At 35.2% G+C, this 57,671-nt stretch carries 54 protein-coding genes, 1 riboswitch and 3 other annotated features (1 of these 58 running past the window's edge); of the genes, 12 read left to right on the plus strand and 42 right to left on the minus strand.

The window, feature by feature from the left end:
- The 15 genes from BCR23_RS03770 to udk all read right to left on the minus strand — a co-directional run.
- Positions 1 to 181 (minus strand): KDGP aldolase (locus BCR23_RS03770; protein ID WP_141706686.1); only part of this gene is annotated, 181 nt, incomplete at its 3' end.
- Positions 182 to 210: 29 nt separating this feature from the next.
- A complete protein-coding gene (locus BCR23_RS03775) occupies positions 211 to 1,305 on the minus strand; it encodes a DgaE family pyridoxal phosphate-dependent ammonia lyase (RefSeq protein WP_069634177.1) in 1,095 nt (364 codons plus the stop codon).
- Positions 1,295 to 2,404 carry an amidohydrolase/deacetylase family metallohydrolase gene (locus BCR23_RS03780; RefSeq protein ID WP_069634178.1) on the minus strand — a complete coding sequence of 370 codons (1,110 nt, stop codon included), beginning with the start codon at positions 2,402 to 2,404 and terminating at the stop codon, positions 1,295 to 1,297. Before BCR23_RS03780 ends, BCR23_RS03775 begins: the two co-directional genes overlap by 11 nt.
- A gap of 8 nt (positions 2,405 to 2,412) precedes the next feature.
- Positions 2,413 to 3,501: a DUF871 domain-containing protein gene (locus tag BCR23_RS03785; RefSeq protein ID WP_069634179.1), complete on the minus strand. Its 1,089-nt coding sequence runs from the start codon at positions 3,499 to 3,501 to the stop codon at positions 2,413 to 2,415.
- A gap of 33 nt (positions 3,502 to 3,534) precedes the next feature.
- Positions 3,535 to 3,795, minus strand: coding sequence for a hypothetical protein (locus BCR23_RS03790; protein WP_083241880.1), 261 nt, complete (start codon positions 3,793 to 3,795; stop codon positions 3,535 to 3,537).
- Positions 3,796 to 3,822: 27 nt separating this feature from the next.
- Entirely contained in the window at positions 3,823 to 5,145 is a 1,323-nt protein-coding gene (locus tag BCR23_RS03795) for a PTS sugar transporter subunit IIC (protein ID WP_069634180.1), read from the minus strand.
- A gap of 123 nt (positions 5,146 to 5,268) precedes the next feature.
- Positions 5,269 to 5,934: a DUF4310 family protein gene (locus BCR23_RS03800; protein WP_069634181.1), complete on the minus strand. Its 666-nt coding sequence runs from the start codon at positions 5,932 to 5,934 to the stop codon at positions 5,269 to 5,271.
- A gap of 26 nt (positions 5,935 to 5,960) precedes the next feature.
- The gene (locus BCR23_RS03805) at positions 5,961 to 6,743 is read right to left on the minus strand and encodes a DUF4311 domain-containing protein (protein ID WP_069634182.1); all 783 of its coding nucleotides are present in this window, start codon (positions 6,741 to 6,743) and stop codon (positions 5,961 to 5,963) included.
- Positions 6,744 to 7,118, minus strand: a complete 375-nt coding sequence (locus BCR23_RS03810) for a DUF4312 family protein (protein WP_069634183.1) — start codon at positions 7,116 to 7,118, stop codon at positions 6,744 to 6,746.
- A 73-nt stretch (positions 7,119 to 7,191) separates the two neighbouring features.
- The gene (locus BCR23_RS03815; RefSeq protein WP_069634184.1) at positions 7,192 to 7,545 is read right to left on the minus strand and encodes a glycine-rich SFCGS family protein; all 354 of its coding nucleotides are present in this window, start codon (positions 7,543 to 7,545) and stop codon (positions 7,192 to 7,194) included.
- A gap of 269 nt (positions 7,546 to 7,814) precedes the next feature.
- Positions 7,815 to 8,153, minus strand: a complete 339-nt coding sequence (locus tag BCR23_RS03820) for a PRD domain-containing protein (RefSeq protein WP_069634185.1) — start codon at positions 8,151 to 8,153, stop codon at positions 7,815 to 7,817.
- A 5-nt stretch (positions 8,154 to 8,158) separates the two neighbouring features.
- Positions 8,159 to 10,027 (minus strand): BglG family transcription antiterminator, encoded by a 1,869-nt coding sequence (locus tag BCR23_RS03825; protein ID WP_069634186.1) that lies wholly within the window; start codon positions 10,025 to 10,027, stop codon positions 8,159 to 8,161.
- Between the two features lie 633 nt (positions 10,028 to 10,660).
- Positions 10,661 to 11,626: a Gfo/Idh/MocA family protein gene (locus BCR23_RS03830; protein WP_069634187.1), complete on the minus strand. Its 966-nt coding sequence runs from the start codon at positions 11,624 to 11,626 to the stop codon at positions 10,661 to 10,663.
- 252 nt (positions 11,627 to 11,878) lie between these two features.
- Entirely contained in the window at positions 11,879 to 12,220 is a 342-nt protein-coding gene (locus BCR23_RS03835) for a type II toxin-antitoxin system PemK/MazF family toxin (RefSeq protein ID WP_069634188.1), read from the minus strand.
- A 544-nt stretch (positions 12,221 to 12,764) separates the two neighbouring features.
- On the minus strand, positions 12,765 to 13,394 hold the full coding sequence (gene udk, locus BCR23_RS03840; RefSeq protein ID WP_069634189.1) for a uridine kinase: 630 nt from the start codon (positions 13,392 to 13,394) through the stop codon (positions 12,765 to 12,767).
- Between the two features lie 142 nt (positions 13,395 to 13,536).
- Here udk and BCR23_RS03845 point away from each other — a divergent pair, with 142 nt between their 5' ends.
- The gene (locus BCR23_RS03845) at positions 13,537 to 13,989 is read left to right on the plus strand and encodes a GNAT family N-acetyltransferase (protein ID WP_069634190.1); all 453 of its coding nucleotides are present in this window, start codon (positions 13,537 to 13,539) and stop codon (positions 13,987 to 13,989) included.
- A 49-nt stretch (positions 13,990 to 14,038) separates the two neighbouring features.
- On the opposite strand, the gene BCR23_RS03850 is transcribed toward BCR23_RS03845, so the two are convergent.
- Entirely contained in the window at positions 14,039 to 14,725 is a 687-nt protein-coding gene (locus BCR23_RS03850) for a YjjG family noncanonical pyrimidine nucleotidase (protein WP_069634191.1), read from the minus strand.
- A complete protein-coding gene (locus tag BCR23_RS03855; protein WP_069634192.1) occupies positions 14,722 to 15,471 on the minus strand; it encodes a 16S rRNA pseudouridine(516) synthase in 750 nt (249 codons plus the stop codon). The genes BCR23_RS03850 and BCR23_RS03855 overlap by 4 nt, the downstream gene beginning before the upstream one ends.
- A gap of 506 nt (positions 15,472 to 15,977) precedes the next feature.
- Between BCR23_RS03855 and BCR23_RS03860 the strand changes: the two genes are divergently transcribed.
- Positions 15,978 to 16,589 (plus strand): 50S ribosomal protein L25/general stress protein Ctc, encoded by a 612-nt coding sequence (locus tag BCR23_RS03860; RefSeq protein ID WP_069634193.1) that lies wholly within the window; start codon positions 15,978 to 15,980, stop codon positions 16,587 to 16,589.
- A gap of 191 nt (positions 16,590 to 16,780) precedes the next feature.
- Positions 16,781 to 17,101, plus strand: a complete 321-nt coding sequence (locus BCR23_RS03865; protein WP_069634194.1) for a DUF960 domain-containing protein — start codon at positions 16,781 to 16,783, stop codon at positions 17,099 to 17,101.
- Positions 17,102 to 17,172: 71 nt separating this feature from the next.
- On the opposite strand, the gene BCR23_RS03870 is transcribed toward BCR23_RS03865, so the two are convergent.
- The 6 genes from BCR23_RS03870 to BCR23_RS03895 form a co-directional block, all read right to left on the minus strand.
- Positions 17,173 to 17,421 carry a GlsB/YeaQ/YmgE family stress response membrane protein gene (locus BCR23_RS03870; protein ID WP_069634195.1) on the minus strand — a complete coding sequence of 83 codons (249 nt, stop codon included), beginning with the start codon at positions 17,419 to 17,421 and terminating at the stop codon, positions 17,173 to 17,175.
- A gap of 37 nt (positions 17,422 to 17,458) precedes the next feature.
- Positions 17,459 to 17,929, minus strand: a complete 471-nt coding sequence (locus BCR23_RS03875) for an Asp23/Gls24 family envelope stress response protein (RefSeq protein ID WP_069634196.1) — start codon at positions 17,927 to 17,929, stop codon at positions 17,459 to 17,461.
- A gap of 38 nt (positions 17,930 to 17,967) precedes the next feature.
- Positions 17,968 to 18,183 carry a DUF2273 domain-containing protein gene (locus BCR23_RS03880; RefSeq protein ID WP_069634197.1) on the minus strand — a complete coding sequence of 72 codons (216 nt, stop codon included), beginning with the start codon at positions 18,181 to 18,183 and terminating at the stop codon, positions 17,968 to 17,970.
- Between the two features lie 13 nt (positions 18,184 to 18,196).
- Entirely contained in the window at positions 18,197 to 18,760 is a 564-nt protein-coding gene (gene amaP / locus BCR23_RS03885) for an alkaline shock response membrane anchor protein AmaP (protein WP_069634198.1), read from the minus strand.
- 256 nt (positions 18,761 to 19,016) lie between these two features.
- Positions 19,017 to 20,663, minus strand: a complete 1,647-nt coding sequence (locus BCR23_RS03890; RefSeq protein ID WP_069634199.1) for a peptide ABC transporter substrate-binding protein — start codon at positions 20,661 to 20,663, stop codon at positions 19,017 to 19,019.
- 17 nt (positions 20,664 to 20,680) lie between these two features.
- Positions 20,681 to 21,403, minus strand: a complete 723-nt coding sequence (locus BCR23_RS03895) for a gamma-glutamyl-gamma-aminobutyrate hydrolase family protein (protein WP_069634200.1) — start codon at positions 21,401 to 21,403, stop codon at positions 20,681 to 20,683.
- A 254-nt stretch (positions 21,404 to 21,657) separates the two neighbouring features.
- Positions 21,658 to 21,887, plus strand: a binding site (T-box leader).
- A 185-nt stretch (positions 21,888 to 22,072) separates the two neighbouring features.
- Positions 22,073 to 22,307 (plus strand) — a binding site (T-box leader).
- A 130-nt stretch (positions 22,308 to 22,437) separates the two neighbouring features.
- Here BCR23_RS03895 and BCR23_RS03900 point away from each other — a divergent pair.
- The 3 genes from BCR23_RS03900 (at position 22,438) to BCR23_RS03910 (ending at position 24,625) form a co-directional block, all read left to right on the plus strand.
- A complete protein-coding gene (locus tag BCR23_RS03900) occupies positions 22,438 to 23,079 on the plus strand; it encodes an amino acid ABC transporter permease (RefSeq protein WP_069634201.1) in 642 nt (213 codons plus the stop codon).
- Between the two features lie 78 nt (positions 23,080 to 23,157).
- Positions 23,158 to 23,793: an amino acid ABC transporter ATP-binding protein gene (locus BCR23_RS03905; RefSeq protein ID WP_069634202.1), complete on the plus strand. Its 636-nt coding sequence runs from the start codon at positions 23,158 to 23,160 to the stop codon at positions 23,791 to 23,793.
- A gap of 13 nt (positions 23,794 to 23,806) precedes the next feature.
- A complete protein-coding gene (locus BCR23_RS03910; RefSeq protein ID WP_069634203.1) occupies positions 23,807 to 24,625 on the plus strand; it encodes an amino acid ABC transporter substrate-binding protein in 819 nt (272 codons plus the stop codon).
- A gap of 135 nt (positions 24,626 to 24,760) precedes the next feature.
- Here BCR23_RS03910 and BCR23_RS03915 read toward each other — a convergent pair whose 3' ends face one another.
- The 11 genes from BCR23_RS03915 to BCR23_RS03965 all read right to left on the minus strand — a co-directional run bounded on the left by BCR23_RS03915 (position 24,761) and on the right by BCR23_RS03965 (position 43,029).
- Positions 24,761 to 25,369 (minus strand): NAD(P)H-dependent oxidoreductase, encoded by a 609-nt coding sequence (locus BCR23_RS03915; RefSeq protein ID WP_069634204.1) that lies wholly within the window; start codon positions 25,367 to 25,369, stop codon positions 24,761 to 24,763.
- A gap of 148 nt (positions 25,370 to 25,517) precedes the next feature.
- Positions 25,518 to 25,835, minus strand: coding sequence for a rhodanese-like domain-containing protein (locus BCR23_RS03920; protein WP_069634205.1), 318 nt, complete (start codon positions 25,833 to 25,835; stop codon positions 25,518 to 25,520).
- A gap of 691 nt (positions 25,836 to 26,526) precedes the next feature.
- Complete coding sequence (locus tag BCR23_RS03925; RefSeq protein WP_069634206.1) at positions 26,527 to 28,893, minus strand: Ig-like domain-containing protein; 2,367 nt, start codon at positions 28,891 to 28,893, stop codon at positions 26,527 to 26,529.
- Between the two features lie 219 nt (positions 28,894 to 29,112).
- Positions 29,113 to 30,585, minus strand: a complete 1,473-nt coding sequence (locus BCR23_RS03930) for a glycoside hydrolase family 1 protein (protein WP_069634207.1) — start codon at positions 30,583 to 30,585, stop codon at positions 29,113 to 29,115.
- Positions 30,586 to 31,045: 460 nt separating this feature from the next.
- Positions 31,046 to 31,372, minus strand: coding sequence for an LPXTG cell wall anchor domain-containing protein (locus BCR23_RS03935; protein WP_069634208.1), 327 nt, complete (start codon positions 31,370 to 31,372; stop codon positions 31,046 to 31,048).
- A 24-nt stretch (positions 31,373 to 31,396) separates the two neighbouring features.
- Complete coding sequence (locus tag BCR23_RS03940) at positions 31,397 to 32,053, minus strand: hypothetical protein (RefSeq protein ID WP_069634209.1); 657 nt, start codon at positions 32,051 to 32,053, stop codon at positions 31,397 to 31,399.
- Positions 32,054 to 32,118: 65 nt separating this feature from the next.
- Positions 32,119 to 32,658 carry a hypothetical protein gene (locus BCR23_RS03945; RefSeq protein ID WP_069634210.1) on the minus strand — a complete coding sequence of 180 codons (540 nt, stop codon included), beginning with the start codon at positions 32,656 to 32,658 and terminating at the stop codon, positions 32,119 to 32,121.
- A 10-nt stretch (positions 32,659 to 32,668) separates the two neighbouring features.
- Positions 32,669 to 35,314 (minus strand): fibronectin type III domain-containing protein, encoded by a 2,646-nt coding sequence (locus BCR23_RS03950; protein ID WP_069634211.1) that lies wholly within the window; start codon positions 35,312 to 35,314, stop codon positions 32,669 to 32,671.
- A 353-nt stretch (positions 35,315 to 35,667) separates the two neighbouring features.
- Positions 35,668 to 37,269 carry a ribosomal protection-like ABC-F family protein gene (gene abc-f / locus BCR23_RS03955; RefSeq protein WP_069634212.1) on the minus strand — a complete coding sequence of 534 codons (1,602 nt, stop codon included), beginning with the start codon at positions 37,267 to 37,269 and terminating at the stop codon, positions 35,668 to 35,670.
- A gap of 705 nt (positions 37,270 to 37,974) precedes the next feature.
- On the minus strand, positions 37,975 to 40,488 hold the full coding sequence (gene leuS, locus BCR23_RS03960) for a leucine--tRNA ligase (RefSeq protein ID WP_069634213.1): 2,514 nt from the start codon (positions 40,486 to 40,488) through the stop codon (positions 37,975 to 37,977).
- Between the two features lie 186 nt (positions 40,489 to 40,674).
- Positions 40,675 to 40,913: a binding site (T-box leader), on the minus strand.
- Positions 40,914 to 40,965: 52 nt separating this feature from the next.
- On the minus strand, positions 40,966 to 43,029 hold the full coding sequence (locus BCR23_RS03965) for a muramidase family protein (RefSeq protein ID WP_069634214.1): 2,064 nt from the start codon (positions 43,027 to 43,029) through the stop codon (positions 40,966 to 40,968).
- Positions 43,030 to 43,320: 291 nt separating this feature from the next.
- On the opposite strand from BCR23_RS03965, the gene BCR23_RS03970 reads away from it, so the two are divergent.
- The 5 genes from BCR23_RS03970 to mnmM all read left to right on the plus strand — a co-directional run bounded on the left by BCR23_RS03970 (position 43,321) and on the right by mnmM (position 47,345).
- On the plus strand, positions 43,321 to 43,977 hold the full coding sequence (locus BCR23_RS03970; protein ID WP_083241881.1) for a DUF1700 domain-containing protein: 657 nt from the start codon (positions 43,321 to 43,323) through the stop codon (positions 43,975 to 43,977).
- A gap of 1 nt (position 43,978) precedes the next feature.
- Positions 43,979 to 45,010 carry a DUF4097 family beta strand repeat-containing protein gene (locus tag BCR23_RS03975; RefSeq protein ID WP_069634216.1) on the plus strand — a complete coding sequence of 344 codons (1,032 nt, stop codon included), beginning with the start codon at positions 43,979 to 43,981 and terminating at the stop codon, positions 45,008 to 45,010.
- A 138-nt stretch (positions 45,011 to 45,148) separates the two neighbouring features.
- A complete protein-coding gene (locus BCR23_RS03980; RefSeq protein ID WP_069634217.1) occupies positions 45,149 to 45,799 on the plus strand; it encodes a phosphatase PAP2 family protein in 651 nt (216 codons plus the stop codon).
- Between the two features lie 14 nt (positions 45,800 to 45,813).
- The gene (gene mnmL / locus BCR23_RS03985) at positions 45,814 to 46,782 is read left to right on the plus strand and encodes a tRNA modification radical SAM protein MnmL/YtqA (RefSeq protein ID WP_069634218.1); all 969 of its coding nucleotides are present in this window, start codon (positions 45,814 to 45,816) and stop codon (positions 46,780 to 46,782) included.
- The gene (gene mnmM, locus BCR23_RS03990) at positions 46,782 to 47,345 is read left to right on the plus strand and encodes a tRNA 5-(aminomethyl)-2-thiouridylate-methyltransferase MnmM (protein ID WP_069634219.1); all 564 of its coding nucleotides are present in this window, start codon (positions 46,782 to 46,784) and stop codon (positions 47,343 to 47,345) included. Before mnmL ends, mnmM begins: the two co-directional genes overlap by 1 nt.
- A gap of 75 nt (positions 47,346 to 47,420) precedes the next feature.
- Here the strand turns inward: mnmM and BCR23_RS03995 are convergent, their stop codons facing one another.
- Positions 47,421 to 49,190 carry an ABC transporter ATP-binding protein gene (locus tag BCR23_RS03995; protein ID WP_069634220.1) on the minus strand — a complete coding sequence of 590 codons (1,770 nt, stop codon included), beginning with the start codon at positions 49,188 to 49,190 and terminating at the stop codon, positions 47,421 to 47,423.
- On the minus strand, positions 49,183 to 50,892 hold the full coding sequence (locus tag BCR23_RS04000) for an ABC transporter ATP-binding protein (protein WP_420809720.1): 1,710 nt from the start codon (positions 50,890 to 50,892) through the stop codon (positions 49,183 to 49,185). The genes BCR23_RS03995 and BCR23_RS04000 overlap by 8 nt, the downstream gene beginning before the upstream one ends.
- Positions 50,893 to 51,128: 236 nt before the next feature.
- Between BCR23_RS04000 and BCR23_RS04005 the strand changes: the two genes are divergently transcribed.
- Positions 51,129 to 51,776 carry a TetR/AcrR family transcriptional regulator C-terminal domain-containing protein gene (locus tag BCR23_RS04005; protein WP_069634222.1) on the plus strand — a complete coding sequence of 216 codons (648 nt, stop codon included), beginning with the start codon at positions 51,129 to 51,131 and terminating at the stop codon, positions 51,774 to 51,776.
- A 66-nt stretch (positions 51,777 to 51,842) separates the two neighbouring features.
- On the opposite strand, the gene BCR23_RS04010 is transcribed toward BCR23_RS04005, so the two are convergent.
- The 6 genes from BCR23_RS04010 to BCR23_RS04035 form a co-directional block, all read right to left on the minus strand.
- Positions 51,843 to 52,631: an alpha/beta hydrolase gene (locus tag BCR23_RS04010; protein WP_069634223.1), complete on the minus strand. Its 789-nt coding sequence runs from the start codon at positions 52,629 to 52,631 to the stop codon at positions 51,843 to 51,845.
- 231 nt (positions 52,632 to 52,862) lie between these two features.
- Positions 52,863 to 54,335: an MDR family MFS transporter gene (locus BCR23_RS04015; RefSeq protein WP_069634224.1), complete on the minus strand. Its 1,473-nt coding sequence runs from the start codon at positions 54,333 to 54,335 to the stop codon at positions 52,863 to 52,865.
- Between the two features lie 246 nt (positions 54,336 to 54,581).
- Complete coding sequence (gene metK / locus BCR23_RS04020; protein WP_069634225.1) at positions 54,582 to 55,769, minus strand: methionine adenosyltransferase; 1,188 nt, start codon at positions 55,767 to 55,769, stop codon at positions 54,582 to 54,584.
- Positions 55,767 to 55,864, minus strand: a riboswitch (SMK box riboswitch). Its footprint overlaps the gene before it by 3 nt.
- 168 nt (positions 55,865 to 56,032) lie before the next feature.
- Positions 56,033 to 56,713 carry a signal peptidase I gene (lepB, locus tag BCR23_RS04025; RefSeq protein WP_069634226.1) on the minus strand — a complete coding sequence of 227 codons (681 nt, stop codon included), beginning with the start codon at positions 56,711 to 56,713 and terminating at the stop codon, positions 56,033 to 56,035.
- Positions 56,714 to 56,733: 20 nt separating this feature from the next.
- Positions 56,734 to 57,402 (minus strand): hypothetical protein, encoded by a 669-nt coding sequence (locus tag BCR23_RS04030; RefSeq protein WP_069634227.1) that lies wholly within the window; start codon positions 57,400 to 57,402, stop codon positions 56,734 to 56,736.
- 15 nt (positions 57,403 to 57,417) lie between these two features.
- A protein-coding gene (locus BCR23_RS04035) for a WxLIP family cell surface protein (protein ID WP_069634228.1) crosses the window boundary here: on the minus strand, positions 57,418 to 57,671 show its 3' end. It continues 838 nt past the right edge of the window; the window shows 254 of its 1,092 coding nt (coding positions 839–1,092); its start codon lies off the right edge, out of view; the stop codon is at positions 57,418 to 57,420.

The raw sequence follows: 57,671 nt of genomic DNA on the forward strand, positions 1-57,671 counted from the left end.
TTTCAGCTGCGTATTTTTTCATATCTTCGATTGCGGCTTCATCGGTTGGATAGTTTTTTGAAAGAACGCCTAGTACAATATGGCCTTCTGCGGCTTCGTAACAATCTTTGGCATTTTCTACTGAGTTGGCTAAAACGTTTAAACAAATACGGTTTTCTAAATAATTTGGTGTTAATGACATGGTTGGTTCACTCCTATTTTATAATTTTTTTACTTCATGATCGCAGTTAAGCGAGCCACAATTTTGTTCATTTCTGCTTCGTTCACGGAACGAATATCAAATTCTATAATGCCATTATTGGCTTGATATTCTCTGGTATAAATCGCTGGGCTTTCAGCTTTCAACTCTTTAATAACTTCTTTCGCTGATTTTAAGCCGTTAACTTTGATACTTGCCCGATAAATTTCTCTGCCTGCGCCATCTTGAACGACTTTGGCTTCGATGTTTTTAATTTGGTTTAAATCTGCAATAAATGGCGCTAAACGTTCGTTCATGGAATCTCCTGATTCACTGCCATTTTTCACATAATCTTCTACTGCTTGAGTAAAACCTAGAATATTGTCTTTTCCGATCTTCATCGCACGACCGATACCTTTGCCTTGAAGACGAATCCACTCGATATATGTTTTTTTACCGATTACTAGTCCAGCACTTGGACCTTCGATTGCTTTGGCGCCACTATAAATCACTAGATCAGCACCTGCTTCGATATATTTAAATAGATCTTCTTCCGCCGCAGCATCAACAACCAGTGGCAAATTATACTTTTTAGCAACAGCTGCTGCTTCTTCCACACTTAGCATGCTTTTTTGAACCGTATGATGGCTTTTTATATACAGAATGGCCGCTGTTTGATTAGTGATCATCATTTCGATGTGCTCAGGCGAACACATATTAGCGTAACCAGCTTCTACAACTTGTCCTCCACCTTGTTCTACCATCACCTCAACAGGTGTACCATAATCTACATTATGCCCTTTAGGTAAGATGATTTCACGTTTCGTGATTTTGTCTGTATACGGGTGATAAGCATGGTAAACCGATCCTTCACCAATTAAGGCCGCCACGCTTTGGGCAATGCCAGCAGATGCAGAAGAAACAACTTGGGCATCTTCAACATTTAATAGCTTGGCTAAATATGCCCCTGTTTGAATACTTAATTCACTCATTTCAAAAAAATGTTCCCCACCGAATTTTTGCGCAGCTAAGACATTTTCAGAAACTTTTGACACCCCTAAAATCGTCATTCTCCCTGAAGCATTGATAACTTCTTTTAGGTTGAATTTTTCATAACTAATTGTCATAAACGATTCCTCCAATAATAGTTTTCACAGGTTTGATTAATTCTTTTGCTTCTCTCGTAAACCCATTTGAATCAGTCAATGTCTTCTGACCAGTTTCAATGTTAAAAATCGTGATATCTCCGTCATAGCCTTCTTTTAACTGACCTTTCGTACTAAAGTGAAAGGTTTCAGCAGGAACAGCTGTAACTTTTTCAATAATTTCCGCCCATTCATAACCTACCACACGTAATTTCTCCATGGTCGTAGCTAAATCATAAACAGGTCCATTTTCACGATTACGGATATAAATATCTGTACTGATTGAGGTTGCTTTCATACCTTCTTTTAACGCTGTTTCAGCCACATGAAAATTAAAACTATCTGTTCCATGACCAATATCAAAAACAATACCTTTATCATACGCAGCCCAAGCAAAATCTTTAATTTTGTCTGAAGTTTGGTTCAAGATACCATTAGGCTTACCATTAAAACAATGAGTCAACACATCCCCTTTAGACATATGTGCTAAAATTTCGTCTAATTCTGGCGGCGCTGAACCAATATGCACCATTAACGGTAGATCATTATTTTCTTTTTGGATTTTTTTAGCCATTTCTAAAGGAGTAATGCCATTGTCACCGATCACCGTTTTACTCATTCGAGCTTTGATTCCTACGACAAAATCAGGTAGTTCAGTTAATGCTTTATGAACTAGCTCTTCTTTGACTTTACTTAAATCAGCTAATTCATCTTGTTCGACAATGCCCCATTTTGAAATGTTTACTAAAGCGTAGACATTGGTTTTTGCTTGCTTCGCTAAGTCGTAGAATTCATGGATATTTTCAGCACCTGTAGTCCCAGCATCAATAACTGTTGTTACACCTTTTTTTACACCAATTTCGTCTGGAAAATCATAATATAAGGTCATTTTCTCAAAACAATGAACATGATCATCGATCCAACCAGCTGATACGTAAGTACCAGACTCAAGCTCAATCAACTGTTTGCTCTCAGATTCTATCTTATCTGCAACTTTTGCAATTTTTCCATCATTGATTGCTATTTCTATTGGTTTACCTTCAACGGTCTTTCCATTTTTTATGATTAAATCATAACTCATTTTATCCCCTACTTTTCTTTAAATCTAAATTTTGTCCAGGGTTTTACAAAATCCAACAACAACAATTCTTTCTTTGTTATTTGACCTACTTTGTTTTTACGTTCATCCTTATGTGGCTGTAAAACAATTTGCAGTTCATTTTTGTATTTCCCAAATGTATCATTGCCGATCACAACATCACCAATTTGAAATTCTTGTGTATTATCATGTGCTGGATTGTCCTGGTTTTTATACTTTTTTCGTACCTCAGTTGAACGAACCACTTGATCGGTGATATCGCCACGGCGAAAATGCTGTTCAGTCAGAGTGATTTCTTTTTCGACGTTACTAACATCACGTGTAAATTCAATTGCCAACTCAAGCTGATAACGATTTAAACTACCTAATAGTTCCAACTCTTCATCAGAAGCGTATGCATTACCTATAATCACATCATCAATCAACCCTGTGGCAAATAAATGCTTCGTTTGAACTTCCACTGGCAAATGACGATGTAATTCAAGTGTCGGTAATCCATCATTCACATCCCACGGACCAATTGCCCCCGTTTGAGAATTAATAAATGCAGCTGTCCGAATGCCATGTTTTTTAAACCGAATACTACAACGTTCAAAGAAATCATATGGCAAGGCTGTCCCTTCTTGCGGATAAAAATTATGACATCCGTATAGATATGGAACATTGGCTTCATAGGTTAAAATATTATCTAGATAAGCCACATCGTTGCTCATATTCAATTCAATTGCTAATTCAAATGGATTGAAGGTCAACTTCGCTTCTTTATTGCCATCAAACCCAGCATCTAAACGAATTCCGTCAGCTCCAGTTTCATAAAAGAATGTTAAATCATCGTATGAAATTTGCAATTCATCAAAAATATTCGGAGCAACATCTAAAATCGTTTCATAACCTAATTCTTTCCCATAAGCAATTAGAGATTTAAATTTTTCCTTTACAACTTCTTTGCCTTCTGTAACTTCCAACATACTCATAAAGATTCGTGAAAATCCACATTCACTGGCTTTTTTCAAATACGCTTTATCTTTTTCTATATCACTATGATCTGGGTAAACAGATACGCCTAATGCTCTTTTCATTAACGTTTCCTCCGCTCTAAATTGTCGAACTTCTTACAATGCTAGATATTTCCAAGAAAGTACTGAACTACAAAATATAGTCACTGTTCCAATAATAAATACAGGAAGCTTGATTAAAATTCCAATAACAATTGCAACAATAATCAAAGCAATTGAAGCCATAAATAGATGCAACAACCTCAAATCAGTATATTTTGTAGACAACCATTTTCGTTCAATCATTATTTGACTAAAAATAAAAAATACTATGAACCAAATTAACATGACTTTAATCACCAAAGAGGGTAGTAACACTACTACCCTCCCTCTCTTTTTTCTTAATTATGCAGTCACTTCTTTTGCTTTCTTTTCAGCTGCCAACTCCTCTGCTTCTTTGTCCAGCTGTTGTTTTTCATATACTTTGAAGAACGGGTAGTAGATCGCCAAAGTAATCACGAAATTCACACAGACAAGTAATGCTGCTGGAACACTCCAATTTGTACTCATCCAAGCCGCGATAGGAGCTGGTATTGCAAAAGGTAAACGAGCTGCCATCATTGGAATGACATTAGTCACTGTTAAAAAATAAGAAAATGTTGTTGTGATCAGTGGTGCAACAATAAACGGAATCCCTAAAATCGGATTCATCACGATTGGCGCACCAAAAATCACAGGTTCATTAATATTAAATAGTCCTGGTAAAAAGGACAATCGTCCTAAACTTTTCAAATAAGTTGATTTAGAAAACATCATTAAAACGACCAAAGCTAAAGTAGTTCCTGCGCCACCAATCCAAATAAACCATTGTAAAAATTGTTCAGTAAAGATATTTGGCAAATGATTAACAGAAGCTCCTTCCTGAAAGGCTAGCGTATTTTCAGCAATCGACATATCCCAAAACGGTCTGATAACCGGCCCCATAATCGCAGGTCCGTGAATCCCTAAAACCCAGAAGAAACAGATCAAGAAGACTGTTAACAATCCTCCAAACAAGCTATTTCCTGCTAATGTATCTTTTAAAGGCATTAACAATGTACTTAAGAAGTCATTTAAGTTAAAGCCAATCACATGACGGATTACCCAAAATAATAATAAAATCACAGCGCCTGGAATCAATGCGATAAATGAATTTGACACTTCCGGTGGAACACCCTCGGGCATTTTAATTGTAATGTCCCTTTGAATAAAGAACCGATAAATTTCGACAGAAATAAGTGCGGTCACAATTGCTCCGAATAAAGAAGATGAACCCAAATTTGCTAAATTGATATAACGGCCTGTTGCAATCACATCTTTGACATCTTCAAATACTCTTGTTGGAGGAGCTGCGGTCACCAAAAATGCCATGACTGCTAAAATTCCACACGTTAGAGAATCTAACTTGTAACTGTTTGCCAAAGAAGAAGCAATTGCAAATGTCGCATATAACGCTAAAAGTCCCATAGTGTAACGTGACGGAATATCCAAAACTGCCTGATATGGTTCAATAAATTTCATATAGGAATCAATTGGAATATTCTGAAACACGGTAAAGAAAGCACCGACAATTGTCAAAGGCATAGTTGCGATAAGACCCTTTCTAATCGCAGTCATATGCCTTTGCGAACCAAATTTGTTAGCAATCGGCATCAATTTTACTTCCATCCACTGCACAAAACTATTCATTTCTTTTTTCCTCCGTCCAAAAGTTAGTATGAATAAAGAATCAAATTATTTCCCACTCATAATAACATGGTAACATTATAATGTAAACGGTTTTCAAAAAGAAAAGTGCAAAACAAATTATCTCTAGCTAGGTAAATCTACTGGGAAAATTGCACCAAATATCATTGCTCCTAAAATCGCACCACCAGCAATTGGTTTTTTCCACACGTAGAAAATCACCGCACCGATAATTGAACCAATCCCGATTGGAGCAGAAGCACCACATGCACTAATGATAATTAAAGGACCTAAGAAGCGGCCCGAAGCATTTCCCGCTCCCATCATTACATCTGCGCCAAAAGTAGAGTTTGATTGATTGATTGTAAATTTACGAATCATAATAATAATTCCACCAATAATCATCCCAAGAACTGCCCCTGTTAATAATGACAACCCAAAGTTTTCAAGAGGAGCTTTAATTCCCATACTTAAAAGAATTGCTGGAACACCAATTCCAACTCCAGTTAAGATTGCACCGCCGATATCTAAAATACCAACAAGAGAACCTTCTAAAATACGTGCAAACAAAAAGCTTGCACCAAAGGCTGCAGCTGCGCCATACGAACCGCCGTCCATTCCAGCTTTCAACATAGCCACGATCGCCACTTCATTAAAAGCACCTACACCATACTCAATATACATATGTGTTCCTGCAAATACTCCTGCAGACAGCAAACCAACTAAAATCGGAAATGACCAATCAGCAAACCAAAAATTCTTTTTTCCTTCTAATTCCAAAGTTTCTTCCATTACCGTTCCCTCTCTTTCTCCTTAAATTATTTACCTACACTGAAAACATCATGCATATTTTCCAACCAACCTGGAATCTGTAGACGGAAACTCTCGATCATTTGTAAATCAAATCCGCGGAAAAAGGCACTAAATACAAATAATAAAATGACTGCAACCATCATACTCTTCGTGACTTTATTCCATCCGATTTCATCGACACCTTTTCCGATTAAAATCCCTAAAACAACACCTGGAACCGCATTTCCCATAATCATTGTTGCAAGACCACCGAAAATTGTTGCCCATAAACCTGAACGTTTTCCAGCATCAATTGCTGCTAACCAGAATAATACTGGCATAACTGTATTGATCAATAAATTTGCCGCTGGAACTAACACAGCAACTGCCGTTACTTGTAATGACTCTGGTATTGCTGAAGCCGTTGTGTTTAAAAAAGCCACAACCAACATCCCAATAACTGCACCTGAAATTCCCATTTTTTTAGGGTTATGCATTGTCTCAGCAACATTTTTATTTTTTACCAACAAAGCTGCAGCAGCCCAGTTAGGAATCACACGGTGATCCACGTCTTGTGTAAACGCCCCTGCTCCAACAGTTGATGCCCACGCATTAAAGAAAAAACCTAATCCAAATGAGAAATGGCTAGCAGCATCTCCTTCACAAGCGTTCATCTCACCTAATGTTCTAAATGCCCCTAACCCTTGTGTACTTGGTGCGTGGAACATTCTTGCAGCTCCTGCTCCTGCTGCAAAACCAACAACACTACCAATCAATAGTGACTTGAGTAAAACAACTAAAACTTCCATTTAATTTGCCTCCTTATGCATTCTTTTTTTCTTTCCAAAAGGGATAGGAAGACCATTGGGATCAGCAACTTTTTTTTCTACAAACGGAATCGTCTCCATCTCAATCAATGTGATTTCCACTTCAACATCCAGTAAAACACGATAATCTGCACGTGTACGAGGTAAAAAGAAAAAGAAGAAACGTTCAGTAAATGTCTCCTGATCTGCTTTTACTACCTGAATATCCAACGGTTCAATACGCACGATGACATCATTTTTTTCTTTCAGCACGCGATTATGGATTTGATTCAACGCATTAGCAAATGCTAAATTTTTTTCTTTCCCCGTTCCTTCTACCTGAATGACTTGGCGTTGTTTAGTTGTTACTTTTTCCATTTGATTTTCCTCCCCGTATTTTAGAAGTTGAAAAGACGCCTTCAACTTCACCTGAAAAGCTAACTAAGTTCAACTAGCCATTCTTTTTCATATAAGCTTCAACAATTCGTTTACCTAATTCTTCTTGATCCATAAAACCAAAACCTAAAACCGTTTTTCCATCATTAATTGCAGTTACACCTTCATCAATTGAACGCATACCATGACGTTCTGGATAACCATATTTTGTTGCAGCTGTTAATGCACCTGCACCGCCACTTCCACAAAATGAAATTCCTAGATCAGCATTTTCTTGCTGCATCACATCACCCAAGCGCATATCAGCACCCATTCCTGGGACAACAACTGCTTTTCCTCCAGCTGCTTCCACACCTTTTGCTACATTTTGACCTTTACCTAAACGATCTGCGATTACTACTGTTACCATTATTTATTCCTCCTAATTTTTAAAAGCTGAGTGGACTCATTCAGGCTCGAATGAAAAATAGAAAAACATGACTGTGATGTCCTTTATCACATTCAGGTTTTATCTTTTTTCCGAGAGACTAGTCCACGAAGCTAGATAATTTTAAAAGCTGAGTGGGCTCATTTAACTCCGAATGAAAAATAGGAAATTATGACTGAGGTGTTTTTTGCCTCATTCATAATTTATCTTTTTTCCGAGGTGTTAGCCCGCAAAGCTAGATAATTTTACTCTTATACTTCGTTTTGTCTAGCTGCTTCAAAATGAATTGATAAGACGTACATTTCATCTTGTGGCAAATTGCCGATATGCTGAACAACTTTATCCGCAATCATCAATGCTTCTTTAGATACTTCCTCAAACATCACCGGATCAACACCAGACATTTTTTCATCAGCCTTCGATCGTTTGATCATTTCATTAACGTGATTAATCAAAATCGTCCACTGTAGCTCTGTTGGTTCTATCTTTTGTTCCTCCAACAACTCACTGATTTTTTCCAGCGACGCTTCCAACTCGACTTTATTCGAACTTTCGTCAATTATTTTTCGAGCATCGTCAGTTATTTTCATCTATACTACCCCTCTCTTATATAATTCAATAAAGCAGTAATTTCTGCTTGATTAACCATTAAATCATTTTTCGCAAAAATCTGTTCGATCTTCTCCACTAACTCTTGTTGAGCTAACAACATTTCTTTTACAACATTGCCCTCATTCTCGTACTGACTGTCAAAAGTGATACGATGAACCATCAACATCACATGGAGTAAAAACGCTTCCTTATATTCTTGCGTTAATTTTTCAGCAAAGACCTTAAGCAGTTCTTCATAAATCACGTATGTCCGCACAATTATATCTCGACTCTCAACTTCAATTCCTTGCTTTTCTTTGACTTGCTGACGAGGAATCAAACGAGGAACTTTTCTTGCTTGATTATGAGTCAAAATCTTATTGACCTCTTCTTGAATACTGTGAATATCAGCTGTTGTCGGCAACGGATTAACTTTAATAAATGGACGATTTAAGATCTCGATGGGAAAAATACTCAAAACTAAATCTGGATTTTTTTCCTCAATAACATCTACCGCATTCAATACAGAAGCAAAGCCTGCAATTTCAACATTAGAAACTTCTTCCAAAATTTTTTGTTCGATTAGGCTTGTCACACCTAATCCAGTTGAACAAACATAAACGATTCGTACTACATTGATTTCATGACGATTTTTTTCATAAGCAACTAAAAAATGTAACGCAATGTAAGCAATGAATGAATCATTAATTAACAATGCTGATCCCACAATATCACTTTGACTGGCAAATTGGATCGCAGAAAACAATTGTGGATACTTGGCCTTGATGTCATCAACAAATGGATTATATTCATTAATAAAAAGATGCTTTTTAGTTAATCGTAAAGACAAATGAGCAAAAAGATTCGTGAACAACTGCCGATCTCGATAAAAAGGGAAATTAATTTCTTCTGAAACGTCTTTTATTAACTCTTCAGTCAAACCTACGATATCTTGCTGATTATTCGCCACAAACACATCACTATAAATGTAAAGGTATTCATCTGCTAATAGAGGCAATTCATAATGATTAAACACTTTGTTCATCAATAAAAATGGCAATTCTTCCTTTTGCTGCAAAACTTTTTGATTTGTCAGCATTTTATAGCCACCAACAGTATGATGTAGCTGCATTCTAGAAACTGCTATTGCCACACGTAATGTAATTGAAAGGATCTCAGAATAATTAAATTGATCAAATAATGACGGATCCAACAAACTAGTCATTTCTTTTAGAGCAACTTGGTAGATATTTTGAAAAATCGTATTGACTCCAACATGAACTTCCTTCATTTTTTTCTTTTGACCAGATTGAACAAAGTAACTCATAATTTGATAAATATCATATTCTGTAATTTCTTTTTGTGTTATGAATTCCATCAACAAACGTATTTTACTTTCCTCACCAATGATAGAAAATCCTTGCCTACTTTGACGATCTAGTGCAAGATCATACACACGGATTTTTTCTTCCACACGTTCCAAATCGCTGATGACTGTATTCCTACTAACCTGCAGTCCATCTGCTAGTTCATGAGATGTTAGATATTTCGATGCTAATAATAAGTGAAAAATCAGTTGATTTACTCTTAATTCCTGGTCAGGATATGTTTCAAAGCGTTCTACTTCAATGATTTCATTTTTCAAAGTCAAACGTTCTGAATCAGGTATTTCCAACCAGATTCCTTTATTACGACGTGTCTGCAGTACAACATTCTGTTCTTTAAACCAATCACGAACATTTTCTAAATCGTATTTGATCGTACGTACACTCACTTGGAAGGTTTCTGCCAATTCTTTTGTTGTAACACTTTCATCTAAATCTAATAGCAACAACAAGATTTTTATTTCTCGTTTTGATAAGTGCAGTGACATTTTACTCACCAACTTTCTTTCCCTTACACTTGAACTATAGCTTGATTTTTATTCCTTAACAACACAAAAAAGTTGCACTTACACAAGTGCAACTTTCTTAGTATACTATTTTATCTTAAAAATTTAAATTCTTTAAAGTGTTATTTTTTATAATTCAATATAAATACTTCCAGCGAAACAACAAGGTTTATCACTATTTTTCCTTAGTGCAAATGAATATGTGCATTATTAAATACTTTTTTGCACCAACTAGTGCAATGATTTTATTTGCAACAAAGTATAAATAGGATGGCATTCTTTCAACTGGTGTCTATACAAGAGCCTATCCACTCTTTTGGTTTCTGTTTTATAAGTATTTTACTCCTAGGTTCAAAATAGTACAAAACAAAAAAGAAGACCGAAGTCTTCTTTTTTGTCACAGTATTTATAAAAATAAATAGATAAAATCTTCTCCACAAAAATATTTATCCGACACGCCCACATCCGGTAGGTATGATTTAACATATGTGCCTCTGTTGTTTTGTCAATCACTAGCCGTCAAAACGGAACAGCCGAAGCTATCTGATTGAGTCAACTCGTCGCATGAGGATTACTTTAACACAGATAGGCATTGATTGCAAATCCTTCTGTTGTCTAGTTGTCTTCTTTTAGCCACTCATCATATAGAGACTCTACCAAAGCTACCGTTTCTAAAGTCATTTTCTTTGTCATCACTGGACTTTCTAGTAAGCCTTTTTGAAGACATTCATTGACATGATCCACTTCAAATACAAATTCACTGTCAAAATCACCGATCAACTTTTCTTGATTTCCAAGATCATCATAAATCATCGCTTGTTTTGTTTTCCAAAAATAAGGAATTTCTATGCGACCTTTTTCACCATAAATCGTCATCTTACTTGGGATATCCAATTTAACTGAAATAAAAACATTACCCAAAATTTGGTTTTGAAACTTCAGTGCTATGTTTGCCTGATCGTCTGTTGCACCTTTATTTCTTGTCCCACTGCCATAATATTCTGCAATTGATTGGTCTAACACAAATTGCATATACTGCAGAGGATAACTTCCTGATCCATGTAGTGTTCCGCCCCCAGCGTCTAACGAATGAAACCAACGGATATGATTAACACTGGGATACGCTGTTACCGATTGAATAAAACGTACCTCACCTATTTTGTTTTGCTGAATCGCTTTTTTTACTTGTAAACTAATCGGTAAAAAAACTGATTTTTGTGCTTCCATCAAGAAACACCTATTTTGTTTTGCTAACTCAAAAAGTTTTTCTGCTTCTGAAGCCTTCAAAGTAAAAGGTTTTTCAACTAAAACATGTTTGTGATTTTCCAACGCCATTTTTGTTGCTTCGTAATGTCCTTTGTTATACGTAGCAACATAGACAATATCTATTTGCTCATCTTGGCATAACTCTTCATAACTTCCGTATGCTTTAGGAATATCCAAATTTTCGGCTGCTTTCTCAGCTTTATCCAAATTTCGTGAAGCAATGGCAACAACGGTTCCTAAGCTACTTTTTTTTACGCCTTCTACAAAACGAGGAACTATTTGAGCAGTACTTAAAATCCCATAACGAATATTCATTCTTATCGACTCCTTTGCTCATACTATAGCCATAAATTCCGAAAATTTCAAAAGGATTCGTTTGTATTCCATTTAGTTATTGCTAAAAAAATAAACGAAACAAAAATACTGTACGTATTGCTTCGTCTATTCTCTAACAATCAAAAAAACATACTCGTAATTTATTCGGTTCAATCTATCAACTATTCCAACTCTATTAACATTGGATTTACGAATATTTATGTATATCTTTATCTATGTACTACTCCCCATTTAACGAATGCCGATACTTATTTTTAGTGCATGATTAACCTTCAACATATCGTCTTCTTGTAACTGGCAAATCTTGTGAAGGATCCGTTCTTTATCCAACGTTCGGATTTGTTCAAGCAATACCAATGACGGTGTCATTCGATCGTCATGCGGTATATCCACTTTGACCTGTGTTGGTTGCATTTTTTTATTCACATTCCTAGTAATAGGTGCAACAATCAACGTTGGACTAAATAAGTTTCCCTTATTATTTTGAATAATCAATACCGGTCTGATTCCTCCTTGCTCTGAACCAACAACAGGCGAGAGATTTGCATAAAAGATTTCTCCCCTTCGCATCATAATACTTTATCACCCCTAACCTAACAAAATCTTCTTCATTGTAAATTATATCATGCTTTTATAGTAAAATTTTTCAATATTTTGTACCAATCACTTAAAACTTTGATAATCTCTTTAAAAAGAGGATTTCATGAGAAAAAATTATTTAATAATTATTTTCAAAAAAGAAAATACGCTCTGTCAATTAGATACCTTTCCATTCGATATACCACACATAAAAATAACATAAATTCAATTACGGATATCATTAATCCTCATTTATATAGCAATAATTATATGTTTTATTTGAGAAACAACAACACCATCAACATACTTTATTCATTTATCTAAACAAGTAATTATTTCCGTAAAAAAACATTTTTATATAAAAGTGTCTTTAGAAAATGAACATTCCGTCTTCCTATCAAACAAATTACAATTCATATTCTCACCATTTTTTTATTTTGAAGTTACTTGTTATTTTGTTAAATAAAAAAAATCAGAAATCATACTTGATAAAATCAAATACAACGACTGATAAATTAAATTTTTTTATTTTTTAATCTTATAACTCATTTAAAATACTGGCAACTTTAGTTGTAATCAAATCAATAGCTACGTGATTTTCTCCACCTTCTGGAACGATCACATCGGCATATCGTTTTGTAGGTTCGATAAATTGATGGTACATTGGTTTCACCACCGTCAAATACTGTTCAATAACAGAATCCAATGTCCTTCCACGCTCTTCCATATCCCTTTTAATTCTTCGGATAATACGAATATCGTCATCTGTATCTACATATAATTTAATATCCATTAGTTCCCTTAATCGAGTATCCTCCAAAATCAAGATACCTTCTAAAATAATGACTTCTTTTGGTTCTTGGATCACAGTTTCAGAACTTCTCGTATGAGCTACATAATCATACACTGGTTTTTCAATGGTCTGATAATTTATTAACTGCTCTAAATGATCAATCAACAAATCCGTATCAAAAGCAAATGGATGATCATAATTAGTTGCCAATCTTTCTTCAAAACTCAGATGGCTTTGATCTTTATAATAAGAATCTTGTTCCAACATCATGATAGAATGATTCGGAAAGTGATTGAAAATTGCCCGACTAACACTTGTTTTGCCACTGCCGGAACCACCAGTAACACCAATCACGATTGGTTGATTATTTTTCATTCAACGAAACCTCTCTCTTATATGTAATAGTCATGATAACCTTTTTCTATTATAATAGAAACTAGAAAGAAAGCCACAATTTTATTCAATATTTTTCAAAATTCCTTTATTTATAAATAATCTCATAGAAAGGACGTATACTATGATCATTAGAACCATAAAAAAATTACAGTCAGTTCATTATGACTTATTTTTATCAGCTGATCCAAATAAACGTTTAATTACTAACTATCTAGAACGTGGTTTATGCTTTGAATTAATTGTTAATGATACAATCGTTGGTGTTTTAGTGTTGCTTCCGACTCGACCTGAAACACTAGAAATTGTAAATGTTGCTATATCTGAAACTTATCAAAGACAAGGGTTTGGGGAGCAATTAATCCAATTTGCGTTAGCTCATGCCGAAAAAAATCACTATAAAACGGTGGAAATTGGTACTGGAAGTACTAGCTTTGGGCAATTATACCTCTATCAAAAATGCGGCTTTCGTATGACTAGTGTTGATCAGAATTTTTTTCTTCGTCACTATGAAGAAGAGATCATCGAAAATAGACTGGTTTTAAAAGATATGGTTCGTTTAAGTATTGATATTTAAAATAAAAACAGGAATCAAGAGTTATCTAGAAACTCCTGATTCCTATTTTTTATTGTTCCAACACACTGAAAATATCATCCAATCGACTAATTTCGTATGTCGGTTTGATGATTGAGTCTGCGGGTTGTTTAGAGGAGTTCAACCATAGTGTTTGAATTTCAGCTAAGTTTCCACCTTGAATATCAGAAGCTAGAGAATCGCCAATAATTAGCGTTTTTTCCTGATCAAAGCTAGGAATCCTTTCAAAAACATAGTCAAAATACTCCTTCATCGGTTTTTGATACCCCACTTCTTCCGATACAAAAACATCGTTAAAAAATGGTCTTAACTCTGAATCATCCAGCCGCTGATACTGCGTTTTCGCTACCCCATTTGTTACAATATACAGCTGATAATTTGGTTTTAGCTGTTGAATGATTTCTTTACTATTGCCTAACAAATCATGACCTTGACTTAAATGATAACGGTATTTTTGTCCCAGCTTTTTCCCGTCTACTTTTTTATCCAATTGTTTAAATAACAAACTAAAACGAGTCTCTGTGATGGTCTTTTTAGTTGTTTTTCCTTGTTCAAAATCCTGCCATAATTGGCTGTTAATTTTTTTATATGTTGCTGCTATTTCATCCGTTAGCGCTAAGCCTTCTTCTTGAAAAAGGGCTTGCAATGCTTTTTTTTCCGTTAATTGAAAGTCTAATAACGTATCATCCACATCAAATAATAATGTCTTAAATTTCATGTTACACGCTCTTCTCTTTTTTTGTGTGCGGTAAAGTAAGGCAACAAAGACTGTAATTCTTCTTGATTCAACGAACGATATTCGCCCAACGCAAGACTTGTGTCCAACTTGATTGGTCCCATTGATAATCGTTTTAAATAAATCACTTTTTTGTCGACAGATAAAAACATTTTTTTGACCTGATGAAACTTCCCTTCTGTGATATCTAAATAAACATGGCTTTTATCTTTATTCGAGGATAAAATCGTCAGTTCTGCCTTTTTACATTTTGTGCCATCAGAAAATACAATTCCTTGAGCAAATGCAGCACAATCGGCTGTTGTCAGTTCTGCATTAACAATTACTTCATAACGCTTTGAAACTTTTTTATGAGGCAACAGTAATTGATAGCCTAATTGTCCATTATCTGTAATTAACAGCAGCCCTTCTGTATCGCGATCCAATCTTCCGATAGGATATAATCCAATTCTTTGATCACTTTCATCTAGTAAATCAATAACTGTTTGATAGTGTGCATCCTTGACTGCCGTCACTACACCTTGGGGTTTATTCAACATATAATACACATGAGTCTTGTGCTGGATTTTTTTAGTTCCAACAAAAATCTCCTGTAACGTGGCATCCACATTTAAACTTTCATCTAGGATGATTCGACCATCAACCCTGACTTGTTTACTGCGAATCAAAGCTTTAACTTTTCTTCTAGAACCTAATTTTTCCTGTTCCAATAATTTATCTAAACGCATTTATTTTCCTCATTTCAACTAATAGTTTAGTATAAACAATGGAGGATGAAAAGAAAATAAATTAAAAATCGCCTCTTACATTATCCAATCAACCTTTAAGTAATAATTAAAAGACTTCTTTTCTCTTTTCACTTCCCTTGACTTACCTTTTGTTTAGAGGTATGGTTGATTTAGAAAGTGAATAAGGTTTCTCAAAAACAGCGTAATGACCTGGGAGAGAATAAGGTATCATATGGAATTTCCCCTGGATGATTGTGCACAATTATTCGGGATTTTTTGTTTTTGCTGTCCATTTTGTAGAAGCATCTTGTTCGTTTCAATTTATGAACAAGAAAACCTTAGCTAAGTTTGAGCTTTTGCATGTTTACAATCAACAGCAGCAAAACTCCTTTTTTCCATCATGTTGCGTTTTGCAGATAACCAAATATAAATTCATTTTGATTTATCTAGCTTCACAGACTATACGAGTCTGTTTTGCTTTTAAATTTTAAGGAGGAATTTAGGTTATGTCAGTATCATTAGAAGTTAAAGAAAGAGCTGTCCGTCCACGTTCACTAAGAAATCAACTACGTCACTCTGGTCAAGTTCCTGCAGTCGTTTACGGGTATGAAATCGAAAGTACGCCTATCTCAGTTGATCAAAAAGAATTAACAAAAATCTTACGTGATAATGGTGTTAATGCTGTAATCACAATGACTGTTGGTGGTAAAAAAATCAACACATTACTGTTTAAAGCACAATTAGATACTTTCACAACTCAAATGAAACATGTTGAATTCCTTGCTGTAAACATGAAAGAAACAACCGAAGTAGAAGCAGAAATCCTTCTTGTCGGCGAATCTGAAGGGGTAAAAGCTGGTGGTGAGTTAACACAGAACTTATACAACGTTCTTGTTTCAGCGACACCAGATAAATTACCAGAACGTGTTGAAGTTGATATTACTAAACTTGCTATTGGCGATGCAATTACTGTCGCTGATTTACAAAAAAATAAAGATTATGACATCATTACTGAGGGTGAAGAACAAATCGCAGCTGTTGTAGAAGCTAAAGCAGCTGTTGCAGAATCTTCAGAAGAAGCAGCAGAACCAACTGTAATTGGTGAAAAAACAGAATAAATTATAAAAAAATAGAGACAACAAGTTTGAGGCAAAAGAGTTTTTTACTTTTGCCTCAAACTTGTTTTTGCAACTCACGTCTTTCTCAATAAAAAAGCTTTACGTTTGCTTTTTATTGAAACATGACAGAAGCGAGTTTTAAATAAATAAGGTATACTAATAATAGTAAATAGATAAAGGAGGTCAAATAAATGGTTGAAAGTTTTGATAGTGAACGTCGTCGTTACGCTTCTTTAGGTGTGGTTGAAAGCCTTCCTAGTGCCTTAATCGACAGTATCTGGCTGATTATAGATTTGGATTTAAAAGGAGTTATTCCACTTACAAATATGCTTTATTTTGATTTAATTGATAATGGTGGGAAAGTAACGATTCATTTTTCACAAGAGATGAACGATGTTCAAATGGCCGTTGATTTACCTTTTCCTTATTTTGAAGACTATCCCTCTCAAGTTTTTGCTTTCGATGATGGGAATAAAGAAACGATTTTACTTCCAGCTGAAATGTTAGAATAAAAAAATAAACTGATCAAATAAAAATAGTTCTGATAAGATAATTAAACCTTATCAGAACTATTTTTTACTTATTAAGCCATTCGTTTAGCAATGAAAGAATAGATAGCAATTAAGATCACTGCCCCGATCAAAGCTGAGATAATTGGAAATCCACCAATCACTGGTCCAAAGTTTCCTAAAATCATCGTTCCTATCCAACTGCCGATAAATCCCACAATGATATTACCAATCACACCACCAGGCACATCCTTACCTAAAACTGCTCCAGCAATGGCACCTAGTACACCGCCGACAATCAATGACCAAATAAAACTTAACATAACAATTTCCCTCCTCTAGTTTGATTTTAATTGCTGATTACGCTAAAGTTCTTGTATTGTTCTCTTTATTTTTATTATCTTCGTTTTCATCTTTTTTCTTGTTTTCAAATTTTTCTGCGTATTGTTCTTTTGTCATAATATCATCAACATTCATATTGAATTCAATTACATCTAGCCCCGTCATATTTTTCACTTCTTCAGAAACTTTTTTAGTAGCTTCAACAAATACCTGAGCAATGTTTTTGCCATATTCACCAATAACATCTAAATCAATCGCTACTTGCTTTGTACCAACTTCTGCACTAATTCCTTTGGTGGGGTTATTTCCATTTGTAAATTTGTCGGTCAAGTTAGTGATTGCATTTCCGCTCAATCCTAAAATACCAGGAATTTCTGATACGGCAATACCAGCAATTTTTTTCACGACTTGATCGTCAAATGTCAGTTTTGTTTTGATTCCATTTTCATTTGTTCCTTCAGTTGTGTTTCCATTTGCTTTGTTATCCATTTTCTTCTCAACCTTTCTTGATTTTATTTCAATTTATTTTATCCTTCAAAAAAAGCTTGTACAGAAGCTAAAATTGAAGAGACAGAACGTTTTTTATCTTTCATTGTACCGATAAAGTAGCCGATTCCTGATAAAAGGATAAGCAAAAGTGTTTTCCAAAGTCCCATTGTCATAAAAAATATGGCGACTAAAGTAAATAGACTCGTGAATATAATTTGATTATGATAAGGAGCTAATATAGTTAATTTTTTCAATATATTTTCCCCTCTAAATCACTCGAGACGTTTTTTTATTCATAGGCAGGATAGATGATTCGGCTTTTTTCTTTTTGAAAATCACTTTTGTTTTATTCGTCTCAACCATAGCCGATCGTTGTAATGCTTGTTTGATTTGTTCTTGGATTTCTTTCCCTTTGCTTAAAAACAACTGCTGTTTCCCATCTGCTACAATTATTTCTACGTCTGCTGTTTGCTTCTTGGTTAATCTCACTTTCACTTGGGTATTGTCAATACTTACAATTTCTTGCAATGAAGATTTGGCAATTGATTCCAAGGTATGAAGTGGCAAGTTTATCTGACCTATTTCCTTTTTTATGTGTATTTCTTTTTTAGTAATCGGTTTAAACACAACCATAAAAAAAGTGAGCAGCAATAATATTGCTAGGGCAAAAAGAAGCACTTCATAAAAATAAACTAGCCAATTATATTGAAACCACAGATTCCGATAAAAAACGGTCACAACGCCTAAATTCGTCATTTGAGAATATAAACCAACGATTCCAAAAATACCAACTATTAATAGTAACGAAATAAGTCCTTTTATTACTCGCATAGTTTTTTCCCTCCAACGTTGTTTGTACTTTGGCAAAAGTTCTTTTCTGTTTCTATAATTTATGTTAAACGCATCACCCAACAATTACAAAAGATACGCATGTCCTTTCTTGGATTTCCAAACTTTTTTCATACCAATTTCATTCTGTAAATGCTACTGTGAACGTACTCTTCTGATAATTTTAAGCACTCAAAAAAGCAAGTTGACTAGCAAGGGAGTTCCCTTACTAGTCAACTTGCTTCTCATGTTTCATACATTACTCAACGTAAGCTAAGCGATATGAGACTGTTCTTCCGAATGGAAAGACTTGAAGCTCTTTTAGTTGATCTGATTTCAAATAACCAATCGCACCTTGATAAAGAGGTAAAACAGCCGCATCTTTTTCAATAAGTGTTTCTTCTAATTCCTTCAACTTATCCCATCGTTTTTCTGGTTCATTTGCTAGGGTAATTCTGGCATCATTTAAGCCTTTATCATATTCTGGATTGTTATAACCTGCTGTATTCAATCCACTCTTAGAATCATAAAACTCTAAAAAATTAATTGGATCAGCATAATCTGGTGTCCATGTACCAAACACTAAATCAAAGTTACTAGCTGTTTGTAAATCTAAACGATTTTGCAATGGTACTGATTTTAGCGTAATTTTTAATCCTGGCAAGTTTTGTTGTAACTGCCCTTGAACATACTCAATCGTTTTCTTTGCCAGAGCTGAATCGGCTGAAAGTAATTCCAGCTCAATTTCTTCTTTCCCTAGTTCTTTCTTTGCTATTTCCCAGCTTTTTTGAGCTGCTTTTAAATTAAAAGGAAGAAAATCACCATTTTCTTTTCGGAAATCGTCTCCTGATTTAGGATCTTTCGCAAAGTCTTTTGGAACAAAGCCATTAATTGCGGTCGAACCATCTCCTAAAATATCTTTAGCAAACGTTTCTTTATCAATTGCTTGTAAAATAGCTTTACGGACGTTCACATTACCCGTTACTTCTTTTTTATGGTTAGGACTTAAATATCCCACCATTGCTTTAGGTGTAAAATGCGCTTGAGGAGAATCTTTGTACTGTAGCGCATAAGTATCTGCTAAAACAGTATAATCTAAATCACCCGCATCAAAAAGATTGGTTCCTGTACCGATTTCTTTGACTACTTGAACATCAATCGTGTCTAGCTTCACATTTTTTTGATCCCAATAATCTTTGTTTTTTGTTAACTTCCAGTTTTCTGTATTACCATCCCAACCAGAAATCACAAATGGACCATTCCCAACAAAGTTATCTGCAGAAGTGCCGTATGCATCGCCTTTTTCTTTAACAAACTTTTCATTCTTAGGCATGAATGGTGTCCCTACTAATACTTGAGCTAAGTATGGAATTGGGTATTCTAATGTCATTTCTAAGGTCTGGTCATCAATTGCTTTTACACCAAGCTCATCTAATTTCGCTTGACCTTCACGAATTTTTCGACCATTTTTAAAAATATCCATTTGATTACTACTACTTGATCCAAAACTTGGATCAACAACATTTTTAAAAGAAGAAACAAAATCACCAGCTACAACTGGGTCACCATTACTCCACTTAGTATCTTTAAGTTTGAATGTATAAACTAATCCATCTTCACTAACAGTTGGTTCACTGCTAGCCACTGCCAATTCTGGATCATGATTTTTGTCCATACGATAAAGACCTTCCACTACTTGACCGATCATATCCGAGCTGTAAACATCAGTATAATGCGCACTGTCTAATGTTGACAGTTCTCCACCTGAAGCAACTTTGATTACTTGCTTTTGCGAAGCATTGCTGCCATTACTTTTTTCATCAGTTGAACTTGTCCCTTTACCTGTGCTGCAAGCAGCTAATAACACCATCGTTGCCAAAACCAAAAAGCCAAACTTTTTCTTCATTATCCAATTCCTCCTCATTATAATTTATTAACTACATAACGAAAAACTTCCATTTCTTGTTCCAAATAATCATAAGCAAAATCCGGATGCCACTGGACTCCTAAAAACGCTAACATCGGATCTTTACTTTCTACACCTTCAATAACGCCGTCTTCACTTAGTGCTGTGATCTTTAATTCTCTTGCTAATTTTTTTACTGCTTGAAAATGAAACGAGTTAACGGTTGTTTCTTTGCCATAGATTTTACGCAAAATACTTGATTCTTCTGTTCGAATCCGATGTGTTGGAATCTCTCTTGGAATCGGTATTTGCATATGAGCAATTTTCGATTGATTGAAATGGCTGATATCTTGATATAAACTACCACCAAGGGCCACGTTGACTAACTGCAAACCACGACAAACAGCGAAAATAGGTTTCTTTTGGGCCAACGTTTCTTCAATTAAGGCTAACTCAAATTGATCTCTTTCATCAGATAAAGTTGCTTCTTCAACTAGAATATCTTCTCCGTATAATGTTGGCGATACATTTTGTCCACCAGCTAAAATTAATTTATCGATTTGAGTAACATACTCTTTAGCCAATTCTGGAGAACCCACTGGCAGTAATACTGGTAATCCCCCAGCATGTTGAACCGCTTTTACATACCCCAAAGGCGTATAGCTAATTGGTAAATGATATAATTTCGCTCCAGCATCTTCAATTTCATTTGCTGCAATTCCAATAATTGGGCGCCTCAATCTACATCGCTCCTCTTTATTTTCCGACAATAATTGTACATAGTTTATCAGATATATATACGAAAGGATAGTAGAAATAGAGACAGTGCGATAGTTTTTAGCTATCACAGTTTACTTACTTTTTGATAGAGAATAACTATTTCCATTTTAACCTAACTCATCTTATTCAGTAACTTTTTTGCTTGTGAATAATTATTTTCTGAATTTTCTAAACAATATGTTGTTGACAAGTTAAAAAACTGGTGGTAAAGTTATAAAAAACAAAGAACAGAAGAGTACCTTTATTATTTCTCACAAGAGAGTCTTTGGTTGGTGGAAAAAGACAGAAAGATAGAGCGAACCACATCTGGGAGTTAACTTTTTGAACAATACAGTAGGAAAGTTCGGGAATGCCCGTTACAGCATTAGAAGTCTATGACTTCATGAGGTTATCGTTGTGAGGCGATAATAAATAAAGGTGGAACCACGATTTTACGTCCTTTGGCATCATTGCCAAGGGACTTTTTGCTTTTCAACGCACTACGACTACTTTAGCAGAGTTGATAATGAAAAGTACTTGAGTCACTCATCAAGGTGTATTACGACCCCACCGTAGGACAGATTTACCAATCCAGTCCTCTCATCAAGTAATAAGTTTTACAAAAAAAGTTCACTAAAATAAAAACAACACACACAAACAGAACAAGTAATCATTGCCCCTTTCCTGACAGAGACTTTTTTATTCGCTGAGAAAAAAAGCTGGAAAACTTTGACGAACACATCTGTTTCAGTCATCTTCTGAATTCAGTAGGAATATGCGGCTTTCTCCGTTATCAGAAAAGAGTCTTTATATAAAGACTCTATGAGGTTAATACTGTGAAGTATTAACAAATTGAGGTGGAACCACGATTAATTCGTCCTCTTGGCTAATGAGCCAAGAGGACTTTTTTGCTGTTCTGTGAATCACTTCCATTCAGCAACCTTAAAAATAGTAAGCAATTTTTCCCTATCTGCATTACCAAAAAGAAAAACAATAAAAAACTGGAGGAAATATTATGGACTACATTTTAGAAATTTTGCCGGCTTTAATTGACGGCGCAATCATGACGTTGAAAGTTTTTATTTTTACACTATTGGGTTCAATCCCATTGGGAATTTTAGTTGCCTTCGCCTTACAAACTAATTTCAAGCCCTTAAACTTCTTGATCAATATCTACATTTGGCTAATGCGAGGAACGCCCTTATTGTTACAACTGATTTTTGTTTTTTACGGCTTACCATTAATAGGGATAGTCTTTGAAAGATATGATGCAGCATTATTCGCTTTTATTCTAAATTACGCAGCTTACTTTGCAGAAATTTTTCGAGGTGGGATTCAATCAATTCCAGAAGGTCAATATGAAGCAGCAAAAGTTTTAAGATTAACCAAATACCAAACAATATCCAGAATTATTTTACCTCAAGTAATCAAAGTTGTGTTACCTTCTATCGGTAATGAAGTCATCAATTTGGTGAAGGACACTTCGTTGATTTACGTCCTTGGTTTAGGTGACTTATTACGTGCAGGAAAAATCGCTATGAGTCGTGATGTAAGTTTACTTCCATTAGTTTTAGTTGGTGTCATTTATCTGTTATTGACTGCTGTATTGACCCTTGCATCTAAAAAATTGGAAAAACACTATCAATATTATAAATAAGCAAAGCTAAACAAGCCTGTCCGTCTTTTTGCTTATCTAGATTTGAAGGCTAATCTTTTAAATTAGGAGGAAACAATTATGTTATTAATCAAAAATTTAATCAAAAGCTTCGATAACCGTCGCATTATAGATCAACTGAATTTAGAAATCAAGGACGGAGAAATTCTAACAATTGTTGGACCATCTGGCGGAGGAAAAACTACATTATTACGCTGTTTAGCTGGTCTAGAATCAATTGATTCTGGGGAACTGATCATGGATGGCGTGCCATTTAATCCGGTCGAAATGGATAATGCTGACCAAGTAGTTGGAATTGTGTTTCAAGATTTCCAATTATTTCCTCACCTTTCAGTATTGGATAATATCACTTTAGCTCCAGTCCTTTCTTTGAAACAATCAAAAGAAACTAGTGAAGCAGAAGCGATTGATTTACTGACTAAATTTGATTTAGGCGGAAAAGAGCGTTTATATCCTTATCAACTATCTGGTGGACAAAAACAAAGAGTCGCTCTTGCTAGAGCTTTAGCTATGAAACCAAAGATTTTAGGCTATGATGAACCCACCAGTGCTCTTGATCCTGAACTTCGTCAACAAGTAGAAGAAGTCATCCTAACACTAAAAGCGCAAGGAATGACGCAAATCGTAGTCACTCATGATATGAATTTTGCTGAGAATATTGCCGATAACATACTGAGGGTCACACCTATTCAGTAGAAAGGATACCTTTATGAAGAAGAAAAATTATTTACTACTTACACTCCTTGCTTTGTTCACTTTTCTTTTGATAGTTGGATGCGGCAGAAAAAAAACAGACACCGATCAATGGTCACGAATTGCTTCTGAAAAACGAGTTATTGTTGGGCTAGATGATTCTTTTGTCCCAATGGGTTTTCAAAATAAAGCAGGAGAAATCATCGGTTTTGATGTTGATTTAGCTCGGGCCGTTTTTGACTTGTATGGAATTAAGGTCGACTTTCAACCAATTGACTGGTCAATGAAAGAAAATGAATTACACAATCAAACAATTGACTTGATTTGGAACGGCTATTCTAAAAATGCTGAACGGGAAGAAAAAGTATTGTTTAGTGATGAATATATGAAAAATGAGCAAGTCGTTGTTTCCTTGAAAAAAAATCGGATCAATCATTTTACCGATATGAAAGGAAAAATTTTAGGTGCTCAAAACGGCTCTTCTGGGTACAATAGTTTTGAAAAACAGCCAAAAATTTTAAAAGATTTCGTCAAAGATAAAACAGCAATTTTATATGATGGTTTTAACGAGGCCTTTATGGACTTGAAATCTGGACGAATTGATGGATTATTAATCGACCGTGTTTACGCAAATTATTATCTTTCTCACGAAGCTACTTTAGCTGATTATTCAATTGTCAGTGGTGATTATGAGAGCGAAGCTTTTGCAGTAGGTTTAAGGAAAAGCGATAAAAAGTTAGCTGAAAAAATCAATCTAGCTTTTAAAGAACTCAGAAAATCTGGTAAGCTTTCAGAAATTTCTAAAGAATGGTTCGGCGAAGATGTGACGAAGTAGCTTATTAATAAATCAAAATCTAAAATTCCAAACTTGATTATTCATATCAGTAACTTTTTATAAAGCTTCAAATATATACAACTATAGAAGCAAATAAAAAACCGCCAGGAATTAACCTGGCGGTTTTTTGCTGTTTTATTCACTTAAATATTTACTTGTTATATCAACCAAACGTTTCGTTTGATCTTGAATAGCAGCCTTCACTTCATCGGCTTTCAACATGTTGCCTTCCCCATCGATGGAAGCACTTGTTCCATAAGGATTTCCCCCAGCTGCAAAGGTTGATGGATTTACATATCCTGCTGGTACAATAATCGCACCCCAATGTTGCATTACTGTATAAATTCCTTGAATAACTTGCTCTTGTCCGCCATTGGGATTTTGTGCAGAAGAAAATGCTGTAACAAATTTATTTGCTAATTTACCTTGTGCCCAAAGTCCACCTTGTAAATCAAAGAATTGTTTTAATTGGCTAGCCATAACACCAAAACGTGATGGTGAAGAGAAGATATAAGCATCTGCCCATAACAAGTCATCACTTGTCACTTCTGGAACATCAGCTGTTGCTTCCACATTTTTACGCCATAATGGATTAGAATCAATGGCAACATCTGGTGCTAATTCATGAACTTTTCTTAAACGAACTTCTACTCCATTTGCTTCTGCTGCTTCTTTGGCCCATGTTACCATTTGTGTACCTGTGCCTGTTGAACTATAGTATGCAATTAATAATTTTGTTGCCATGTTTTTCTCCTCCAATAACTGTTGTTTTTTATCTACATTCATATACTAACAAAAAGTAAGTTAACATGCAACTCTTTTATCTTACTAAAAATAAGTAATTTTAAAAATAAAAAAAGCGCAACAAGCATCACGCTCATTACGACATCTTTCATCTATAACTATTTTCTTTATCTTTCCCATCCCAAACAGACATTCCCTCTGAAACAGAAATAACATTATACCCATAATTTTCAAGAAAAGAACACGCATGTTCCGAACGAACACCATGTTGGCAAATCACATAATGAGGTTGCTCCCGATCAATTTCTGACATCGTTTCTGGTAAAGTGGATAAAGGATAGTTTTTTGCAGTGGCAATATGACCTTCCGCAAATTCATCTACTTCCCGAACGTCAATGATTGAAACTGGTTCATTGACTGTTAATTCAATTAACTCTTTTAATTCTTTGATCGATACTCGCTTCATCTTAATCCAATTCCTCCTGTGGCTTTTCAAATATCCAACTTCTATCACGCCATAGACCACCAAATTTGATGATTATCGGTTTGCCTTATTAGCAGTATACCACTGTTTGTTCCCACAACAACAGTTTACTGCCTTTTTTGTGAATTAGATTAAAAAACTAGTCCTTACTTCAAAATATTTTTTGAAACACGACCTCATTCAATATATTTAAAATTTGATTTCCACATACTTTCAAGTAGATTCTTATTATTAATTGACTACATTCTTTTATCAAAACATTTTAATAGCTCCTTAACTAAGAAGGTTTTCTGCAACTTAATTGATACAACCACTCCCTCTATATTTTATCTAAAGTTTGTTGTTGATAGACCTGTTTTCTAGCCATAGAATCGTTCCAAAGTCATGGCTATTTCCCTAACGTGTATTAAAATAATTCTACATTGTTACATCATCATTTTTTTAGCGGTAATAAAAAAACAAATGATGATTTTCTTTCATAAATTTTTTTCTCTTTTATCAAAGAACGGTGCTTAAACCACCCATATTCGAAATTTTCTTTTCTATTTTAAGTAAACACAAAGAAGGCATACTATTATCCGTAGGCCTTCTTTGTGTTTACTTAAAATAGTATCAACTTTCTACATCCGAACAGTTCTCAGTAGGTATCGTCATTCTTATGTTCTTTATTTTTTTAAGGTCCATTTTCTAAAAGCCAATTAATTTTAGCTGCATAAACTGTATTACTTCTGATCTTCCCAGGCACAGTTTCTAAAATCAAAGAACGCGACGTATTCGTAAATGAAACAGTTACTTCCCGACCTGTATCTCCCCCTGAGCTAAACACTTCATTTGTTCCTTGTTTATTAATTGGAATTTCTTTATTTTTTTCTTCCCTCACATATAAGTTCAGTCCTGATTCATCTTCTCCATGAGTATTTTGAAAATGACTCTCTAACTGAGCTGTTAAACGCCACTGATTTTTATTAAATCGTGTGTCTTCTATTTTCAATTCAACAGCTTTTTCTTGAACTATTTTTTGTTTTCTTGATTGAATAGCTGGTTCTCCAAAAGAAACGTTTGAAGAAAAGTTTTTTATGGTTAACATACCCGGTAATAATGTTATGTTTATTTTTTTAGTTATCTTACCAATACTAAAAGACACTTCATATGTCCCTACTGCTCTTTTTACTAATGTTTTATCTATTAAAATTAATTCTTTCTTTTCTTTAGACGTTGCTATTTCCCAAGCGTTTGCTTTGCTTTGTTCAAGAATAAATTGAATTTGCTCTGCTTCTGTTTCTGGATAATCTACCGCAAGTGTACTAAAGGTTTCCCCATAAAGCATATAAGTATCGTCTTTCATTGTATCAGAACTTTCTACTAAAAATTGCACATCAATGATTGTTTTATTTTTTGCTTTATCCAGCAATTCAATTGTTGCTGTTGTTCGTCCTACTTTTGTTAGATCCGGTTGTTTTATCATCTCCATCGTGATATCTTCAATACCCGCATTGTCATAGATATTTTTTAAGAGCATCGATATGCTTGGAACAGATGCGTTGATTTTTACTTGCTGAATAACAGCTTCAGCTGTTGGCGGGGTCGTATCTTTCACTTGTTGTAAGTTAGAAGCAACACTTTTATTTCCACTACTATCGAGTGCAATAACTTCATAATTTTTATACGGTACTAGTGGTTGCTGTGCCTTTGGAATCGAAATATCAAATTGTCCCTCTGCATCTGCTTGTCCTGTTAAAAAAATTGATTGATTTCCTTTTTCATAGACATTGATTGTCGCGTTAGCTTCGGAATGTCCAGAAAAAGTAATAGACTTATCAATTACTTCGTTTAATTGTGGGGGATCAGGCGGAGTTGTATCTTTTACCTTACTGGTTATGGTCAAGGTCTTTCCTTGTAACATACTTTTTATGAGAATTTCCTCACCCGCCTCAAAATACTTCCCTTTAGGCAACTCATAGGCGAACTTGCCGACACTGTCTGCTCGAGTTTGATATCTCGTCAAATCGCCCTCTACTTCTGAGTTTAATTCGCCTTCTGCTAAAGCAGGACTCCCTGAAAAAGAGAGAAAAGAGTTTGGATAAGTTGTCCCTGTAATTTTGTAACTAGCTTCTTGTAAATGATTATCTACCAATGCTTGAATTTTCAACGTCATTTGGATTTTGTCTAATATAGTTTGCGCTTTTGTTAGTTTTTCCTCTAATTTTTTTTTATCTGTCTCCGTTAATACATTGGAAAAATTCTCCACGTCTTGTTTCAAGTTATCTACTTTTTGCTGGCTTGTACTTAACTTCAATGCGTTTTGATCCCTACTTGTAAATAAACCATCTATACTTGCTGTTAATTTTAAAAAGTCATCTGTAACATCTGTAACCCCAAAATCAGATAAAATCCAATTCGTATAATATGGAACACTAGTATTAGTACTCACTACTGCATTTAATGGTTTGCGAAAGCTAAATCCAATTAAATAATTTTTTGATTCATTTGACTTCATCGTAACTACATTATTCATTGTTTTATCCAGATATGAATGACTTAGATGGTAAAAAATAAAATAATGATAATTATTATCTACTATTATGTTCGTCATAGATATGTTTCTATCAGTGTATGTGGGACTATATCGCATTCTAGTTTTCCCTTTAATTTGGTAGTAACGGTTTGCTTCTAAAAAAATTGATTGCTTTATCTCAGCATCAACTATTGACCGCCCGCCACCTGGGCTACCATTTGAACTCCCAGGCAAACTTACAGAAATACTGTCACCATCTGAATTTATAAAAGCCTTATTAAATCCTTCGTAATAACTCTCTGTGGTCGTTAAGTCATGTTCCTTCGATCTTTTAGTTCCTGAATCAGTTTCGGTAACAACTTGTATTTTCCATTTATCTTTATCTAAGGTAATTGTCTTATCTGCTTTATTTTCAGCTGCATCAACCATTCTCCCTGCAGCCCCAACAGTTATAAAAAAAATGAGCCCAGTAATAACACTGACCAAAATAAAAGGCTTTCGGTTCAGATATCTGATGTTATCCATAAAATCTCTCCTATCATTAAATAAATAGATAAACCCTTTATATTCTAGTCGTAATTATATGAAATAACAAGCGCCTCCATTATCCTTTGTTGGTCAAATAAAAATCAATATAAAACATTGACTATCAATATATATATTTAATTTCAGTCCTATATCACCATAATCAAGAATGGTCCTCATAAACTAATTTGTGTAAGTTATCGTCTATCAAAAATGGGTTTACCTACAAATTTTACTCCCATTTGATTCAATTAATGATTTATACCAATAAAAAGATTTTTTCCTTGATCGTGCAAGTGTGCCATGACCGTCATCATCCATATCAACATAAATAAAGCCATAACGTTTTTTCATCTCACCTGTTCCAGCACTAACCAAATCGATACAGCCCCATGGCGTATAGCCAATTAAATCAACACCGTCTAACTCAATCGCATCTTTCATTGCTGCCACATGTTTACTGAAATAATCGATACGATAGTCATCTTGAATTGTTCCATCAGCTTCTACTTTATCGACTGCTCCAAAACCATTTTCTACAACGAATAATGGTATATTATAACGATCGTACAACTTGCATAAAGAAATGCGTAATCCTAAAGGATCAACCGCCCAGCCCCAATCAGATTCTTGTAAATAAGGATTTTTGACAGCTGGCATTTGATTACCTCCTACATATTTCACTTCATCTGGATTTGCTGCAGAAACAGTCGACATATAATAACTAAATCCGATATAATCTACGGTTCCTTCTTGGATGATTTCATCATCACCAGCTTCTTTTTTGATCACAACATTTTCTCGCTCGAATTCTTTTAATTTATGCGCTGGATAATATCCTTTGGCTTGTACATCGATATAAAACTCTTGTTCGCGATTGAATTTAACAGCTTCCATTACATCTTCTGGATTACAACTCATAGGATAACTCGGAATGTACGCTACCATCATTCCAATATTAAAATCAGGATTGATCTTATGACCTAATTTAACAGCTTTTGCACTGGCAACGAATAGGTGATGAGCCGCCTGGTATTTTGCTTGTTTATCATTTTGATGAATCCCAATTTGAGTCCAACTCCGTAAAAAATTAATTTCGTTAAATGTCATCCAGTACTTCACTTTATCTTTATAACGCTTAAAAAGGGTTTCACAGAAAAACAAGAAATAGTCAATGACTTTTCTACTTGACCAACCATCTAATTCATCTGCTAAGTACATAGGAATATCAAAATGGTTGATTGTAACAACTGGTTCTATGCCATAACTCAACAACTCATCAAACACTTTATCGTAAAAAGCTAATCCCTCTTCATTGATCTCCATAGTTCCTTTAGGACAAATTCGTGACCAAGCAATTGATAGCCTAAAACATTTAAATCCCATTTCGGCAAACAATGCAATGTCTTCTTTATAATGATGGTAAAAATCGGTTGCTACATGACTTGGGTAATATCGATTTGGATCAACATAACCGATAGCTCCCTCAGGTAAAGCGTCTCCTCTGCCACTAGTCTCTATTTTCCCTTCTTTCGTTTTATAAGTGATCATTCTAGGTGTTGTATGGCTGCCACCTGTGATTGCATCTAACGTACTTAATTCCTTACCACCAGAAAGATAACCACCTTCATATTGATTTGCCGCAGTTGCTCCACCCCATAAAAAATTTTCTGGAAAGACTGATTTACTCATTTATCATTTCTCCTCACTATACTATAAATTTCTGGAAACAACGTTTCCTTTAACTACCTTCGATTACTTCCTATCCTCCTTCTTGACGATTTAATCATAAAACATCTGATTAAGGGAACAGGACAGAGATTGTTACATTAGAAACAGAAAAACCATAATATAGAAAACACGACAAAAATTTTTGTCATCTTTACTATATTATGGTTATGCCCGAAAAAATTCAGTTACATTCCGTTACTATTATGTTAGCACACAAAGAAAGCGCTGACAACCTTTTGTTTCCCCCAAAAATAAAACTAGGCTAGGGGTTAACTCTACAAGTTATATCCTAGCCTAGTATAATCTGGATCAACAGTCGGAACAGTAGTAACTCCTTTTGAGGCTAAACTTTCTGTCCCAATCTTCCCTTTTTAATACTAAGTATACGTTAGAAGAGCGGAAGTTACTTCCCCTTCCTCTCTTATCCTGGGCGTTTTTTTCTATGTGCTTTCCATCTACTGAGTAGTACGTAAATCAATAGTAGTAGTAATCCAAGTAATGTTACTTTCTCAGTCATACTTCCCGTATTTGGAAAAGTTTTTAACTCTATGTGCGTTTGTTTAGGCTTGGCTAGGGTTCCATAAATTTTTGTTTCCGATTCTTTTGGCGGCTGTACAGTTACTTTATCTTCACCTATTTGTCCATGTATCTCTATTTCGGCGGCATGAACATGGACTACCTCTTGATAATAAAACATACACGCCGTCAAAAGAATACTTGTAACGATGTAACCATTGAATCGTTTCATTGTTCATCACAGCCTTTTGTCAAACTATGGTGTTACACCAATTGTCGTACCGTCTTTTTGAATCGATGTGAATTTCAACGTCAGTGTATAATCTTCTTTTGCTGCTTTTTCATTAACATCTGAAGGTAAGCTAGCTACTGTGTTTCCTGTGTAGTTAAATTTTGCAGCATTTGCATACGCTGCAGCTGTATCAGTGTCAATGTTTAAACGTCCATCTTTGTTAGCTAATTTCATCCATACAGGAGCACTAGCCAAATCAACTAATGTATTGTTTTCAACTAAATTAGTTGCTGTAGGTGTCGCAACAAGACCTGTGCCTTTTGCATTAATCGTTAATTTATCAACATACTTTGGAGCTCCAATCATTTTATTCAAGGTCACTGCAACACCCCGACCTGAATTATTCACAATACTGTAATCTGCTGACTCAATATTCTTATGTGCACTGGCAGTTGTAGTATGGAAAGCCGTAGCTGTATCAACAGTAACATTAATCCACTCATCTGATCCTTCTGGAATAGTCGCATCGGGATCAGTATTATCTAATTTACCAATCGTCCCATTGATAATAACATCTGCAGAGTTTTCTCCGTCGATGGTTTCAGCAAAAACTACCTTAGTGATTCCTGATACACTAAGACCTAACATCATTGCTGCGATTAAAAAATTTGTTTTCTTCATTATTTATTCTCCCTCTGTGTGTAAAATGATTTATATTTAAACAGAAACTCTGTTAAATAACTTTGTTAGTTGTTGATCCGAATAGTGATTCCTGCTTGAACTTGTCCACGTTTTTTATTTGTTTTCGAATCATAAATATCAAATGTAGCTGTTGCTGCATGATTTCCTTTCGGAAGCTTTTTATCCAGCTTTCCCCCATTTATTTCGTACCCAGGCTGGATTGCACCTGAAGAGTAAACTTGTTCATTGTTATTATCTAAATGAATCACCACATTGATGGGGTATCCGTTTTCCACTGGATTTTGAATGTATAGACTGCCTTTACTATCTGAGGTTTCAAAAACCGCTTCTGACTTGATAACCATATTGAACTTGCTAGCATTGACAGCTTTTTGTTCGGCTTCTTTCACTTCTTTATCGCTCATTTTTTGAGCACCTTTTGTATCCGGCAAGTAATCGCCTGAAACAACTTGTATAGAATCGGCTTTATTGGAAAAATAATAATATAAACCTCCTGCACTGAATCCAAAAATAAGTAATAGCAATAAAATTAGTAGTCGTTTCTTTTTCTTCTTTTCATTATTCACTTGATTTTCTTTATACATCTGATCCCTCTCATTCTTCATTTCTTTCAACCTTGAATATGATTTTATAGGTTGGAAATTTCGCTACTGCATTAGGATTGAAGTATTTGCCCCTTAGTTTTAGACTTTTTTGTTCACCAGTTTTCAAAACACCAATCGATAAAGGATTATTTATTAAATCAGCAGTTAAAAAATTGGATTCTGTTTGTTTATTGTCCACAAACATTTGCAAAGCAAGTTCTTCATGACCATAGTTTCCAGAAAGATTATCTAATAGGAGTAGCTGATTTGCAGCAACATTTTCATTTGTTAGATTGGTTATCGATACTTTCGTAGACACGTTACCTTTATTACTAAGTTGATAGTCTGGAGAAGTTATTTCTCCTTCTTTTGAAGTTCCAAGATCTTTATTCTGTGTTTGAAAAGCCATTTCGATGGGAATTTCTACGTTTATAACTTCTGTCACCGTTTGAAATTCTGTTAGAGGAGTCATAGCTAAAATAACTTCTATCCCTGAAACGCCAGTGACTTTTGTACGAACGTAATAAGTGACGTCCCCTTCTAATCCTTTTAATTTTGTTGTAAATTTTTGATGCTTGTCTCCCAAAAGATGCGCAATTTGAGATTTTGTTTCATTTACTGGAAAGTTTTTATTCTTACTATACTCCACCGCAACTTGCTGATAGAGTCCACCATAATAAGCCGTTTGACCTGGGATCGCTAATTCTTCTCCATTTGTGTAGTCAGTCCACTTACCTGTGTCACTGCTCAACTCTCCATTAATTACTGCTGAAGTTGTCGTAACATCAGTAGTGATACTCTTTAACTGAGGTTTGGTACTAATCTTAAAATCCTTAGAAAATTCACTTTCTCCTGCCTCATTTACAACTACCATTTGCGCCCAATAAGTAGTATTAGGATTTAAATCACTGATCCGTATGCCATATTCTGAATTTAGAGAGGTGTTTACTTGACCATCAAACTCATCTAATGTCACAATATGTTTCGCTTTTTTCAAATTATTTATATCCCCTTCATCAGTAAAAAGGAAAAATTTAACTGCCCTAGCTGGACTTCCATTATTGACGGATCTACCATAAAGCGAGAGTTCTGTATCAGTGGCATCATACGCTACAAGATTTAATTGATTTGGGACCTCCACAAATGCACTAAAAACAAGTTTCTGTGAGTTTTTTAAATCAAGCAGTTCTTGACTATCAAAAGGATGAGGAGAGCCTACTATATTTGTAAAATTACTTCCCCTAATATTTAAATCTGAATTTTCTTTAAACATCTCTCGGGTTGGCGTGTTATTCATCTTAGTTGAAAATGTTTCTATTTTTTGCATATAGTTGCTCGTAAACGCTAAATTTTTGACGCCATTAGCTCCATTTAATCCAATCGTTCCAAGACTGGTGCTAGAAAAAGAAACTTTTTTAGCTTTATTCATATTAATAGCAAATGTACTGGAAGGCTCTGTTGTAAAAATCCCACCACTAGCAACATCAATTGAAACTTCCGATTTTTCTGCAAAGGTCATTCCCCCTTTAGCCGTATAAAGGTTGATCGGCACCGGCAACATAAAATTAACTTGAGACTGCTCTTTAAAATCGAAAGTGATTGGTCGTGTTAGATTACTATCAAAAAATTTATTTTTTGTGCCGCCCGTTGCAAGTGTTACCTTATCCAAATTAAAAATACCATTTTTTTCTACAATATAACTTGGGGAAAGCACGCCGTACATCACATTACCATTCGTCTGAACATCTAATCGTGCATGTTCTCTCACTATTAGTTGAGATGTCCCTGCATGCGGATTTCCTGAGGCATTTCCTGTTGACCAGATAAATGCATTCGTCACCCCTGAATGTTTGATTGACGTTCTTCCACTTTGAATTTCAACATAATTGATTTCTGCCCATTCTTGGGAATATGTATTTGTTCCTCTTTGGTCGATCGTATTTTGTCCTCTCATAATGACCGAACCGTCTATGTTATAGATCATTTGTCCATTCGTTGAATAGTAATCCACATTATCAAAGATAAATGTCATATTTACAGCCGCTATGCCTGTCACTACACCGTAATACCCAATAGCACCTGATCCATCACTATTCCCAAACTGAGTATTTCGAATTTCAATAACTGCATTTGCCTCATTGATATAAAACCCACTGGTAGGTGAACCACCTTTATTGTATGTAATGATGTGATCAGCACCGTCAATGATCATGCCATTTTTAAGTTGATAGCCTGTGGTGCCTAGGTCAATATCATTCGTTAGGCGTAATTTTAGTTTTTGACTATCTTTCAAATATTCCCGCAATGTAGTAGCTGAATCAACTAACCAGAAACCATCATCGGTTTGTCGAGCACCTATTTTCAATATATTTTTATTATTTATTTCAGGTTTATTTACATTACCTCTATTATCAATCTCGATATCGTTAGTTATTTTTTCATTTTCTACATTCTCTTCAACGGTCGATTCTAAAATCTCCGAAGAGCTAGTTTCAGAACTTTCTGAAGAATTTAGTGTTGCTTCTTCTTCAGGTAATTGTACATTTGACGCCGTCTTTTCATTAGTTTTATCTATTCCCAAGGCATAGGATCCATCGAAGGGAAAGATCATTAATATAAGTATACTAATAAAAATCAATCTACTATTTTTTTTCACGACAGTCCTCCTTTGACTTTTATATAAAACATATATAGAAAAAACCTCCTTACCACTTCATTGTATTCTAATTTTTGTGCGATTTCAATTTAATAACATTAGTTTTTTATATTTTATATATTTTTTTCATCTATAATTGTTTATTATTACAAACTTTTTGTTAAATAAATTAAAGGAAGCTATTTTTAAGTACACTTTGGATTTTGGTTACGTTAAAATCAACCATCTTATATTTTCAACCATTCTATGTATAACCCAATTCCAGTTACATCACCTTAAGAACTTCATACAATCTGGGAAATAGACTAAAAAACAAAAAGAGTAGACTAATAATTATCTACTCTTTCTGTTTTTTAGTTTAACCCAAGTATCTCTATATAGGTTCCGGTTTCTTTCGTTACTTTTTGTTGATCAATAACTAAAAATATATCAAACATTTTTTGTAGAAAAAAACGATCATGAGAAACAACCAACATCGTTCCTTTAAATTCTTCTAGTATCTCTTCTATTTCTTCTCTTGTTTCAATATCTAAATGATTCGTTGGTTCATCTAGCAGTAAAAAGTTAACTTCATTGTACATAAGTTTGGCTAACTCCAAACGAATTTTTTCACCACCACTTAAAAATCGAACTTGTTTCATAACATCATCACTATAAAATGAATACTTTGCTAAAATGTGGCGACTTTCTTGTTCAACTGTGGAACAAGCTTGAGTGAATACTTGTAAAATGGTCTGTTTAGGGTTCTCATATTCAATGGTTTGGGGTAAATAACCTATATGGAGATTTGTCCCTTGCTTGATCTGACCACTATCAAGCTGTTCTAACTCCAGCGCTAGCTTCAATAAGGTACTTTTTCCTACACCATTTTCCCCTATAATTGCTGAGTGTTCTTTCCAAAAGAGAGTGAATGTTGCCTGATCAAATAGTTTTCGTCCATCATAACTTTTAGCGACTTCTCTAAATTGCAGAACTTCCTTACCAGAACGATCCGTTTCTTTAAATTTTTTCCCTATTTTGCTTGCTTCTTCTTTGGGTTTAGGGACTTTCTGAATCTTTTCTAATCGCTTTTCAAGTTCCTTAGCTTTTTTGAAGAACTTTTCGTTGTCTCCTTCGTGTCCCCACTGTCTAAAACGACGAATAGCCAGTTTCATTTTTTTTATTTCTTTTTGCTGTTCAGCAAAATCTTTTCTCAATTTCTCCAGCTGAGCTTCTTTTTGTTTTTTGTATTCCGAATAATTACCCTTATACTCCAATAAATGTCCATCTTCTAATTCTACAATTTTTCCCACTGTACGATCTAAGAATAATCGATCATGAGAAACAATCAAATATGCCGCTTTCTCATGTGTTAAATAGCCTTCCAACCAAGCAATCCTTTTGGCATCTAAATGATTGGTGGGCTCATCCAATAATACAAGGTCATTTTCCTGTAATAAAATTCTGGCTAATGCAACAATCGTTCGTTCGCCGCCACTTAGCTCTGATAGTTTCTTCGCCAATAAGTGATTGATTATTAAACCATTCGCAATCATTTCCAATTTATTTTCCATTTCATAACCGCCAGCTTGTTGAAATTCTTCTTGTTTTTGACCATAGCGTGTCATTATTTTTTCCAAGTCACATTCTGGATCAGCCATTTGGATTTCTAATTTGGTTAATTGATTTTGAATCTCATTCAATTGTACGAATGTTTCCAATAGATATTCTTTCACTCCTTGTTCAACGGCTTCTGGCATCTGAGTTAAGTAACCGACACGTCCATTTTTTTTACGGCTGACCGATCCTGAATCAACTGTTTCTAATCCTGTAATAATTTTTAAAATAGTTGATTTGCCTGAACCATTTGTACCAATCAGTCCAATTTTTTCACCTTTATTGATCTGTAGATTTAGTTCCTCAAAAAGCGGCACTGTGCCATATTTTTTTGTAATTCTTTGTAATTGTACTAACATTTTTTCCTCTTTCTGCCATTCAGACAGATAGAACATAATCGCCTTTTATATATTTTTAAAGTACGCAAAAAAGCCGAACAAAGTCTTCTTGTTCAACCTTCACTATTTACTGCTAGTTAAAAAATCCCCTGTCATTTGATTAGTTACTGAATCCTTTTTATCTATTGGAATCAGCAAATAAATTTTGGGTTCTCTGTTATTTTATGACTAATTATGTTTAAGTAAATAAGTCTGAATGGTCTGTTTTATTCAATTAATTATCCCTTTTTAGACACACTTGTCCCTTGAAATAAAAAATTGGAAATTATAACATGACAAAAAGCCAGGTACGCTATAATATATGAAAAGCTTGCTGTTATTTTTGACACGTTGACCATAGTACTTATTCACCACCTTCGTCATTTCTTAGCTGTATTTTAACATTATCTGTTAAAATATGCAAAATCGGCTTGTTTATTCACCTTGTCCATAGTGATTTAATCTTCTTCTAACGTTAACGAAGAAGAATTTTTCTTTAAATACAGAAAAAGAATCTACCCCACCGGGATAGACCTATTGTGTGTTAAAAATTTTTCGAAAAATAATGTTGTTTTTTCCAAGACGTGAATAATAAAAGCCATCTGACTAATTAGTTTTACCGCTCATATCCGTGAATATAGTAAAACAGAGATACTGATTTTATTCAGCATCCCTGTTTCTAGTTCACTAGTTAGCTACAATGTTTACCAATTTATCAGGAACTACAATTACTTTACGAACTGTTTTTCCTTCGATAAAAGATTGAATTTCTTCAGCTGCTAATGCTTTTTCTTCCAATTCTTCTTTACTTAAACCTCGTGCTATATTTAATTTTGCTCGAACTTTTCCATTCACTTGGAAAACAACTTCTACTTCATCTTCAATCAAAGCTGCTTCATCAAACGTTGGCCAAGGTACATTGGTCAAACTGTCTTCATTACCAAGGATTGCCCAAAGTTCTTCACCAATATGAGGAGCAATCGGAGCTAACAATTGGACAAAGCCTTCAATGTACTCATACGGTAATACATCAACTTTATTCGCTTCATTAACAAAGACCATCAATTGAGAAATTGCCGTATTAAAGTGTAGATTTTCCATATCTTCTGTAACTTTTTTAACCGTTTGATTATACACTTTAGTTAATCGTCCATCATTTACTGTAGTAATACGGTCACGCATTTTATCATTTTCATCAACGATGAAACGCCACACACGATCCAAGAATTTACGGCTTCCTTCAAGACCATTTTCACTCCAGGCAATTGAAGCATCCAGTGGTCCCATGAACATTTCATACATTCTTAAGGTGTCTGCACCATATTTTTCAATAACATCATCAGGGTTTACAACGTTTTTCAATGACTTGCTCATTTTTGCTGGCGCTTCTTCTAATTCTTCACCAGTTTCACTATTCACCCAAATACCATCACGTTTCTCTACAAGGTTCGTTGGAACTAATACACCACGACTGTCTCGGAAGCTTTGTCCTAGAATCATTCCTTGGTTGTATAATTTTTGATACGGCTCTTTAGTTGGTACAACTCCGATATCATACAAGAATTTATGCCAGAAGCGAGCATACAATAAGTGAAGTACAGCATGTTCAGCTCCACCAATGTAAATATCTACTGGTAACCAACGCTCTAATTTTTCATAATTAGCAAGCTCATGTTTATTATGCGGATCAATATAGCGTAAGTGATACCATGAACTTCCAGCCCATTGAGGCATTGTATTGGTTTCACGTTTGCCTTTTTTTCCTGTTTCAGGATCAACGACATTAATCCATTCAGTAATATTTGCAAGAGGTGACTCCCCGGTTCCACTTGGCTTAATGTCATCTGTTTTTGGAAGCGTCAATGGTAGTTCTGATTCTGGAAGAGTAGTGGTTGTCCCATCTTCCCAATGGATCACAGGGATCGGTTCCCCCCAATAACGTTGGCGTGAGAATAACCAATCACGTAAACGATAACTGATTTCTTTCTTCCCTACTCCTTTTTCTTCTAACCAGACATTCATTTTAGAGATAGCCTCTTCTTTGTTTAATCCGTTTAGAAAATCAGAATTAATGTGAAGTCCATCACCTGTATAAGGCTCTTTTTCGATATTTCCACCTTCCAATACTGGAATAATATCAATGTTAAATGTTTTAGCAAATTCGTAGTCACGATCATCATGGGCAGGAACAGCCATAATTGCCCCTGTACCATAAGAAGCTAGTACGTAATCAGCAATCCAAATTGGAATTTCAGCGCCATTTACAGGATTCACTGCATACGCACCTGTAAACACACCAGTCTTCTCTTTTGCTAGATCAGTACGGTTTAAATCAGATTTTTTTGAGGCAGCATCGATATATGCTTCAACAGCTTCTTTTTGCTCTGGTGTAGTAATTTTTTGAACTAACTCTAACTCTGGAGCTAAAACCGTGTACGTTGCGCCGAATAGTGTATCTGGACGAGTGGTAAAAACTGTAAACTCATCCTCTTTGCCAGCTACTTTAAACGTAACATTTGCGCCTTCTGAACGACCAATCCAATTACGCTGCATGTCTTTGATACTTTCTGGCCAATCAACTAAGTCTAAATCATCTAATAGACGGTCTGCGTAAGCAGTAATTTTCAACATCCATTGACGCATCGGTTTTCTAACAACATCATAACCGCCACGTTCACTTTTCCCATCGATTACTTCCTCATTTGAAATAACTGTTCCAAGTTCTGGCACCCAATTCACTGCTACTTCTGCTTCATAAGCCAATCCATGTTCATATAGTTTCGTGAAAATCCATTGGGTCCACTTGTAATACTCTGGATCTGTTGTATTGATTTCACGATTCCAATCGTAACTAAATCCTAGAGAATTGATTTGACGTTTAAAGGTTTCGATATTTTTTTTCGTAAATTCTGCAGGATCATTTCCCGTATCTAATGCATATTGTTCTGCTGGCAAACCAAAAGCGTCCCACCCCATTGGATGTAATACGCTGTATCCTTGGCTTCTTTTCATTCTTGATAAAATGTCTGTCGCCGTATATCCTTCTGGATGTCCAACGTGCAAGCCTTGTCCAGATGGATAAGGGAACATGTCTAATGCATAAAATTTCTTTTTACTTAAATCATCATGAGTAGTAAAGCTGTTGTGCTTAGCCCAATATTTTTGCCACTTTTTCTCAATTTTTTTGTGATCGTAACTCACGTATTTTCTCCTCCTATTTTTAAATAACTTTTACTAACGATGGTCAATCGCGGTGGTAACAATTGTCTAAGATAGTATAGCCAATTGTAGGCCTTCCATTCTGAAAGCTTTAGCTCTTAGAAATTGATAAGACCGAAATAAAGTGTAGGTGCTTCATAATAAAAAACGTCCTACAGGAAAAAATTCCTATAGGACGTGTGACTAACAACGTGGTACCACCTAAATTTACTTACATAAATGTAAGCCTCAACGCTATAACGGTCGTCACCGATCTTACTTAATAAAGCTTAGACCTGCGTTTACCTTAGTCTAACCATTCAGTAAAATAACTCAAAGGCGAGTTCGAAAGCTTCTGTGCGTATTTCCACCAACCATACGCTCTCTAAAACATGGTTCTTTCTACTATTCCTCTTCACTGTTTGTATATCAGTTGTGTGCTATCATACTACCAAACTTCTGTGCTGATTTCAATCATTTTTATTTAACTTTTAGTTTTTGTCCGATGTAAATTGTATCACCTGACAAACTATTCATTTGTTTGATTGTTTGAACACTTGTACCATATTTCTGAGCAAGATCCCATAGTGTATCACCACTTTTTACTGTATGAGTAGTCCCATTTTGACTACTTCCTTGATTACTAGAAGAATTACCAGAACCTGCAGAATTGCTTTGCCCTTGTTTAACAATCAAACGTTGACCTGGATGGATAATATCTCCATTTAAATTGTTCCATTGACGTAAATTAGCAACACTTACGCCGTTTGAGTTAGCAATTGCCCATAAAGAATCTCCAGATTTTACAGTGTAATACGTATTCGTCGTACCTGTATTGCCAGTACCACCGGTGTTACCGCCTGTGTTGTTGCTACCACCAGTGTTGCCGCCACTTGTGCCGCCACCTTGTTTAACAATCAAGCGTTGACCTGGATAAATGATATCACCATTTAAGTTATTCCACTGACGTAAGTTAGCAATACTTACTCCATTTGCGTTAGCAATCGCCCACAAAGAGTCCCCTGATTTTACCGTATAATACGTATTGTTTGTCCCTGTATTGCCACTTCCGCCTGTGTTACTACCAGTGTTACCACCGCCAGTATTTCCACCGGTGTTGCCAGTACCTGTATTTCCACTACTTTGTTTAACAATTAAACGTTGACCTGGATGAATGACATCACCACTCAAATTGTTCCATTGACGTAAGTTAGCAACACTTACGCCGTTTGCGTTAGCAATTGCCCATAAGGAATCCCCTGATTTTACAGTGTAATACGTATTGATCGTACCCGTATTGCCAGTGTTCCCTCCAGTGTTGCCGCCACCGGTATTGCCACCACCAGTATTGCCAGAACCTTTACCGACAATCAGCTTTTGACCTACATAGATAACATCATTAGAAAGGTTATTCCAACTTTTAATATTTGCAATCGAAGTTCCATACTTGGCAGCTAAGCCCCATAAACTATCGCCGGCTTTTACTGTATGAACCACATCTTGTGCAGTACTACCACCACCGGTATTACCACCAACATTGCCTCCACCGGTATTGCCACCAGTGTTTCCGCCTCCAGATGAAGGGGTATCATATTGCGTTAAATTGTATGTTGCAATAATATTATTTAACTTCGTATTATAGCCTGGATCTGTTGCATAACGCCCTGTTAACCACGCTGTCGCATCTTTGTATGAGTTCGTATTGCTCTTCCATGCGCCAGAGTAGAAATAAACGCCAGCTTGGAAGGACGTGTTTTTCAAAACATAAGCATTATCGCCAAATGATTCTGAGTATGAAGGATATTTTCTAAAAGCAGCATTAACTTGAACCCACTGTCCATTAATTACTTCCCATGTCTTCATAGTAACAGATTGTCCTTGATAGCTTCCTTTGATCCCAAATAAGTTGTGATTTGGTGCTGCTGCTAAAGTACTTCTTCCCCAATCACTTTCAAGGATCGCTTGAGCCATCATCACAGAGGCATATAAATCATTCGATGCTGCAACAGATCTTGCATGTCCAGCAATTTCAGCTATAAAAACACTTGTATCGATGCTTCTAGTCTGCCCTGCAACTCCTGAACGCATCATAAGATCAGATTTTAGGTCAGGAATTTTTGTTTCTTCCTTTTCGACTGCAGAAGAATCCGTTGTTTGTTCTGTAGGAAGGGTTGTCTCAGTACTTTGTGTTGTTTCTGATGTATTTAATTCTGATGATTCTTGTGTTTCAGACGTTGCTTCACTTGAAGTCGTCTCTGGTGCTGTCGTCTGAGTTTCTTGTGTCATCGAATCGTTTGAGTCAGTAGTCGTTGTTTGTTTTTGAACGGCTTCTGTATGTGTATTTGTATCTGAGTAACTTATTTGTGCACTAGGAGTTTGCTCTTCTGCGGCTTCAGCTATTTTCGGTGCTACAATCGGTGCTGCGATCGATGAAACAACTAAAGCAGAGCTAAGTACAGTTGTTCCTTTTTTCAACTGATAATAAGCAAGCTTGTTCTGTTCAGCTTTCCTCCGCTCTTTTCTTGATATCTTGTATGTTCCCATTAGTATGTCCTCCAAATTTTCTAAAAAAAGTATATCTTGAACTATAGTATACCCTTTTCTGAAGAAAATAGAAATATTTTTTATTTTTCCAATCCATAATAAATAAATAAAAATGCAATTTATTTTCACATTATAAGCCATTCTTATCCCTATTTAATTAATACTAGGTCTCAAGTCTGATGATTCTCTTTACCTTAGGCTGATTTTTTTATTAAGGACTTGTTATTACTTCCAAAAATAATTATAGTGGATAAGAAGTAACTGAATTGTAAAATGAAATGGGGGAAAAAGATGAACAAAGAACACTTTTTGATTGAATTGAAAATTTATTTAAAACCTCTTACTAATCAACAGCAAGCCTTCATCTTAAACAAATACAGAACAATTTTTGATGAACGTTTTGCTGCTGGTGAAACAGAGGAACAAATTGCAAAAAATTTAGGGAAACCAAGGAGTATTGCCGAAGAAATTTTACAAGAATTCGATATCACTGTGCCTGAAAAAAAACTTGAACGAAACGGTTGGCAAGAGATTCAGCCAAATGTAAACAGTGACTATTATTATGAAGAGGCTCCCGAACATCCATATGAGGATACTTATCAATTACACAAACGGCCTCAGCATAGCCCTTTTACTAGATTCTGTCAGGTTGTAGGTGTTCTTTCACTTAACTTTCTTTTGATGTTTTGGTTTATTTTTTCTTTTGCTATGCTCTTTTTCTCTGCTTGGTTAGTTGCCGTTATCTTTTTGTTTTCACCAATTCTGGGAGGAATATCAGTCTTGGCTGGTTTTAATGATGCCACGATGTTTCAGCTTTTCCTCAGCATTTTCCTTGCAGGTGCCGGAATTATCGGAGTAATGATTTTAACGCCGTTAACCAAATTTTTTGGAAAAGCACTCAGACGTTACCTACAATGGAATATCCAAGTTTTAAGAGGAGAGATTTAATATGAAAAAAACAACGGCGTTTTTTCTAAGTATCGGTGTGATGACTATGATTATTGGCGGAATAGGCAGTGGCGTTTATTTCAAGCGGGCTGAAAAATCTATGACTGACACAAAAAAACAAAGTTACGAGATAAAAAATAAAGAAAATACCAAAGAAATTCATTTAACGCTTTCCGGGAATGCCGATTTTTATATTCTAACTGAACCTACAGATAAAATCGTAATGAACACTAGAAGCTCTGCTCCTATTTCTCTTAATAGTTCCCTAGATGTGAAAGAAACAAATGATCAGTTAATGGTATCTGCAAATAGTGCTAAAAATAAAACAGAATTCGAAGGTTTAAATTTTGATCTTTTCAATAGAGGGGCAGCTGTGACATTGACGATCCCTGAAAGTGCTGAACATTTGATTATAGATGGCAATGCTAAAGGGAGAATTAACCTTTCAAACATTACTACAAAAGATTTGTCGATCAAATTGAATGATGCAGACCTGGATGTTAACAATATCAACGCTGATAAATTGGCAATTGAGACCACTCACGGTGATCTGAATGTCTACGCAGATGTACACACGGATAAAGCAACCTTTACTACAAAAAATGGAGATATCCTAATAAGTGAGTTCACTGCATCTAACTGGACTGCCACTAGCTCATCAGGCGATATTTCATTAAACACAGTCAACGGATCCGCTAAAATAGACACGATAAATGGAGACATTCAAGCAACTGATCTTAAAGGTGAAATTGAGGCAAAAAGTACTAATGGAGATTTTTCACTTTATGGAACTGAAATCCCTAAAAAGTTAACGGTTAACTCTCAGCAAGGCGATATCAACCTACATACTGAAGAGATTTTGTATGATGTCGCAATCAAGACCAAAACTAAGCTAGGCGATAGTACTATTTATGGAAAAGATAGTTCTTCTTACAAACGAGGAAAAGGTTCAAAAACATTTGATCTACAAACAAAATCTGGGGATATCTCTGTCGAGGGTCCTTCTGATTTTGAAAATGAAGAGGATGAATAATTTTCTATTCTCTTCATTTCAAAGCCTATGCAAAAACTTTTAACGTTTTTGCATGGGCTTCTTTTTTGAAATTTCTCAGATGTGTTCTTATTTATTTGATGTTATAATAAAATTTACCTAAATTCGAAAGGAACGATCATGAAAAATAAATTATACTATCAATTTGCGGGCAGCTGTTTTTTAGTTGTTTTTATGTTTTTAGGCTATGTAGTTCGATTTTATCCTGAATGGTTGAAAGGCTTCGATCAAACAATCACAGGTCTCGTAAGGACTCCATATCCTTTTGCAAACCAATTTTTTATTTGGTATACAAAGTTTGCTGATCCATTAACGGTTGGCATTCTCACTTTAGCAATTGCTTTTATACTATTTCAAGGTAAGTATTATGCGGAGATGCTCTGGCTTTTAATTAATACAGGTTTAATTGCAGGTTTAGCTAATCCCGCAATCAAATTATTGTTTATGCGTCCTCGTCCAACTATAAATCATTTGGTAACTGAGCATAGTTACAGTTTTCCTAGCGGTCATTCTACTGGGAGTGTACTATTGTATGGAACGATTATACTATTGTTGCCTCAATTTATTAAACAAAAAAAACTTTGTCTGTCCCTACAGATTTTACTAGGTTTAGGCATTTTTCTAATCGGAGTCAGTCGTATCTATGTCGGTGTCCATTTTCCTAGTGATGTTTTAGGTGGTTTTTGTTTTGGTTTAGCTTGGCTGTTAATGACTTACCCAATTTATTTGGAAAAACGTTTTGTTTGGCGCTTTAAAAATAAACAAAAATAGAAAGAAGAAGAATGATGCCTGAATTTATCTATACAGAAGATCCAAATAAACGATATCACACATGGAACTACGCCTTACGCCAGCAATTCGGTGGGAAAATTTTTAAGGTTCCTTTAGATGGTGGATTTGATTGTCCAAACCGTGATGGGACTGTAGCTAAAGGTGGTTGTACATTTTGCAGCGTCTCTGGATCAGGTGACATGATCATCGCACCAAAAGATCCATTACCAATTCAATTTCAAAAAGAAATTCAGATGATGCATAAAAAATGGCCTAATGTTAATCAATATATCGTTTATTTTCAAAACTTTACAAATACTCACGCTCCAGTTGATGTGATTCGCCACCGCTTTGAACAAGTAGTCAACGAAAAAGGCGTGGTTGGTATTTCAATTGGCACACGTCCTGATTGCCTTCCAGATGATGTTGTGGAATATTTAGCAGAACTAAACCAACGTTATTATTTATGGGTAGAATTAGGGCTGCAAACGACTTACGAACACACTAGTTCCATCATAAATCGGGCACACAACTACCAAACCTATTTAGATGGTGTCAAAAAGTTAAGGAAACACAATATCCGCGTCTGCACACATCTAATTAATGGTTTACCTGGTGAAAGTCTAGAAATGATGCGTGAAAATGTGCGTCGAACGATTCTTGATTCAGATATTCAAGGAATCAAATTGCATTTGCTGCATTTAATGACCAATACTCGTATGCTAAGAGATTATCATGAAGGGCGCCTTCAATTAATGACTAGGGAAAACTACGTCAATGTGATCTGTGATCAATTAGAGATGATTCCGCCTGAAATTGTGATCCATCGTTTAACTGGGGATGCACCTTCTGATACTTTAGTTGGACCTATGTGGAGTTTGAAAAAATGGGAAGTTTTAAATGCTATTGATGATGAAATGAAAAAACGAGGAAGTACTCAAGGTATTTATAATGTTCGGGATACTAAGGGGGTTCTTATCTAATGCTGCAAACAGCGCTCCGTTTCAGTCACACACTATTAAAAGAAGTAACTCAAGAAGGCAATATCGTTGTCGATGCCACGATGGGTAACGGAAATGATACAGCTTTTCTTGCAGAATTGGTTGGTTCCACTGGTTACGTTTATGCCTTTGATGTACAGGAACAAGCATTGATAAATACAGAAAAAAAACTCACTGAATTAGGTCTAAGAGATCAGGTTGGCTTATTTAAACAAGGACACGAAACAATTGATGTAACAGTACCGAAAGAAACATCATTAACTGCAGCTATTTTCAATCTGGGCTATTTACCTAAAAGCGATAAAGAGATCATTACAAAACCAGACACCACCAAAAAAGCTTTAGATGCTTTACTTCCTAGATTAAGCCCTAAAGGACGAATTGTTATAGTTGTTTATTATGGTCATATCGGAGGAGAAGCCGAATTAACTCTTGTACAAGAGTTTTGTCAGCAACTACCGCAAGAAGATTACAGTGTATTAACGTATCAGTTTATCAATCAGAAGAATAATCCACCGATTTTATTTTGTATTGAGAAAAAATAACTTGATTTAAGTAATTCTACATTTTTCTAAAAAAAAAACTGATTCTCACAAAATTTGAGAATCAGTTTTTTTATTTTATTCAAACACAAATTGATTGTGATAAAGTTCTGCATAAAAACCATCTTGTTTCAACAGTTCATGATGATTTCCTTCTTCAATCACTTCACCATTTCTTAAAACAACAATTCGATCCGCATTCAAAATAGTTTTCAAACGATGGGCAATAACAAAACTCGTTCTGCCTTTGATTGCTTCATCCATTGCTTTTTGAATTTTTGCTTCAGTTACGGTATCTACATTACTTGTTGCTTCGTCCAGAATCAGTAAAGATGGGTTTGTGATAATTGTACGGGCGATACTAATCAATTGTTTTTGACCTGTACTGAATATATTATTTTCTTCAGTTATTTCTGTATCATAGCCTTTTTCTTGCTCCATGATAAACTCATGAATATTCGCTTGTTTAGCAGCATCAAGGATCTCTTCTTCAGTTGCTTCTGGTTTACCAAAAGCAATATTCTCTCGAATCGTTCCAGAGAATAAAACCGAGTCTTGTAGAACAATTCCTACATGCGTTCGTAAACTACTTAATTCAATGTCCCGAATATCCGTTCCATCAAATAAAACTGACCCACTATTTACATCATAAAAACGATTTAATAGGTTCATGATCGTCGTTTTCCCTGATCCAGTCGGGCCAACCAAAGCAACCATCTCACCTTTTTTAACATTGATGGAAACATCTTTTAAAATCGGAATTTCTGGATCATAACCAAAGTCAACATGATCCAATGTCACTGATTCTTTGATACCATCGATCTCTTTTCCATCTTTTGGATTGATTTCATCTGGCTCATCAAACATTTCATTCAAGCGACGAGCACCTGTAATTGCTAATTGAATCATGCTGTAACCGGAAGAAATTTGCATCAATGGTTGATAATATTGTTGTGAATATTGAACAAACGTTACCACTAGACCTAAAGCAACAGTCTTTTCTAAATCACCGTTTAGTGCTAACCAACCACCAAAGAAGATTACAATGGCTGTATTTACAAGGGACATCCCTTGCATCATTGGAAAGAGCAAACCTGAGTACACTTGACCTTTGAATGTTGCTTTACGTACGGTTTCATTATGTTCTAAAAATCCATCAATCGTTTCTTCTTGCAGACCATTTGTGATGATCACCCGTTGTCCGCTGATTTTTTCATCCATATAACCGTTTAATTTCCCAACTTCATCTTGTTGAATGTCTACATATTTACGAGCTTTGCTGATAACAACTACCGCTATTATAATGGCCACAGGAGTTGATGCAATCGTTGCCCAAGCTAATTCAACATTTTGACGGAACATCATAATCAAGATTCCTACAAACAAAGCAATATTTGTCATTACTTGTAGCAGTGCTTGGTTCAAACTATTTTGGATATTATCTAAATCACTTGTAAAACGACTTAAAATTTCTCCATCTTGATGAGAATCAAAGAAGCGAATCGTTAATTTTTCCAATTTATTAAACAAACCAATACGCATACGATTGGTTGATTTCCCAACAACTTGCGTAAATAAGATGCTATAAATAAAGTTTGCTGCACTTGTTAATACATAAAAAATTAATAGCTTCCAAATGATATCAATAAACTTACTCTTATCATCGTTCCCTTGCATCAAAGCGCCCACGTAATTTGCCAATTCTTGAATCGCTTCACCAACAAACTGAGGTGCTTTTACTTGTAAATACGTTGCAATGACAATCGTCACAAAGATAAACAAGAAGGAAAGCTTATAACGTTTTAAATAATGAAAAAAGAATTTACTTGCTCTTATTAAATCAGTCATTATTTTCATCCTTTCCTTTTTGTGTTTCGTAAATTTCTTGATAGATAGGATTTGTTTTTGCTAGTTCTTCATGCGTTCCTTCACCGACTAATTGTCCTTTATCCAAAACCAAAATTCGATCTGCATGCAGAACAGAAGAAATTTTCTGAGCAATGACTATTGTTGTTGTTTCTTTTAAATCTCTATCTAGCGCTTCTCTAACTAAGCGTTCTGAACGAGCATCTAAGGCACTTGTACTATCATCTAGGATCAAGATCTTAGGATCTCCAATAACTCCTCGTGAAATAGATAAACGTTGTTTTTGTCCACCAGAAAAATTGTTACTTCTTTCAGCTACTGGCGCTTCATATTGTAATGATAGTTTTTCGATAAATTCTTTGGCTTGCGCAATTTCAGTTGCACGAGACATATCCGCTTCACTAGCATCTTTTTTACCTTGACGTAAATTTTGAGAAATCGTTCCTGAGAATAGAATTGCTTTTTGCAAAACAAAAGAAACTGTTTTACGCAAACTGTGCTCATTAACATCATGTAAATCGACTCCGCCGACTTTCACTGTTCCTTCTGATGGGTCAAATAATCTAGGTATCAATTGAGCTAAAGTAGATTTACCAGCACCTGTAGCACCAACGATACCGATCATTTCACCAGATTTGATAGAAAACGACACATTTTTCAATGTATCTGTCTCATCTCCTGGGTAACGGAAACTAACATGATCAAAAACCACACTACCGTCTAGATTTTGTTCTGGTACGTCTTTATAAGTAAGTGCAGGAACGGTATCCATGACTTCTTTGATCCGTTTGATAGAAACTGCCGCACGAGAGGTCATCATCATCATCATACCGCCGATAATGATTGCCATCATGATTTGCATCAAATAACTCATAAATGAGGCTATACTGCCAATTACAGTTGGATCATCTTTTACTAAATTACTTACAAGGAAGATTGATCCTACAACAGCTAAATTAGCTGCCAACATAAAAGATGGGATCATAACTGAAAATAGTGTCCCTACAATCAAATTATGTTTAGTCAACTCTTCACTTACTTTTGTGAAACGGTTTAATTCATTTTTCTCTTGAACAAATGATTTCACCACGCGAATCCCTAAAAGATTCTCCTTCGCTAAGCCATTTACTTTATCGATCAGCTTCTGAATAATCATAAAATGTTTGCCCATTTGAGAAAAAGATAGTGCTGTGATAATAAAAACTGCGATAACTAGTAAGACTATCACCCACCACAACTGCGGCAATGTCATCATCGCTAAAATAAAACTACCAATAAAAAGAATCGGAATTCTAAAAAGTGATTGCAATGCGATCATAATCACATTTTGGATTTGAGTCACATCATTCGTTAAACGAACAACTAAATTTCCTGCTGAAAATTCTTCAATATTTCCAAACGAAAACGTTTGGATTTTTCTAAAAGTCGCTTCACGAATGTCAGCACTAACACCTTGTGCAACTTTTGCAGAATAAATCGTATTAAAGACCCCTGCTATCAAACCTAATCCTGCGATTCCAATTAAATACAAACCAAGTTCTTTCATTTGGCTCTTGTCTTCTTTAATAATTGCTTCAAGTACTTTTTGTAATAGTTTTGGCTGCCATAAGGCTGACATAACCATGATAATAACAGTAATTAATGCTATGGTAACTTCCATTTTGTACTTTTTGACATGCTCCATAATAATACTCACTTAATCCCAACTTTCTTTGTAAAACTAGCCTAGTTTGATTCGTTGTGCAACATTCAACGTTTATTTAGTGTTATTATCAGATAATAAGTGAATGAGCGAGACACAACGCCTTCATTGACTTCATCAATTTAACACTGTAAAATTAGGCTGCATAACAATTTACCATTTTTAGAAACGAAATTCAAGAAGTTAGCTTATATTTTTTATATAAAAGGATGAGAAATTTGGAAGAAAAGTTATCAAAAGAAAAAATTGTTCAAGCTGCATTTGAGTTACTAGAAGAAACACCTGAACTAGAGAAACTTTCCATGCGTAAAGTTGCCAAAAAATTAGATGTTCAAGCCCCGGCAATTTATTGGCACGTTGAAAATAAACAAGCTTTACTGCAAAGTATGGCTGAAGAAATTGAAAATCATTTTATCCCTCCAAAAGTTCAAGATAATTGGAAAGAATCCATTTATGCTTATATGGAAAACTATTATGAACTATACTTAAAATATCCCTGTGCCACCGAAATCGAAATCCACACGGTGCCAGCTTATCCTTCACGTTTGCGTAACTTGGATATGATGCTTGGTATTTTGCATGATGCTGGTTTTTCGATTGAGTTGAGCTATATGACGATCACTTCTTTACAACATCTCTTATTCGGCATGTTGATGGATTCAACAGAAGAGAAAAAACTTTACAATAAAGTGGTTGACGGTGATGATTACTTAACACAGCAAGTAATCTTAATGAAGCAATACGTTCAAGAACATGAGTTAGATAATATCAACAATAGTATCCAATATAGACATAAAGAAAAACAAAAAGACTTCTTTATGAAGACCTTAAAAATATTTTTGAACGGATTGGATTCTTTCGTTTGATTCCTCTTACTATAAGATACGAAAAAAACTTAGACAATTTTTTTATTTTTGTCTAAGTTTTTCATTTTATTTTTCTAATGGTAGCCACTCGAGTACTCGTTGAATCCAAGTATCCCAGAATACCCAGTCATGATTGCCAGGTCCTGTCTCAAAAGTATGTACTATATTCTGTGCCGTCAATAGTGCGTCCATTTTCTTATTAGCATGCAAAAGTAAATCTTCCTCACCGCAGCAAAGAAAAATATTCGGCACTTCTTTCTGTTCTTTGATTAATTGTTCAAGTAAAAAGACTGGATCATTGACTGATCCTTGAACCTTTTCTAATGAACCAAAAATACCTTCCCAATAGTTTCTACCTCGAATAGACAACAAATCCTCTACTCTTCCAGCAAGATCCACAGCACCCGATAAAGAGGCAACTGCTCCATAATTTTCTGGTTTGGCTAGCCCAAGCTTTAATGCGCCATAGCCCCCCATTGAAAGACCTACAGCAAAAGTCTTCTCTCGCTGAGTTGTTAGCTGAGGAAATAATTCATGACAAATACTTGGCAATTCTTCAGAAACAAATGTCCAGTACTTCATATCGTACGTTGTATCTGTGTACCAGCCAAGATCTGTAGATGGCATAATAACTGCTAACCCCAAATCAGAAACATAGCGTTCGATAGAGGTACGACGCTCCCAAACACTATGGTTTCCACCCATCCCATGAAGTAAATACATAACAGGTACATCTGTCATCTTTCCTTTTGTTGTCGTACCAATTTTTTTCTCTGTTCTTTGAGGTAAAATGATATTAAGTGATACTTCCATTTCCAATATATTTGAGTAAATATTCGCTTGTAAAAAGGCCATGCACCATCCCTCATTTCTTTTTTCTACTATTGTATCATTAAATACATTTTTTTGACTAAACAAAAAAATACCCGCTCTTCGATGAAGAACGGGAGGAGGAGTTGAAAATGAAAAGTGTGTTTAGCTTTTGTTTTAAGTTGTTTTCTCTTGGTATGGTTATATAATACAAGTGAAATATGAATTTTTTATGTTAAAACAGCGCTCACTTTAGTCATTTTTTATAAAGAAATTCTAGCCCCTCGAATTATTGACTTTCTTTTTAACTGTTGCATTTAAAAGCATTGCTGCTAGGATCAAGCCAATTCCGACTAAATAGACATTATGAAGGCCTGCATATAGCATTCCTCGTAAAGGTTCCAACAAATTAGCTGGAATTGTATTCGCTGTATGAGGATTCACTAATTGGTTCATCACATCTGAATCAACTTTTAATGAACTTTTTGCTAATTCTGAAGTCGTCACCGCATTGATGATAACACCAAAAATCGAGACCATCAATGTTTGTCCAATGGTTCTAGCAAGTGTGTTAAATGAGGTTGCAACCCCCATTTCAGATGGGTCAACACTGCTTTGGGCATTAACAGTTGTCGTTGTGATTGTAATCCCAAAACCAACACCTAAAACAGAAGAGATCGCAAAGAACCACAGAAATGAAATAGACGCAGGAACCAACACTAGAAAAATACCGCCAAGCAAAGTGAAGCTTAAACCAATCGTCAATACTTTTTTCGTTGAATGTTTCTCCATTAAATTACTAGCTACAAAAGAACCTACCATCCATAAAATAGACATTGGAGCCAATACAAGGCCACCAATTCCAGCACTTTTACCTAATACACCTTGCATCCACATTGGAATATAGACTTCCACACCCATTAAAAATCCACTGATCAAAGCAGCTACGATATTAACGATCACGAAAGTAGAATTTTTAAATAGCATCAAATCAATAACAGGATCTTTTGCTCTTTTTTCCACGAAAATAAATCCGATAAAAAATAAAACAGAGGCTCCCAAACAAAGGAACACTTTTAAATCAAAACCACCATCACCAATTAGTTGAAATCCTAATAATAATGTCAATAAAACAAGCATTAACTGAATGCTGCCTAAAATATCCATCGGTACTTTCGTCTTTTCTCTTTTTGGTTCAACTAAAAAGTATGCAATCAACCCCATTAATACAATCCCTATAGGTACATTAATGAAGAAAATCCAATGCCAACCAACAGTATCTACGATAAAGCCACCAGCAAGCGGACCAAAAATACTAGCAATTCCCCATGCCGCGCTATTTAAGCCTAACATTTTTGCACGTTTATCAATTGAATAGATATCTGCAAGAATCGTCAAAGCTACTGGCATAATCGCTCCAGCACCAATCCCTTGAATTGCACGAGCAATAATCAATGTGATCATATTTTGTGCCAATCCACAAAGGGAAGAACCAATAATAAAAATAATAATTCCAATCATAAAAATCGGTTTACGTCCGATTTTATCGGCTAATTTTCCGTAAATCGGCGTTAACATCGCATTTGTTAATAAATAAATTGAAAAGACCCAGTTCATAATTTCCATACCGTGTAATGAACCAACGATCGTCGGCATTGCGGTTGAAACAATCGTCCCTTCAATTGCTGTCATAAACGTTGCAACAAAAACACTAATTGTCACAAGTTTAACGTTTGTTTTTCTTTCCATATATCTCCATCCTTTTAAATAGTTTACATTTTTCACTTAGAGTAACTTAAGTTACACTCAGTTTACATGTTTCACTGAGTTTAGTAATTGTTTTTGCTTGGGTAGATGATGATTATTTCTCTTAGAAGCTTTTGACAATTCACTGGTAATTAGGAACTACACGCTCTTTGATCCTCTAATAACGCTCATTATCTGTACTACGCAACAAAACAGCGCCACTAATTTTCATTAGTAGCGCCGCCTCGTTTACTCCATCAAACTTTTCTTGATAGCTTCGACTTTATCTGTCTGCTCCCAAGGTAGTTCAATGTCTGTACGACCAAAATGACCATATGCTGCTGTCTGTTTAAAGATTGGACGACGTAGGTCAAGCATTCTAATAATCCCTGCTGGACGCAAGTCAAAGTTTTCTCTAACAGCTTCGATCAATTTACTTTCAGGTACTTCACTTGTTCCAAAAGTATTAATTGAAATTGATACAGGTTGTGCTACACCAATTGCATAAGCTAATTGGACTTCGACTTTTTCAGCTAAGCCAGCTGCAACGATATTTTTTGCAATATACCGTGCTGCATAACTTGCAGAACGGTCAACTTTCGTCGCATCTTTTCCAGAAAAAGCACCGCCGCCATGACGAGCATAACCGCCGTAAGTATCCACGATGATCTTCCGTCCAGTCAAACCAGCATCGCCTTGTGGTCCACCTATAACGAAACGGCCTGTCGGATTAATAAAATATTTTGTTTTATCATCTAATAATTCGGCTGGTATAACATCTTCAATAACCAGTGCTTTTACGTCTTTTTGAATTTGCTCCAGCGTCGTTTCTTCATCATGTTGTGTACTGATTACTACTGTATCTACACGCTGTGGCTTACCGTGCTCATCATATTCCACAGTCACCTGTGATTTAGCATCTGGACGTAAGTATGGAAGCTTCTCCTCTTTACGTAGTTCAGCTAAACGACGAACAAGTTTATGACTCAAAGAGATTGGTAGAGGCATCAATTCCGGCGTTTCGTTAACGGCAAAACCAAACATCAACCCTTGATCTCCAGCACCAATATCATCTTTGGTATCTTTTTCACCACGTGTTTCTAGTGCATCGTCAACACCTTGAGCAATATCTGGCGATTGCTCATCAATTGCAACAAGAACTGCAACGGTATCTCCATCAAATCCATACTTTGCTCGAGTGTAGCCAATATCTTTAAGTGTTTTCCGAACAATCTTTTGGATATCCACGTATGCTGTAGTAGAAATCTCTCCAAAAACTAAAACCAAACCTGTTGTAACGCTTGTCTCGCAAGCTACACGTGCTAACGGATCTTGTTCTAAAATCGCATCTAGAATTGCATCACTCACTTGATCAGCAACTTTATCTGGATGTCCTTCTGAAACAGATTCTGATGTAAATAAATGTCTCTCTGTCATAATATATTCCCCCTAGTTAAATTCGGTTACAAGGCATCTTTGTGAAGAATAGCTAACCCACTCCTTACAAATCCTTTCGGGAACTTGTAACGCTTATTATTATAACAGATTATTAAAAAAAAGACTTACTATTTAAAAAAAAAGAAAAAGCAAGTCTGAAACTCACACCTTAAGATTAAGAAGTTGCGCCAACTTAAATAGTGAATTTCATTTTGCTCTTATTATTAAATATGCAGTTGTTGATTGGACTTTTGTGCAGTAAATTAAAAATTCTGAAATAAGTGTAGTGGCAATATTCTCATTTCTACTACACCAATAATATCTTTTTGATCCACTAGTCCATACTGGCGACTATCTACAGAATAAGGTCGATTATCTCCCAAAAGTAAGTATTTCCCTTTTGGAATTTCTGTTTTTTCTGTTAAGCTGAAGATCGAAAAATCATCTGTATAAAGTCGTCCATTCTCTTGAGATGTTTGTTGCTCTTCAAAGATAAATTTTTCTTCCCTATCTTCCCCATCTATCTTCAACTGATCATTTTTATATGTTATTTTTTGACCTGGAAGACCAATGATTCGCCGAACTTCTTTAGCTTTTTTCCCAGGTATCTGCACATAAACTAATTCAAATGTCTTAAGTTTGCCTAATTTATTTACGTAGACTCGGTCACCTTCTCTTAATGTTGGAACCATTGAATATCCCTCTATTTTAGGTAAACTAAATAGAAATACAGATAATAGAAATACTAGAAAACTAGTGATTGCTAACGCTCCTAATAGTTCAAAAAATATTATTTTACGTTCTTCTCTTTTTTTTCTTTTTTTTGCCTCAATAATTGCTTTTTTTGATTTAATTGCTTTTTTAGGTCTTTTTTTGCGTTTTGTTTTTTGCGTTTTGTTTCCTTTAGCCAAATTCTTTTTGACTGTACGTTTTTGTGATTCCATAATAAATCACCTCAATTTATTTACTTTTTCTGATCTAAAGCAGCTTCATTGACATTGTACAGTTTAAAGACTTTTTGCTCATAGCCTTTTACTTTCTTGACGTCTTCTTGGTATTCTTTTGCCAAGTCGAGATTTTTGTATATCTGAGTATAGTTTCTCATAACATTGGTTCCTAACTCTTTCATTGCATTATAATACCTATTCAAAGCTAATTGTCCTTCTTGACTACTTACCTCACTTGCTTTTTTCGTACCGTAGCTAGCAATACTATTGGCAAGATAACGTAAATTTGATTCAGCTTTTTCTTGATTTCCGGCTGCACTTGAAGCCTTTGTCAACTCACTATCAAAATCATTCAACAGATAATATCCATTCGTAATTGAATCAGAATCATCTACTGTTAAATGCATCGCTTGGTAATACGATGAGTAGAATGCTCCAGCACCTAGGAACAATCCTAAAAGCAAAGAAAGAATCATTGCAGTTCGCTGACTTTTCTTTTTTTTGATCAATTTCTTTTTAGCGATACGTAATTTTTTCTTCTTTTTCTTTGTTGTTGGTCTTATTTTACTTAAACGTTTCACTTTTGAACTCGTTCCGATAGTTAAAAATAGAAACAGAATGAAAAACAAGATGGCAAGGACCGCCAACACTAATCCTATAATAAAAAACCAATCTAATGTTGTCATGATCCTTCCCTCCAATTATTTGTCAGCATTATTTGCTTGTGCTTTATTCTTTTTACGACGTTCAGCTTTTTTAACAGCTTCTCTTTTTTGACGGATTAGACGGATAATAAAGAAAATTGTCAGAATAACAACAAATAAACCAACAGCTGCACCCACGATCAATAGCCAATTTGTTCCTTTTTCTTGAACTAAGCCAACATCTTCACGGTTAAATTTATCCGCTTCTTCTGAGGTGATTTCAAACGCTTCCGTCCATTCCCATTTTTTAT

The sequence above is a fragment of the Enterococcus quebecensis genome, assembly GCF_001730365.1.
GTDB classification, from domain to species: domain Bacteria; phylum Bacillota; class Bacilli; order Lactobacillales; family Enterococcaceae; genus Enterococcus_L; species Enterococcus_L quebecensis.

Bases quoted from the DNA above. Each gene is read 5' to 3' on its own strand.
- BCR23_RS03775 (WP_069634177.1), bottom strand. From the start codon at position 1,305: ATGACAATTAGTTATGAAAAATTCAACCTAAAAGAAGTTATCAATGCT.
- BCR23_RS03780 (WP_069634178.1), bottom strand. From the start codon at position 2,404: ATGAGTTATGATTTAATCATAAAAAATGGAAAGACCGTTGAAGGTAAA.
- BCR23_RS03785 (WP_069634179.1), bottom strand. From the start codon at position 3,501: ATGAAAAGAGCATTAGGCGTATCTGTTTACCCAGATCATAGTGATATA.
- BCR23_RS03795 (WP_069634180.1), bottom strand. From the start codon at position 5,145: ATGAATAGTTTTGTGCAGTGGATGGAAGTAAAATTGATGCCGATTGCT.
- BCR23_RS03800 (WP_069634181.1), bottom strand. From the start codon at position 5,934: ATGGAAGAAACTTTGGAATTAGAAGGAAAAAAGAATTTTTGGTTTGCT.
- BCR23_RS03805 (WP_069634182.1), bottom strand. From the start codon at position 6,743: ATGGAAGTTTTAGTTGTTTTACTCAAGTCACTATTGATTGGTAGTGTT.
- BCR23_RS03810 (WP_069634183.1), bottom strand. From the start codon at position 7,118: ATGGAAAAAGTAACAACTAAACAACGCCAAGTCATTCAGGTAGAAGGA.
- BCR23_RS03815 (WP_069634184.1), bottom strand. From the start codon at position 7,545: ATGGTAACAGTAGTAATCGCAGATCGTTTAGGTAAAGGTCAAAATGTA.
- BCR23_RS03820 (WP_069634185.1), bottom strand. From the start codon at position 8,153: ATGAAAATAACTGACGATGCTCGAAAAATAATTGACGAAAGTTCGAAT.
- BCR23_RS03825 (WP_069634186.1), bottom strand. From the start codon at position 10,027: ATGTCACTGCACTTATCAAAACGAGAAATAAAAATCTTGTTGTTGCTA.
- BCR23_RS03830 (WP_069634187.1), bottom strand. From the start codon at position 11,626: ATGAATATTCGTTATGGGATTTTAAGTACTGCTCAAATAGTTCCTCGT.
- BCR23_RS03835 (WP_069634188.1), bottom strand. From the start codon at position 12,220: ATGATGCGAAGGGGAGAAATCTTTTATGCAAATCTCTCGCCTGTTGTT.
- udk (WP_069634189.1), bottom strand. From the start codon at position 13,394: ATGAAAAATAATCAACCAATCGTGATTGGTGTTACTGGTGGTTCCGGC.
- BCR23_RS03845 (WP_069634190.1), top strand. From the start codon at position 13,537: ATGATCATTAGAACCATAAAAAAATTACAGTCAGTTCATTATGACTTA.
- BCR23_RS03850 (WP_069634191.1), bottom strand. From the start codon at position 14,725: ATGAAATTTAAGACATTATTATTTGATGTGGATGATACGTTATTAGAC.
- BCR23_RS03855 (WP_069634192.1), bottom strand. From the start codon at position 15,471: ATGCGTTTAGATAAATTATTGGAACAGGAAAAATTAGGTTCTAGAAGA.
- BCR23_RS03860 (WP_069634193.1), top strand. From the start codon at position 15,978: ATGTCAGTATCATTAGAAGTTAAAGAAAGAGCTGTCCGTCCACGTTCA.
- BCR23_RS03865 (WP_069634194.1), top strand. From the start codon at position 16,781: ATGGTTGAAAGTTTTGATAGTGAACGTCGTCGTTACGCTTCTTTAGGT.
- BCR23_RS03870 (WP_069634195.1), bottom strand. From the start codon at position 17,421: ATGTTAAGTTTTATTTGGTCATTGATTGTCGGCGGTGTACTAGGTGCC.
- BCR23_RS03875 (WP_069634196.1), bottom strand. From the start codon at position 17,929: ATGGATAACAAAGCAAATGGAAACACAACTGAAGGAACAAATGAAAAT.
- amaP (WP_069634198.1), bottom strand. From the start codon at position 18,760: ATGCGAGTAATAAAAGGACTTATTTCGTTACTATTAATAGTTGGTATT.
- BCR23_RS03890 (WP_069634199.1), bottom strand. From the start codon at position 20,663: ATGAAGAAAAAGTTTGGCTTTTTGGTTTTGGCAACGATGGTGTTATTA.
- BCR23_RS03900 (WP_069634201.1), top strand. From the start codon at position 22,438: ATGGACTACATTTTAGAAATTTTGCCGGCTTTAATTGACGGCGCAATC.
- BCR23_RS03905 (WP_069634202.1), top strand. From the start codon at position 23,158: ATGTTATTAATCAAAAATTTAATCAAAAGCTTCGATAACCGTCGCATT.
- BCR23_RS03910 (WP_069634203.1), top strand. From the start codon at position 23,807: ATGAAGAAGAAAAATTATTTACTACTTACACTCCTTGCTTTGTTCACT.
- BCR23_RS03915 (WP_069634204.1), bottom strand. From the start codon at position 25,369: ATGGCAACAAAATTATTAATTGCATACTATAGTTCAACAGGCACAGGT.
- BCR23_RS03920 (WP_069634205.1), bottom strand. From the start codon at position 25,835: ATGAAGCGAGTATCGATCAAAGAATTAAAAGAGTTAATTGAATTAACA.
- BCR23_RS03925 (WP_069634206.1), bottom strand. From the start codon at position 28,893: ATGGATAACATCAGATATCTGAACCGAAAGCCTTTTATTTTGGTCAGT.
- BCR23_RS03930 (WP_069634207.1), bottom strand. From the start codon at position 30,585: ATGAGTAAATCAGTCTTTCCAGAAAATTTTTTATGGGGTGGAGCAACT.
- BCR23_RS03935 (WP_069634208.1), bottom strand. From the start codon at position 31,372: ATGAAACGATTCAATGGTTACATCGTTACAAGTATTCTTTTGACGGCG.
- BCR23_RS03940 (WP_069634209.1), bottom strand. From the start codon at position 32,053: ATGAAGAAAACAAATTTTTTAATCGCAGCAATGATGTTAGGTCTTAGT.
- BCR23_RS03945 (WP_069634210.1), bottom strand. From the start codon at position 32,658: ATGTATAAAGAAAATCAAGTGAATAATGAAAAGAAGAAAAAGAAACGA.
- abc-f (WP_069634212.1), bottom strand. From the start codon at position 37,269: ATGTTAGTACAATTACAAAGAATTACAAAAAAATATGGCACAGTGCCG.
- BCR23_RS03965 (WP_069634214.1), bottom strand. From the start codon at position 43,029: ATGGGAACATACAAGATATCAAGAAAAGAGCGGAGGAAAGCTGAACAG.
- BCR23_RS03970 (WP_083241881.1), top strand. From the start codon at position 43,321: ATGAACAAAGAACACTTTTTGATTGAATTGAAAATTTATTTAAAACCT.
- BCR23_RS03975 (WP_069634216.1), top strand. From the start codon at position 43,979: ATGAAAAAAACAACGGCGTTTTTTCTAAGTATCGGTGTGATGACTATG.
- BCR23_RS03980 (WP_069634217.1), top strand. From the start codon at position 45,149: ATGAAAAATAAATTATACTATCAATTTGCGGGCAGCTGTTTTTTAGTT.
- mnmL (WP_069634218.1), top strand. From the start codon at position 45,814: ATGCCTGAATTTATCTATACAGAAGATCCAAATAAACGATATCACACA.
- mnmM (WP_069634219.1), top strand. From the start codon at position 46,782: ATGCTGCAAACAGCGCTCCGTTTCAGTCACACACTATTAAAAGAAGTA.
- BCR23_RS03995 (WP_069634220.1), bottom strand. From the start codon at position 49,190: ATGACTGATTTAATAAGAGCAAGTAAATTCTTTTTTCATTATTTAAAA.
- BCR23_RS04000 (WP_420809720.1), bottom strand. From the start codon at position 50,892: ATGGAGCATGTCAAAAAGTACAAAATGGAAGTTACCATAGCATTAATT.
- BCR23_RS04010 (WP_069634223.1), bottom strand. From the start codon at position 52,631: ATGGCCTTTTTACAAGCGAATATTTACTCAAATATATTGGAAATGGAA.
- BCR23_RS04015 (WP_069634224.1), bottom strand. From the start codon at position 54,335: ATGGAAAGAAAAACAAACGTTAAACTTGTGACAATTAGTGTTTTTGTT.
- metK (WP_069634225.1), bottom strand. From the start codon at position 55,769: ATGACAGAGAGACATTTATTTACATCAGAATCTGTTTCAGAAGGACAT.
- lepB (WP_069634226.1), bottom strand. From the start codon at position 56,713: ATGGAATCACAAAAACGTACAGTCAAAAAGAATTTGGCTAAAGGAAAC.
- BCR23_RS04030 (WP_069634227.1), bottom strand. From the start codon at position 57,402: ATGACAACATTAGATTGGTTTTTTATTATAGGATTAGTGTTGGCGGTC.